At 30.6% G+C, this 57,671-nt stretch carries 69 protein-coding genes and 2 pseudogenes (2 of these 71 cut by a window edge); 67 read left to right on the forward strand and 4 right to left on the reverse strand.

All coding sequences use genetic code 11. From position 1 onward, the window contains the following. The 6 genes from ACX6U0_RS00370 to ACX6U0_RS00395 all read left to right on the forward strand — a co-directional run. On the forward strand, nt 1-8 hold the 3' portion of the coding sequence (locus tag ACX6U0_RS00370; RefSeq protein ID WP_464958025.1) for a hypothetical protein. It extends 685 nt beyond the left edge of the window; 8 of the gene's 693 nt are visible here — the last part of the coding sequence; its start codon lies off the left edge, out of view; it ends in the stop codon at nt 6-8. A 213-nt stretch (nt 9-221) separates the two neighbouring features. Continuing rightward, the gene (locus tag ACX6U0_RS00375) at nt 222-2,258 is read left to right on the forward strand and encodes a YncE family protein (RefSeq protein WP_464958026.1); all 2,037 of its coding nucleotides are present in this window, start codon (nt 222-224) and stop codon (nt 2,256-2,258) included. Nucleotides 2,259-2,521: 263 nt separating this feature from the next. Beyond that, on the forward strand, nt 2,522-2,869 hold the full coding sequence (locus ACX6U0_RS00380; protein ID WP_464958027.1) for a hypothetical protein: 348 nt from the start codon (nt 2,522-2,524) through the stop codon (nt 2,867-2,869). A gap of 183 nt (nt 2,870-3,052) precedes the next feature. Then, nucleotides 3,053-3,742, forward strand: a complete 690-nt coding sequence (locus ACX6U0_RS00385; RefSeq protein WP_464958028.1) for a hypothetical protein — start codon at nt 3,053-3,055, stop codon at nt 3,740-3,742. Between the two features lie 977 nt (nt 3,743-4,719). Then, nucleotides 4,720-4,995, forward strand: coding sequence for a hypothetical protein (locus ACX6U0_RS00390; protein WP_464958029.1), 276 nt, complete (start codon nt 4,720-4,722; stop codon nt 4,993-4,995). 186 nt (nt 4,996-5,181) lie between these two features. Beyond that, nucleotides 5,182-5,766 (forward strand): hypothetical protein, encoded by a 585-nt coding sequence (locus ACX6U0_RS00395; protein WP_464958030.1) that lies wholly within the window; start codon nt 5,182-5,184, stop codon nt 5,764-5,766. 430 nt (nt 5,767-6,196) lie between these two features. Here ACX6U0_RS00395 and ACX6U0_RS00400 read toward each other — a convergent pair whose 3' ends face one another. Then, nucleotides 6,197-6,757, reverse strand: coding sequence for a transglycosylase SLT domain-containing protein (locus ACX6U0_RS00400; protein ID WP_464958031.1), 561 nt, complete (start codon nt 6,755-6,757; stop codon nt 6,197-6,199). A 558-nt stretch (nt 6,758-7,315) separates the two neighbouring features. Here ACX6U0_RS00400 and ACX6U0_RS00405 point away from each other — a divergent pair. The 11 genes from ACX6U0_RS00405 to ACX6U0_RS00455 all read left to right on the forward strand — a co-directional run bounded on the left by ACX6U0_RS00405 (nt 7,316) and on the right by ACX6U0_RS00455 (nt 15,866). Beyond that, a complete protein-coding gene (locus tag ACX6U0_RS00405; RefSeq protein WP_464958032.1) occupies nt 7,316-7,672 on the forward strand; it encodes a helix-turn-helix domain-containing protein in 357 nt (118 codons plus the stop codon). 203 nt (nt 7,673-7,875) lie between these two features. Then, the gene (locus tag ACX6U0_RS00410; protein WP_464958033.1) at nt 7,876-8,454 is read left to right on the forward strand and encodes a sigma-70 family RNA polymerase sigma factor; all 579 of its coding nucleotides are present in this window, start codon (nt 7,876-7,878) and stop codon (nt 8,452-8,454) included. Continuing rightward, the gene (locus tag ACX6U0_RS00415) at nt 8,447-9,529 is read left to right on the forward strand and encodes a hypothetical protein (RefSeq protein ID WP_464958034.1); all 1,083 of its coding nucleotides are present in this window, start codon (nt 8,447-8,449) and stop codon (nt 9,527-9,529) included. Before ACX6U0_RS00410 ends, ACX6U0_RS00415 begins: the two co-directional genes overlap by 8 nt. Nucleotides 9,530-9,837: 308 nt before the next feature. Continuing rightward, nucleotides 9,838-10,332 carry a 2,4'-dihydroxyacetophenone dioxygenase family protein gene (locus ACX6U0_RS00420; RefSeq protein ID WP_464958035.1) on the forward strand — a complete coding sequence of 165 codons (495 nt, stop codon included), beginning with the start codon at nt 9,838-9,840 and terminating at the stop codon, nt 10,330-10,332. Nucleotides 10,333-10,759: 427 nt separating this feature from the next. Further along, a complete protein-coding gene (locus ACX6U0_RS00425) occupies nt 10,760-10,939 on the forward strand; it encodes a hypothetical protein (RefSeq protein ID WP_464958036.1) in 180 nt (59 codons plus the stop codon). Nucleotides 10,940-11,037: 98 nt separating this feature from the next. Continuing rightward, nucleotides 11,038-11,202: a hypothetical protein gene (locus tag ACX6U0_RS00430; protein ID WP_464958037.1), complete on the forward strand. Its 165-nt coding sequence runs from the start codon at nt 11,038-11,040 to the stop codon at nt 11,200-11,202. A gap of 79 nt (nt 11,203-11,281) precedes the next feature. After that, on the forward strand, nt 11,282-11,797 hold the full coding sequence (locus tag ACX6U0_RS00435; protein WP_464958038.1) for a GNAT family N-acetyltransferase: 516 nt from the start codon (nt 11,282-11,284) through the stop codon (nt 11,795-11,797). 166 nt (nt 11,798-11,963) lie between these two features. After that, on the forward strand, nt 11,964-12,437 hold the full coding sequence (locus tag ACX6U0_RS00440; RefSeq protein WP_464958039.1) for a GNAT family N-acetyltransferase: 474 nt from the start codon (nt 11,964-11,966) through the stop codon (nt 12,435-12,437). A gap of 301 nt (nt 12,438-12,738) precedes the next feature. After that, nucleotides 12,739-14,184, forward strand: a complete 1,446-nt coding sequence (locus tag ACX6U0_RS00445) for a flavin monoamine oxidase family protein (protein WP_464958040.1) — start codon at nt 12,739-12,741, stop codon at nt 14,182-14,184. 279 nt (nt 14,185-14,463) lie between these two features. Continuing rightward, complete coding sequence (locus ACX6U0_RS00450; RefSeq protein WP_464958041.1) at nt 14,464-14,907, forward strand: DoxX family protein; 444 nt, start codon at nt 14,464-14,466, stop codon at nt 14,905-14,907. 500 nt (nt 14,908-15,407) lie between these two features. Further along, on the forward strand, nt 15,408-15,866 hold the full coding sequence (locus tag ACX6U0_RS00455) for a VOC family protein (protein WP_464958042.1): 459 nt from the start codon (nt 15,408-15,410) through the stop codon (nt 15,864-15,866). Between the two features lie 547 nt (nt 15,867-16,413). Here ACX6U0_RS00455 and ACX6U0_RS00460 read toward each other — a convergent pair. Beyond that, on the reverse strand, nt 16,414-17,541 hold the full coding sequence (locus ACX6U0_RS00460) for an IS110 family RNA-guided transposase (RefSeq protein ID WP_464958043.1): 1,128 nt from the start codon (nt 17,539-17,541) through the stop codon (nt 16,414-16,416). A 321-nt stretch (nt 17,542-17,862) separates the two neighbouring features. Between ACX6U0_RS00460 and ACX6U0_RS00465 the strand changes: the two genes are divergently transcribed. The 24 genes and pseudogenes from ACX6U0_RS00465 (at nt 17,863) to ACX6U0_RS00580 (ending at nt 37,163) form a co-directional block, all read left to right on the forward strand. Next, on the forward strand, nt 17,863-18,603 hold the full coding sequence (locus ACX6U0_RS00465) for a DUF2161 domain-containing phosphodiesterase (RefSeq protein WP_464958044.1): 741 nt from the start codon (nt 17,863-17,865) through the stop codon (nt 18,601-18,603). A 226-nt stretch (nt 18,604-18,829) separates the two neighbouring features. Next, complete coding sequence (locus ACX6U0_RS00470) at nt 18,830-19,024, forward strand: hypothetical protein (protein ID WP_464958045.1); 195 nt, start codon at nt 18,830-18,832, stop codon at nt 19,022-19,024. Between the two features lie 170 nt (nt 19,025-19,194). Then, the gene (locus ACX6U0_RS00475; RefSeq protein ID WP_464958046.1) at nt 19,195-19,776 is read left to right on the forward strand and encodes a hypothetical protein; all 582 of its coding nucleotides are present in this window, start codon (nt 19,195-19,197) and stop codon (nt 19,774-19,776) included. 179 nt (nt 19,777-19,955) lie between these two features. Then, nucleotides 19,956-20,558: a hypothetical protein gene (locus ACX6U0_RS00480; RefSeq protein ID WP_464958047.1), complete on the forward strand. Its 603-nt coding sequence runs from the start codon at nt 19,956-19,958 to the stop codon at nt 20,556-20,558. Nucleotides 20,559-20,648: 90 nt separating this feature from the next. Further along, nucleotides 20,649-21,314 (forward strand): HAD family hydrolase, encoded by a 666-nt coding sequence (locus tag ACX6U0_RS00485; protein WP_464958048.1) that lies wholly within the window; start codon nt 20,649-20,651, stop codon nt 21,312-21,314. 77 nt (nt 21,315-21,391) lie between these two features. Continuing rightward, complete coding sequence (locus ACX6U0_RS00490; RefSeq protein ID WP_464958049.1) at nt 21,392-21,853, forward strand: DUF5071 domain-containing protein; 462 nt, start codon at nt 21,392-21,394, stop codon at nt 21,851-21,853. Between the two features lie 144 nt (nt 21,854-21,997). Then, nucleotides 21,998-22,279, forward strand: a pseudogene (locus tag ACX6U0_RS00495) (GNAT family N-acetyltransferase); the annotation flags it as partial. 211 nt (nt 22,280-22,490) lie between these two features. Then, nucleotides 22,491-22,970 (forward strand): DUF2975 domain-containing protein, encoded by a 480-nt coding sequence (locus ACX6U0_RS00500; protein WP_464958050.1) that lies wholly within the window; start codon nt 22,491-22,493, stop codon nt 22,968-22,970. Between the two features lie 974 nt (nt 22,971-23,944). Then, nucleotides 23,945-24,364, forward strand: coding sequence for a hypothetical protein (locus ACX6U0_RS00505; protein WP_464958051.1), 420 nt, complete (start codon nt 23,945-23,947; stop codon nt 24,362-24,364). A gap of 128 nt (nt 24,365-24,492) precedes the next feature. Next, nucleotides 24,493-24,921: a hypothetical protein gene (locus ACX6U0_RS00510; protein ID WP_464958052.1), complete on the forward strand. Its 429-nt coding sequence runs from the start codon at nt 24,493-24,495 to the stop codon at nt 24,919-24,921. 171 nt (nt 24,922-25,092) lie between these two features. Beyond that, nucleotides 25,093-25,458 carry a hypothetical protein gene (locus ACX6U0_RS00515; protein ID WP_464958053.1) on the forward strand — a complete coding sequence of 122 codons (366 nt, stop codon included), beginning with the start codon at nt 25,093-25,095 and terminating at the stop codon, nt 25,456-25,458. A gap of 535 nt (nt 25,459-25,993) precedes the next feature. Next, the gene (locus tag ACX6U0_RS00520; protein WP_464958054.1) at nt 25,994-26,179 is read left to right on the forward strand and encodes a hypothetical protein; all 186 of its coding nucleotides are present in this window, start codon (nt 25,994-25,996) and stop codon (nt 26,177-26,179) included. 162 nt (nt 26,180-26,341) lie between these two features. Next, a complete protein-coding gene (locus ACX6U0_RS00525) occupies nt 26,342-26,680 on the forward strand; it encodes a DUF5655 domain-containing protein (protein ID WP_464958055.1) in 339 nt (112 codons plus the stop codon). 282 nt (nt 26,681-26,962) lie between these two features. Continuing rightward, on the forward strand, nt 26,963-27,346 hold the full coding sequence (locus ACX6U0_RS00530; protein ID WP_464958056.1) for a VOC family protein: 384 nt from the start codon (nt 26,963-26,965) through the stop codon (nt 27,344-27,346). Nucleotides 27,347-27,514: 168 nt separating this feature from the next. Beyond that, complete coding sequence (locus ACX6U0_RS00535; protein WP_464958057.1) at nt 27,515-28,246, forward strand: alpha/beta fold hydrolase; 732 nt, start codon at nt 27,515-27,517, stop codon at nt 28,244-28,246. Nucleotides 28,247-28,550: 304 nt separating this feature from the next. Further along, on the forward strand, nt 28,551-29,666 hold the full coding sequence (locus ACX6U0_RS00540; RefSeq protein ID WP_464958058.1) for an L-dopachrome tautomerase-related protein: 1,116 nt from the start codon (nt 28,551-28,553) through the stop codon (nt 29,664-29,666). A gap of 101 nt (nt 29,667-29,767) precedes the next feature. Then, complete coding sequence (locus tag ACX6U0_RS00545; protein ID WP_464958059.1) at nt 29,768-30,550, forward strand: alpha/beta fold hydrolase; 783 nt, start codon at nt 29,768-29,770, stop codon at nt 30,548-30,550. A gap of 159 nt (nt 30,551-30,709) precedes the next feature. Further along, nucleotides 30,710-31,114, forward strand: a complete 405-nt coding sequence (locus ACX6U0_RS00550; RefSeq protein ID WP_464958060.1) for a VOC family protein — start codon at nt 30,710-30,712, stop codon at nt 31,112-31,114. Between the two features lie 273 nt (nt 31,115-31,387). Then, nucleotides 31,388-32,977: an Ig-like domain-containing protein gene (locus ACX6U0_RS00555; RefSeq protein ID WP_464958061.1), complete on the forward strand. Its 1,590-nt coding sequence runs from the start codon at nt 31,388-31,390 to the stop codon at nt 32,975-32,977. 269 nt (nt 32,978-33,246) lie between these two features. Next, nucleotides 33,247-33,597, forward strand: a complete 351-nt coding sequence (locus ACX6U0_RS00560; protein ID WP_464958062.1) for an HIT family protein — start codon at nt 33,247-33,249, stop codon at nt 33,595-33,597. 118 nt (nt 33,598-33,715) lie between these two features. Next, nucleotides 33,716-34,207 (forward strand): hypothetical protein, encoded by a 492-nt coding sequence (locus ACX6U0_RS00565; RefSeq protein WP_464958063.1) that lies wholly within the window; start codon nt 33,716-33,718, stop codon nt 34,205-34,207. A gap of 506 nt (nt 34,208-34,713) precedes the next feature. After that, nucleotides 34,714-35,145, forward strand: coding sequence for a DUF4829 domain-containing protein (locus ACX6U0_RS00570; protein ID WP_464958064.1), 432 nt, complete (start codon nt 34,714-34,716; stop codon nt 35,143-35,145). 1,152 nt (nt 35,146-36,297) lie between these two features. Beyond that, nucleotides 36,298-36,783: a GyrI-like domain-containing protein gene (locus tag ACX6U0_RS00575; protein ID WP_464958065.1), complete on the forward strand. Its 486-nt coding sequence runs from the start codon at nt 36,298-36,300 to the stop codon at nt 36,781-36,783. A 185-nt stretch (nt 36,784-36,968) separates the two neighbouring features. After that, a complete protein-coding gene (locus ACX6U0_RS00580) occupies nt 36,969-37,163 on the forward strand; it encodes a hypothetical protein (protein WP_464958066.1) in 195 nt (64 codons plus the stop codon). Nucleotides 37,164-37,335: 172 nt separating this feature from the next. On the opposite strand, the gene ACX6U0_RS00585 is transcribed toward ACX6U0_RS00580, so the two are convergent. Continuing rightward, nucleotides 37,336-37,719: a DUF3888 domain-containing protein gene (locus ACX6U0_RS00585; RefSeq protein WP_464958067.1), complete on the reverse strand. Its 384-nt coding sequence runs from the start codon at nt 37,717-37,719 to the stop codon at nt 37,336-37,338. A gap of 211 nt (nt 37,720-37,930) precedes the next feature. On the opposite strand from ACX6U0_RS00585, the gene ACX6U0_RS00590 reads away from it, so the two are divergent. From ACX6U0_RS00590 to ACX6U0_RS00695, 22 genes and pseudogenes are all read left to right on the forward strand, one after another. Then, nucleotides 37,931-38,512, forward strand: a complete 582-nt coding sequence (locus tag ACX6U0_RS00590; protein ID WP_464958068.1) for a DUF5105 domain-containing protein — start codon at nt 37,931-37,933, stop codon at nt 38,510-38,512. Nucleotides 38,513-38,865: 353 nt separating this feature from the next. Further along, the gene (locus ACX6U0_RS00595) at nt 38,866-39,321 is read left to right on the forward strand and encodes a GNAT family N-acetyltransferase (RefSeq protein ID WP_464958069.1); all 456 of its coding nucleotides are present in this window, start codon (nt 38,866-38,868) and stop codon (nt 39,319-39,321) included. Between the two features lie 168 nt (nt 39,322-39,489). Then, nucleotides 39,490-40,059: a histidine phosphatase family protein gene (locus tag ACX6U0_RS00600; protein WP_464958070.1), complete on the forward strand. Its 570-nt coding sequence runs from the start codon at nt 39,490-39,492 to the stop codon at nt 40,057-40,059. 821 nt (nt 40,060-40,880) lie between these two features. After that, the gene (locus ACX6U0_RS00605) at nt 40,881-41,339 is read left to right on the forward strand and encodes a hypothetical protein (RefSeq protein ID WP_464958071.1); all 459 of its coding nucleotides are present in this window, start codon (nt 40,881-40,883) and stop codon (nt 41,337-41,339) included. 77 nt (nt 41,340-41,416) lie between these two features. Continuing rightward, nucleotides 41,417-41,578 carry a hypothetical protein gene (locus tag ACX6U0_RS00610; protein ID WP_464958072.1) on the forward strand — a complete coding sequence of 54 codons (162 nt, stop codon included), beginning with the start codon at nt 41,417-41,419 and terminating at the stop codon, nt 41,576-41,578. 166 nt (nt 41,579-41,744) lie between these two features. Further along, a complete protein-coding gene (locus ACX6U0_RS00615; protein ID WP_464958073.1) occupies nt 41,745-41,945 on the forward strand; it encodes a hypothetical protein in 201 nt (66 codons plus the stop codon). A gap of 491 nt (nt 41,946-42,436) precedes the next feature. Beyond that, nucleotides 42,437-42,892 (forward strand): cell wall hydrolase, encoded by a 456-nt coding sequence (locus tag ACX6U0_RS00620; RefSeq protein ID WP_464958074.1) that lies wholly within the window; start codon nt 42,437-42,439, stop codon nt 42,890-42,892. A 294-nt stretch (nt 42,893-43,186) separates the two neighbouring features. Further along, nucleotides 43,187-43,705, forward strand: a pseudogene (locus tag ACX6U0_RS00625) (GNAT family N-acetyltransferase). A 213-nt stretch (nt 43,706-43,918) separates the two neighbouring features. Then, complete coding sequence (locus tag ACX6U0_RS00630; RefSeq protein WP_464958075.1) at nt 43,919-44,200, forward strand: hypothetical protein; 282 nt, start codon at nt 43,919-43,921, stop codon at nt 44,198-44,200. Between the two features lie 811 nt (nt 44,201-45,011). Next, the gene (locus ACX6U0_RS00635) at nt 45,012-45,314 is read left to right on the forward strand and encodes a hypothetical protein (protein WP_464958076.1); all 303 of its coding nucleotides are present in this window, start codon (nt 45,012-45,014) and stop codon (nt 45,312-45,314) included. A gap of 195 nt (nt 45,315-45,509) precedes the next feature. Continuing rightward, a complete protein-coding gene (locus tag ACX6U0_RS00640; RefSeq protein ID WP_464958077.1) occupies nt 45,510-45,764 on the forward strand; it encodes a hypothetical protein in 255 nt (84 codons plus the stop codon). A gap of 170 nt (nt 45,765-45,934) precedes the next feature. Further along, entirely contained in the window at nt 45,935-46,171 is a 237-nt protein-coding gene (locus ACX6U0_RS00645; RefSeq protein ID WP_464958078.1) for a hypothetical protein, read from the forward strand. A gap of 124 nt (nt 46,172-46,295) precedes the next feature. Continuing rightward, entirely contained in the window at nt 46,296-47,105 is an 810-nt protein-coding gene (locus ACX6U0_RS00650; protein ID WP_464958079.1) for a class I SAM-dependent methyltransferase, read from the forward strand. 343 nt (nt 47,106-47,448) lie between these two features. Then, nucleotides 47,449-48,102 (forward strand): response regulator transcription factor, encoded by a 654-nt coding sequence (locus ACX6U0_RS00655; RefSeq protein WP_464958080.1) that lies wholly within the window; start codon nt 47,449-47,451, stop codon nt 48,100-48,102. Between the two features lie 2 nt (nt 48,103-48,104). Next, nucleotides 48,105-49,508, forward strand: coding sequence for a sensor histidine kinase (locus ACX6U0_RS00660; RefSeq protein WP_464958081.1), 1,404 nt, complete (start codon nt 48,105-48,107; stop codon nt 49,506-49,508). Nucleotides 49,509-49,571: 63 nt separating this feature from the next. After that, nucleotides 49,572-50,129 carry a hypothetical protein gene (locus tag ACX6U0_RS00665; protein WP_464958082.1) on the forward strand — a complete coding sequence of 186 codons (558 nt, stop codon included), beginning with the start codon at nt 49,572-49,574 and terminating at the stop codon, nt 50,127-50,129. A gap of 132 nt (nt 50,130-50,261) precedes the next feature. Continuing rightward, nucleotides 50,262-51,140 carry a VanY-A/VanY-F/VanY-M family D-Ala-D-Ala carboxypeptidase gene (vanY, locus tag ACX6U0_RS00670; protein ID WP_464958083.1) on the forward strand — a complete coding sequence of 293 codons (879 nt, stop codon included), beginning with the start codon at nt 50,262-50,264 and terminating at the stop codon, nt 51,138-51,140. Nucleotides 51,141-51,696: 556 nt separating this feature from the next. Then, on the forward strand, nt 51,697-52,041 hold the full coding sequence (locus tag ACX6U0_RS00675) for an SdpI family protein (RefSeq protein WP_464958084.1): 345 nt from the start codon (nt 51,697-51,699) through the stop codon (nt 52,039-52,041). A 360-nt stretch (nt 52,042-52,401) separates the two neighbouring features. After that, nucleotides 52,402-52,731, forward strand: a complete 330-nt coding sequence (locus ACX6U0_RS00680) for a hypothetical protein (protein WP_464958085.1) — start codon at nt 52,402-52,404, stop codon at nt 52,729-52,731. Nucleotides 52,732-52,868: 137 nt separating this feature from the next. Beyond that, on the forward strand, nt 52,869-53,624 hold the full coding sequence (locus ACX6U0_RS00685; RefSeq protein WP_464958086.1) for an AAA family ATPase: 756 nt from the start codon (nt 52,869-52,871) through the stop codon (nt 53,622-53,624). A 409-nt stretch (nt 53,625-54,033) separates the two neighbouring features. Further along, entirely contained in the window at nt 54,034-54,255 is a 222-nt protein-coding gene (locus tag ACX6U0_RS00690; protein WP_464958087.1) for a DUF6199 family natural product biosynthesis protein, read from the forward strand. 192 nt (nt 54,256-54,447) lie between these two features. Further along, on the forward strand, nt 54,448-54,639 hold the full coding sequence (locus ACX6U0_RS00695; RefSeq protein WP_464958088.1) for an amino acid transporter: 192 nt from the start codon (nt 54,448-54,450) through the stop codon (nt 54,637-54,639). A gap of 411 nt (nt 54,640-55,050) precedes the next feature. On the opposite strand, the gene ACX6U0_RS00700 is transcribed toward ACX6U0_RS00695, so the two are convergent. Continuing rightward, nucleotides 55,051-55,506 (reverse strand): DUF805 domain-containing protein, encoded by a 456-nt coding sequence (locus ACX6U0_RS00700; RefSeq protein ID WP_464958089.1) that lies wholly within the window; start codon nt 55,504-55,506, stop codon nt 55,051-55,053. Nucleotides 55,507-55,897: 391 nt separating this feature from the next. Between ACX6U0_RS00700 and ACX6U0_RS00705 the strand changes: the two genes are divergently transcribed. The 4 genes from ACX6U0_RS00705 to ACX6U0_RS00720 all read left to right on the forward strand — a co-directional run. After that, a complete protein-coding gene (locus ACX6U0_RS00705) occupies nt 55,898-56,614 on the forward strand; it encodes a cadmium resistance transporter (RefSeq protein ID WP_464958090.1) in 717 nt (238 codons plus the stop codon). Nucleotides 56,615-56,763: 149 nt separating this feature from the next. Then, nucleotides 56,764-57,198, forward strand: a complete 435-nt coding sequence (locus tag ACX6U0_RS00710) for an SMI1/KNR4 family protein (RefSeq protein ID WP_464958091.1) — start codon at nt 56,764-56,766, stop codon at nt 57,196-57,198. Between the two features lie 94 nt (nt 57,199-57,292). Next, on the forward strand, nt 57,293-57,652 hold the full coding sequence (locus ACX6U0_RS00715; protein ID WP_464958092.1) for an ArsR/SmtB family transcription factor: 360 nt from the start codon (nt 57,293-57,295) through the stop codon (nt 57,650-57,652). Next, nucleotides 57,636-57,671, forward strand: partial view of an SRPBCC family protein gene (locus ACX6U0_RS00720; RefSeq protein ID WP_464958093.1) — the 5' end (the start) only. Its footprint extends 414 nt past the window's final position; only the first 36 of its 450 coding nucleotides appear in the window; it begins with the start codon at nt 57,636-57,638; its stop codon lies off the right edge, out of view. Before ACX6U0_RS00715 ends, ACX6U0_RS00720 begins: the two co-directional genes overlap by 17 nt.

A 57,671-nucleotide genomic window follows, 5' to 3' on the forward strand; every position in this document is an offset into this window, starting at 1 on the left:
AAAAGTAACACATTTGTTGCTTTATTAACTTTGAGTAATAGTTAAATAACAAGTTGAACGAATTTCAAGTAGTAGAGTTAAAATAAATTCTTGGGATATATTTTGAATTATTTACCAAAAAATTTATTTGTATTATCAAAAAAGTGTAATAATTGTTGTGATAAAATAGTTTGATGGGAAAATTTTCTATAATTTCATAATTAACAAAAGGGGAAGTCAACATGAAAATCAAAAAGTTTGTAATTTATTTCTTAGTTTTTTTTCTAGCACTCGGAATTTTTATTGATGCAAAAGCAATTTCAATTGAGAAAACTGATTCTGAATTATCAAATCACTCAGGATTACTTACTACATCATATGACACAAGTAATCAATTACATTTAAACTATGTTATTTTTAACGGAAAAAGCAATGAATCTATTCGAGACCTAAATACGAATAAGATAATTAATACAAAAATAAATCCTTTATTTAATAACCCGAAGCAATCTACTTCTGAAAGATCAAGTTTTCTTTCGCCGTTTGCCTATTACTATTTTCAACACTATGTGTTGGCTGAAGAACTCTTTCCAGGGAGTTTGTTTATTAAAGATGTAGAAGGTAATAAATTATTTAGCGCGGTATATAGCGAAAATTCAAAAAATAAATACATAGTTTCTTGGACAACACAAGAAAATGTTAAACCTTACAAGATCGATATTAAGCTACCTTTATCTGTAAATAGTGTTGAAAATATGATTATTCAACCAACTACTAATAGTATCCTTGCTTTTGGGGGTGGAAAGGGTTACAAAATTGATTTAGGAACTGGTAAAATTAAGCAAACTTTTACTACTCTTAAGAATATTAAATCACTTGAACTATCTCAAAATGGGAAATGGTTAATCGTTCTTTCAAACGATAATAATCTTCAAATTTTAGACACAAAGCATTCATTTAAAGATGTTACAAGTATAGAGTTAAAAAATTATGTATTAAAAAATCAAATCAAAAAAGTATATTTTGATAAATGGAATAAGCATATCTATCTTCAAATTGACCATGCTGAAAAAAATGATTCTTTGTCGGTAATTAATTTTCCGGACTTTAAGATTTTAGAAGAATTATCTAATATTTATAAAGTAGAGATGAATGAAAATCGAACAATTCTACAAATTGATAATGATAACACTAGTTATTTTTTCTCTACTGAAGGTTTTTTCTCTGAGTTTTCATCCATTAGAATTAATCCATCAAACATTAATGTTGGAAATAGGAATGCAATTAACTTGAAGGTTGAAGGTATTAAGCGAGATTCTACAGTTGTAGAAATTCCCTTAAAAGATGTTTCCTTATCTTTAACTTATGATAATCAATATGGTAAATACTCAGTAAATCCATCAAAACAATTAATTCCTGAAGAAGTAGGCAATGCAACACTGATTGCAACTTATAAAGGAATGAAAGCTTTTTCGCCTATTAACCCTACTTCAGATGGACTAAAGTTTCCATTAACACTAGGAGAATTACCATTCAATGGTAAAGAGGTTTATGGAAAAACTCATCCCAATTCAGAAGTAACATTAACTTTTACAGAACAAGGAACATCTAATAAACTTATTAAAAAGATTAAATCAAATGAAGAAGGTTATTTTAATTTAATATTAAATAAGCCTTTTGCTAAGAAATTTGAAGTAAGTGCTCAAGCAAAATACCGAATTGGTGAAGGGCAAGAATTTTCCTCATTCCAAGTTAGTAAAAGCAATGTAAATAAATTAAACAATTGGAAACCAACCATAAGTAATGTGAAAATTGATCCAGTTACAGACTCAAGTCCACTTGTTAAAGGTCATACAGTACCATTTGCAACTGTTAACGTAAAGTCTAAGACTAAAACATTTGTCGGAAAAGCAGATAAATACGGAAATTTCATAGTGAATATAGGAAAAGAATCAATTGAAAAAGCGGGTATCTTTCTAAAAGTTTCAATTGGTAAAACAGGATATCTTCCAAGTAAAGTAAAATCAATTAAAGTTTTAAAAGATACAATTCCACCAACTGTAAAATGGACGAAGATTGGTGGAACAATGATTGGTAAAACCGAGCCATATACATTAGTGGAAATATTCAATGGTTCAATTCGAATGGCGAAGAAGACTTCTGATCGATATGGAAATATCCAATTATCAAAAGTATATTTTAGTTCTGGTAATGAACTGTTTTATAGTGCAACCGATCGTAATGGAAATAAAACGCCATTTAAGTTTATTCAGTATTAAGATTTAAATGATTTAAATAGTTATTTTTTATTATTGTTTATTGTATTATAAAAAAGCACATCAACTGTTAAAAACAGTTAACGAGTGAAGGTGCTTTTTATATCATTGATAAGTTTTTTCTTCAACTAACTTTGCACGTTAGTTAAAGATCATTGAGTTGCTTCGGCAACTCTTTTTCTTATTCAAAAAATATGGAAGTATCCTTCATTAAGGATTGTTATAATGAGAAAGAAAATAAGTTGTCTTCTAAAGGAGTTTCACAGATGAATACGAACAATTTACGAAAATGGGCGGTAGAAAAGGCGATTGAACAACAGACGATTGAAGGATTTTGGGAATGTTTTCATTCGTATAAAGAGGGTAGTAAAAGACAATTTAACAAGCATTTCGGTCGAGATTTTGATGAAAATCAATTAACTGTTGAAATGAGTGGTATTTCGTTACATATTGATGAGTGGGATTGTTCTAAACATTATCACAAAATCGTTTATGGATTTGATTTTGTTGTTTCATTCGTACCGATTGTCTACAAAAACGAACGTTTAGGGGATTACCGAATGTTGTTTAATTTGGTTGGTGAAAGCTTTGATGATTATTTTGTAATAGATTGATACTATCTAACTCCTTATTCAACTAGCTGGCGCGTTTGTTCAATAACAAGAAAGGCTGCTTAGGCGCCTATTTTTATTTCTCGAATTGGCAAATTATTGTAGTAAGTTATTACAATAAATACCACTTTCCAGCATTTTCAATTAAACTTAAAATTATAGGTAAATAACAAATGGAGCTTAAAAATGAAAAAAATATTATTACTTAGTTTGACTTTAATCTTAATACTGTTTGGATGTGAGAAACGTATGAATCAATCATTAGATACTTCTAAATTAAAAAAGTTTGAGCAACCAAATAATCTTACAAAAGAGCAAAGAAAGATGATACCGATCACCTATGAAGCCTCATCGCTAGAAGAAGGTTTAAATTCTCTTCCTTTTAAAATAAAGATTCCTAAAAATTTGCCTCTTAAGGTTGTACCTAGTGAATCATTACAAATAGATGATTATAATCATAATGGTAGGAAATTAGGCGTACGTTATAGTCTTTCTCAAATTGACAATTCAAAGCTATTTGTAATTAATGTTTCAATTTATAATTACAAGCATGAACTTGAATCTGGTTTTGAGTCTGGTGAGGATGTAGACCTTGATTATGAAGTTGATGAGTCTAATGGACTTGTAGAACTTGATACTGATGAACCTGAAGAAATTGTTCAATTAAAAGGTGGGGTAAGTGGTAATTATACTGGTTATTCAACTTTAGGAGTATCATTTGAACTTGGTAAAACTCAAGAGGTTGGCGAACTAATAGAAAATACACTTATCTTTTCAAAAGGTGGTATTTATTATGAACTTACATTTGTTGCAAATTTTGGTAATTCTAAAATAATTAAACAATATGTCAATAATATTGCAAACCAGATGTTGTAATATTGCAAAATGGATTGCTTACTTGGCTGCGCATTTAATATAAATGCGTTTTACTCTAAGAGAATATTAATTTCTTGTTTAACTAACTGGCGCATTAGTTACATAAAGTGGACTGCTTCAGCGGTCTTATTTTTTACTCTCAAAATAGAATATGAAAAAAGGCTATTTTGATCGAGGTGAAAAATGAAAACTTATATAATAAAAAGGGTCAAACAATTTTTAGTTATTTTAACTGGTGTATTAATTGCAATCTTATTGACCTTATTGATAAATCAAAAAATACCTTTTGATTCGAATAAAATCTATATATTTATATGGATAGCAGTTGTATATTTGATAACTGAAGTCGTTCTTTTTTTTCATTGGTATAAAAAAGGGGATAAAAGCTAATTCAACTAACTGGCGCGTTAGTTGAAATCATTAAAGGCTGTTTTGGAGCATTTTTATTATGCTAACAAGCAGTATAGTTTAAGTGAAAATATTTACAAATGAAGAAAGAAATTTACAAAGGAACAAGTCAGACATTTTTTACGATGGTACTTACCAAAATTCCGGCGTTTGAAGAAGATTATTGATAGAAATGTTTAGATCTTAGATCCAGTTAATAGAATTTAAGAAAAATTTAAGATTTACCCCACTCTTTTTTTAAATAGTTCTTCCTATTCTTAAAGTATAAAACATTTCGTGACAAGAATTGGAGAAGAAATATTAGGAAATAAAAAATTGATATTCGTATTAGATTGAAAAATAAGTTTTATTTTTAATAAAGAGTTAATCAAAATATACTAAGGTGTGAAACAAATGAATAAGGAACAAAAGATTATAATCATTGGAACTTTTGGCACATTAATAATCGTGTTTATTATTTTGGCACTATTTAGCCTTCATCATCCTGAAAAAGGTTTTTTGTGGGAATGGTATTTCAATAGCTAATTAAAATTGTAGTAATTAATTATTGAAATGGGGGTTAGAAATAAATGGGAAAATTGATTACAGGCAAATTAAAGAAAAAAATATATTATTGGATATCTTTAACACTTTTTCTACTTGGTTTACTTTCATGGATTCCTTATGTGGTATCTAATGTTCAAGAACCTTATGGATTGTTAACATTCATTCTTAATCCAATTGGATTTTTTATAGGTTGCTATTCCAAGAATAGATTATTAGCTTTAAGTAATCTTGCTATGGTCTTTAGTTTCATTCCTGTTGTAATATATATTTACCTTTCAAAAGGATACATACCAATGTAAATAATTAACGATTAGATTCGCTAACTTATCAAACTAACAGCACATTAGTTGATGATCAAAAGCAGCATTGAGCTGCTTTTTTATTTACGTATTTGGCAGTTTAGTTAAACATGGAAATACGCTAAAATTAATTAAACGAAAATATATTTTAATCAATGCTCTATAAAATGATTGGAGACACAAGCTATGTTTTTAGAGAAACATGAACCATCTACTATTGAAGAATATAATTGGTTTGATGAAATTGGAAATATTATAGATTCAGAAGCACCATTAACTAAAATGCAATTATCGAAAATAAATAGATACATTATAGAATTAGATGAGCACAGAGCATTAACACAATTCATAAATTGGTTGTTTCATAACAAGTACAAGATTTATTGTCTCGATGATCTTAAATTTGAAGTTAGAAATTTGACTAATATACAAAGAATACTCTTTGAAAAGGAGAAATCTAAAGAAAATTGGAAACAAATTAATGAAAAGAATATTTACTATAAAGAATTTAAATCCGAAGATGATGTAACATATGGATGGAATCGTTTATTCTTTTTTTCAAAAGAAAGTTTTAACTGTATTACTTTATGGAATCTATATAATGAGTTGAATCTTAATAAATCAAGATTTCCAAACTTAAGTTTTACCAAAATATTGCCTAAAAATAAAGATTTTATAATTGGTAGAGTTTCTCTGGGAGAATCATATTTTAAGCCAGGAACTAATGAAGAGACAGATGTATTAATTTGTTATACAGCACAAAAGATTTAAGAATCTTATTGAACTAACGGACGCGTTAGTTGAAAATCATTAAAAACTATTTAAACAGTTAAAACGGAGGCGTAGAAATGATTACTGTTAAAAATGCTGAAAATTAAATTGTCATTAAAATATAACTTAATATAACTGATCAACGAAAGACTTTGAATAATAATTTATTTGCATAGTCCTTCGTTTATTCATATCGAATACTTTCAGAAATTTGGTCGAGAGCTGACCTATTATAGACAAGTAGTAACTACTGGTTACAAATATGTTGATGCGTAAGTCTACATTATTGATACGCCGGGAAAATGTTAAGTTAACATTCAATAGAAATTTGAAGTTTTGTATTTACTTATCGAAATAATAATAGACAAGGAGCAATTCATCTGAATTGCTCCTTGTCTATTATTATTGAACTTAACTTTTGATTATGATCTTAGAACCATGAATTTACGACTTTTAACGCTTTATTATACTTAGCGATATATGAAGTAGCTTTTCCTGTTCGTTCATAACCACCAACACCTTTATTGTAAGCACTTAAAATGGCTTCTGTTAATTTTACGCCACGATATCCTTTTGCTTTATACTTCTTTTGTAAAGAAGAAAGCATATATGTACCCCATTTGATATTAATGTAAGGATCTGTTGGTTTGTTTGCAGTGTTTAGAGTTTTGGCCAGACTTTTATGGTTTACTTTTGCAATTTGGAAGTAACCGTAGCTTTCCTTATTTCGAGCGTTTGCATGAAAATTACTTTCTATTTTAATGATTGCAAGTGCCGATCGATATGATATCCCCCGTTGTTTACACAGATTATATAAATACTCTTGGTGGGCTTTTGGTAATGGCACTTTCGAATTATAATTAAATGCTGTATAGGTATTTGCTGATACATGTAATGTAGAAAATGAAGTGAGACTTAAAATTAGTAAACATACTGTAAGGAACCCCTTTATGATAGTGGTAAAAGGGAAATTTATGTAGGTTCTGTTCATGATGGTTCCTTTCTATTCTGCTTTTATTTAACTTTTATTCAATTTATCACATTTAACTTTGATATGGATCAATAACATCATCTATTTATGGCTTTGTAATGAAAATATCATCTTGCAATATTTTTGTAATAAAACAAATAGAATTAATAGATTTTGACAAAATTAAGCTAAATGTTGGCAGAACACATCAAAAATAGATGAATGTATCGAGCAAAAGATTTAGAACGGGATAATTTATAGTTTTGATATGATAAAGTAAGTTTTCTTTATTGAACTAACTGGCGCGTTACTTGAATAACCAGAGTCACAGAGTGGCTCTTTTTTGTTTCACAAACAGGGGATTAGTTGAATAAGAAATGTTACATTTATTTTTATAGTAATTGTAAAGATGAATTGGAGTCGAAGATCACATAAGGCTGTTTTTCAGTCTTTTTATTTTGATAAATAATAGGATAGTTGAACAAGGATTTATATTATACAATAAAGAAAAATAAGAAAATGAGTATTTGGGGTTTGGGAGTTAGTGCAACATAATATTAATTTGATGGGGTGTTTTTTGTGAAACCGAATATAACTTTAATTTCATCTCTAATTTTAGGGATATCTATTATTACTGCATCACTAATTATTTCAAATACAGTTCAAGACAATAAAATGGAGTCTGAAAACTCTCTAAATAAAGAATTTATGAATGAAAAGCAATTACTGACTGGTCCTGAACTTGCCAAATATTTAGGACTTTCAGAGCAAGAGCTAAGTCGATTACTAGCTTCCATTAACACCAAAAATTCTGATGGTTCGAGAGAATTCGGATTAAGCTTTATAGAAATTAACAATAAAATGTATTTTCCTAAAAAAGCTGTGGATGAATGGTTATTAACTGGCCAAGGAAGATATTCACAAATTGTCCAGTAAGTTATTTTAATTCAACAAACTGGCGCGTTAGTTTCATTAGTAAAATATAAAAAGCCTGTATCTAGATTACTTGGTAATCATGTTACAGGCTTTTTATATCGTTAGTAAGAACATTATAAATAGGTTTTAATATTATTTTTTAAAAAAGTGAAACCTTATTGCTCGTTCATCAGTCTAAAGAGTGGTCGAAGGGAGGAAATTAAATGATCAATAAAAATTTAAATCGATTTAGATATGAAGTCGAAAACGAAGAGAATTGTCTAGATAAAGATTTGTTGATAGCAAATCTAATGGATACATATACCAAAAAAGTATATTTAATTGCATTTTCATATGTAAAAGACCAACTCGAAGCAGAGGATATTTCACAAGAAGTCTTTTTAAAATGTTATAAACATATTGAAAATTTTAGAGGAGATGCCACAATCAAGACTTGGCTTTATCGAATTACAGTTAATACGGCAAAAGATTTTTTAAAGAAAAAAAGCTTAAATTTATTAAAGTATCCAACCTTTTTCTTTGAGAATAGTAGAAGGAAAGAGAGTACGGAAGATACATATATAAAAATAAGCCAAAATGAGTATCTTTTACAGGTTGTTCATGCTTTACCCGTAAAATATCGTGAAGTCATTGTTCTTCATTATTTTCATGAACTTAAAATCGAAGAAATTGGAGAAACATTAGATATTAATCTAAACACTATTAAAACGAGACTAGCAAGAGGTAGATCTATGTTACGAAAAAAACTTGATTCCAAGAAGGGAGAAATACCTAATGGATAAAGAAATAAAACGTTCGAATGATAATTACAATAATTTATATAATGAAGAAATTGCAAATCGAATTAAAAATAAAGTTTTATCATCAATTGAAGATGAGAAAAAGATTTCAAGTAGGAGACCATCACCTATTAAATTGAAGAAAACAAAGAGTAGTATTGGTCGAAAAGCAGTTATGATTAGTGGATTAGCAGCAATCATTTTTGCATTAGTGTTTAGTAGTGCTTATGTTTCTCCTTCTATGGCTAAGGTAGTATCTAAAATCCCGTATTTAGGTAAATTGTTTGTCCAAAAACCAATAATGACAATCCTTACTGAAGAATTAAATAATAAAGGTTATAAAATAGACTCATTAGGAGTTGTTTATCAACCTAAGAAGGAAATAGCTATCTCATTGGCAGGTTCAAAAAAGTATTATGAAGATGTAAAAGATGAAGTTCAAGAAACAGTAAAAAATATTTTAAAGAAGTACAATTATGATACCTATTCAATAAACGTCGAAAGAAAAAGAGAAATAATAATGAATGAAAGTAAGGATGATCAAAAGAGAATTGATGAAAATGAACGTATTACTACTGCAATTAATAATGAACTTAGTAAACATAAATTTAATATTCTCAATACAATGGTTCGAAATAATAAATTTGACCGTTATATTGGTCTGGAAATCCCTGATACGGTTGGAAAATCACAAATAGATGAAATAAAAAGTGTGATTAATCAAGCTGTTGAAAAGTTGAATGTGGAACACTACCCGATAAAGGTAAGGAAAGTAAATTTAATAAAACAAGAACAGGATGCTAGATGGGGAGATAATCTATCATTAATTGGAGAAATAATTCTAAGTAAAAGTGAATACAAAGTAAAGGGTATTGGTTATTCTGTTTATCCTAAAATTGAATTATTTATAAGAACGACTGTTAAAAGCACGGATGATAATTCAAATGAGTTCGGAAACAATCTTGCACGAGTAATAGATGAATTTTTAAAATCAGATGAGATGAAATCAAAAGTCAAGGATGACATTTACCAAATCAATATATTAAGCAAAGATAAAAAGAAGTTAAACAAAAAATAATAAAATAGTATCACTACCAGTATATAGAAGATGCTAAAAGATAATACGAATAATTCTTATTAAATGCTAGGTTTTTAATATATTAAGCTATTCATTATGCATAATAATCCTTTTTTTATAGACTAAATGTCAGTAGAAAGTATTCAAATGGATATTTCAATAAAATAAGATACTAGTAAAATTGTATGGTTACATAATGAAATCCAGATGGAGAAGATACTGTAATGAAAGGACTTTAAGGAACATTTAAAGAAATATTATAGAGGTTAATAATTTAACAGAGCACACATATGAAAGGTGATTATAAAGTGAACAAACTTATAGACGAAAAATTAATTAAATTTGCTGAAGAACTTCAACTACCGGATAGAGTATTTGATACTGAGGAAATTCATTGGATTCCTTTCGATGATGGAACTTGTCACTTTAAACCAGTTAGGTTTGATTTTTCTACCGGAACATGGATATATCTATTTAAAATTAAAAAGAATAAAACCTTAACACGACACAGACATACAGGTGGAAATGTTATTGGGTTTAACCTAAAGGGTAAATGGAGATATGCTGAGCGAAGTTGGGTTGCAAAACCTGGAACGTTCATATTTGAACCACCAGGGGATATACATACTTTAATCACTGAGGAAGAGGAGGTTATTACTCTTTTTATCTTAGGAGGTTCACTTCAATATTTTGATGAAGAAGAACAAGTAGTTGGTCAGGATGATATATATTCTGTTTATAAACGATACTGTGATTATTGTAATGAAAATGGACTTCAAATAAATGATGATTTGCTTTATTAAATGGAGATTTAGACTAACATAATCGTTCAACTAACTAGCGGGTTAGTTGAAAAGTGTGAACAGCCTTTGGCTGTTTTTTTATTTAAATAACTGTCAAATAAGAACCTTCAAAAAAAGTGTTGCAAATTCCAAAATATGGTAAAATTAATTTATCCAGAAAGTAGTTTGATAGGATGTTCTACAAATGAAAAAGAAGACATTGAAACAATTTTTATTATCTAAGGCATTCGTTTTTACTTACTTAGTAATTGCCCTACTCATATACTTTATAAGCATAGAGAATGACTATCATTTTTTTACCCATATTCAATTATCATACATTATTGTTAGGTGCTTTCTATTTTTCAATTTTATTACATAGCATATTTATTTTTTTTAAGAAATTTTTATTTTAAACCTTCTTAACCTTTAAAGGAGTTGTAAATATATGAAAAAGAACTATATATTAATATTTCTTATGTTTTTTGTCGCATCAATTGCTGGTGGATTAGCATTAAAGAATATCTTTGATTATTCAATGATAGTGGGAGCCGGTTTAGGAACAGTCTTCCTTCTATGTTCAGCATTTTTTGCAGGGCAGAACCAAAAGACTCCGAAGGCACAGTAATTATTATAATTGCACTGTCTTTTTTTTAAGATATGATCATTGACCTGTATTATCACAAGTAGAACTTAATTACTTTAGTTCGTATTTGGAGGAGAAGTATGAAAAAAGGTACTATTTTATTTTTAATCGGATTAATAATGTTTATGTTTGGTATATACTTATCCACCTATTGGACTGTAATTGGTATGTTAATAGGTATTGCAGGGGGAATTGTAATGGGGAGTAGCACTTATTTCTTGGTTGCTAAAAAAACTAATTCCTAATTCAACTAACGCATGAGTTTAGTTGAATAGTACATTCAAAAGACAAAGATAGAAAAAGGGAAATTACGGGGGAAAGCAAATGAACATAGCAACGGAAAGATTAATAATACGTAAATTTACATATGAGGATTGGCGATGTGTACATGAGTATACATCTGATATTGATGTTATGAAATATATGCCAGAAGGTGTTTTTTCTGAAAAATATTCAAAGGAATTTGTAATTAAAAACAGTAGTGAAAATGCTAGGAATTTCGCTGTGTTATTAAAGAAAGACCAAACATTGATTGGTCACATTGAGTTCCATAAGTATTTTGGTGAACATACGTATGACATAGGTTGGGTGTTCAATCCAAAATATTATAATAAAGGGTATGCATCTGAAGCAGCATATTCTCTATTGAAATATGGTTTTGAGACAATGAAATTACATAGGATTATAGCGACTTGTCAGCCTGAGAATATTCCCTCATATCGAGTTATGGAGAAAATTGGTATGAGAAGAGAAGGTTTTTTCAAAAAGTGTATACCGCAAGGAAACGAATGGTGGGACGAGTATTATTACGCACTCTTAGATGAGGAGTGGAAATCTTAGCTTATTCCACTAACGGACGCATTAGTTGAACAAAGATCGACTGCTTCGGCAGTCTTTTTTGTTGGGTTAAACGAAAGTTAAGTTCAAAAGGAAATGATATACTTTAATTATAACCAATAAGGAGTGATCAGTTTAAATAGATTTTTACATTAATAGGGGGATAAAAATGGAAATTCGTTCAGTTAAAGGTTCAGACTACTATGTAATTTCACCTCTAATCAATGAGTGGTGGGGTGGCAGGAATATGTCTGATATGTTACCAAAATTATTCTTCGACCATTTTACACAAACAAGTTACATTGCAGAAAAGGATGGTAAACTTGTGGGTTTTCTAATAGGATTCCTTTCCCAAACTCATTCAAATGAGGCGTATATTCATTTTGTTGGAGTTCATCCTGAATACAGAAAGCATAATATTGGAAAATATTTATACAATACATTTTTTAATGCGGTAAAGCAAAATGATCGGAGTATTGTTCGTTGTGTAACGTCACCTGTCAATAAAGTTTCAATTGTCTATCATACCAAGATGGGTTTTGAAATTGAAGATGGAGATACAATTGTTGATGGTCTATCAATAAATGCAGACTATGACGGACCAAATCAAGACAGAGTTTTATTTGTAAAAAAATTAGATTAATAGTTTCTTATTGAACTAACGGATGCGTTAGTTATATAAGTTCATGAGCCGCATGTGGGCTTTTTTATTATTTTTTTTAATATAGTTTAATTTGATTGAAGTAGAGATGATTCCCCTGGAAAATTTAAAGAGAGATATTCCTAATATTGAATCAATATTTCCGAATACTTACTTTGTAGTATGATAAAATTAAAAATTGTCTTTTACAATCAATCTCATAAAATCCTCACACTCTAAAGAATTCATAGGCGTCATTGTATGTGAATACAATGAATTGACTGAATTATTAAGGGGTGAATATATGCCATATAATCCATTAACAAATGAGCAAATGATATCTATTATTAGAAACGGTTTGAGAAAAACACAATTCCCCAAGAAAATAATTATTATAGGTGCAGGTATGGCAGGACTAACCACCGCTTCATTATTAAAAAATGCTGGACATAATGTCGTCATCCTAGAAGCAAATGATAGAGTGGGAGGACGAACGTATACTTTGCGTTCCCCTTTCAGTAAAGGTCTCTACTTAAATGCAGGGCCATTACGAATCCCAAATATTCATCACTTGACTTTAGAGTATATTAAAAAATTTAAGTTACCAATAAATGAATTTATTAATAAAACTCCTAGAGATTTTATTTATGCAAATGGAATTAAAACAAATAATACTGACTATGAAAGATATCCAGGTATACTAAACTATCCGGTTACATTGAATGAAAGAGGTAAGACAGCAGATGAGCTGTTAGATCAATCTTTGCAACCAATCATCGATTTTATAAATCAAGATCCAGCGAGAAACTGGTTTATAGTAGAAAATAAGTATAAGAATCACTCATTTGGTTCATTTTTAAAAATGCATTTTTCAGTAGGAGCTATCGACATGATTGGCGTTCTGTTGGATTTTGAGGCATTCATGGGAATGTCATTTCTTGAAGTATTGAAAGAACAGATAGCTTTTAAATCGTCAAAACACTTTTATGAAATAACGGGCGGAATGGACCTATTACCAAAAGCATTTTTACCCCAATTAAAGGATTATATTATGTATCATCAAAAGGTGCTAAAAATTATTCAATACAAGAATAGTGTAACAATACAAACTGTTAATACTCATACTTCCGAACATTCTATGATGAACGCGGATCTTGTAATAGTAACTATTCCTTTCTCTCTTTTAAGATTTGTGGAAATTGAGCCATACCATTCGTTTTCTTACAACAAACACAAAGCGATTAGAGAAATTAACTATATGTCGGCAACGAAAATTGGTATCGAATTTAAAAACAGATTTTGGGAACGAGAAGGTCAATTAGGCGGTCAAACAATAACTGATTTGCCAATTCGATTAACAATGTATCCTAGCGTTGGAATTGGCACGACTGGTCCAGCAGTAGTAAAAGTAAGCTATGCATGGGCAGATGAAGCTCTAACATTAAGTAGCTTAACTAACGAAGAACGTATTCAGTATGCCTTGCAGAACTTGTCAAAAATATGGGGAAATCAAGTGTATTCTGAATTTATTACTGGAACTTCTTTTAGTTGGAGTCAAAATCCATTTTCTTGTGGAGCTTTCTCGTTTTTTGAACCAGGGCAAGAAGAGGAGTTCAACCCATATATAGCTTCACCTGAAGGAAGGGTGCACTTTGCTGGTGAACATACTTCTAATTACCATGCTTGGATCCAAGGGGCAATTGAGTCTGGAATTCGGGTAGCAAATGAGGTTAATGAATTTCCAATCTGAAATAGAAAAAAGTAATAAAGACTACTTTAGAATATCCTTATCTTTAACGCATGCGTTAGTGGAAATAGTCTTGATTGATTGAACTTGAACTTCATTTTTATGAAGGAAAATTGGATAAAAAAATCAAATGTATTACTAAAACCTTTATTGTTGCTAAAGTAATTGATGCTCTAAATTTTTTTGAATTTTTCACTCTTAAAGTATTTATGTAAACTAGAAATGAATAGTTTATAAAGTGGCATCAATAAGAAAATAAATTGTTAAGGGGAGAAAATTTATTTGGCACCGTTTATTATCCTAATTTTTTCATTTTTTATTTTTCGTATAACTGGTGTTTTAGGAATAGATTATTTTGACGAGTGGAAATCTTCTTTACGAGTTGCTGTTGCTCTGATGTTTTTATTTACGGCTTCTGCTCACTGGGGAAAGAGACGTCCCGATCTTATTAAAATGGTACCCTCAAGAGTCCCAAATGCTGGACTCATGGTGACAATAACTGGAATACTTGAGGTTATTGGGGCTATATGTTTACTGATTCCATTTACTTCTAATATTGCTTCAATTGGTTTGGCATTACTTCTAATTATTTTGTTTCCAGCAAATATAAATGCTAGTAGAAAAGGCCTCACAATTGCTGGAAAGCCTACTACCCCTTTATTTCTACGAACTATCTTACAAATCATATTTTTAGTAGCTCTTTTATTAATTGGTGAAATCTTTTAACAGTATTTTTTTTGAACTGAGTTATAAAACTAAAGTATTTCATTCAAAATGGACATCTTGGTAAAAGCTTTTTGGATTGAATATGATCAAAGTTACTTCCATTTCGTTATTGAACTAACTTGCGCGTTTGTTACATAAAATTTGGGTTCACTTCATTATTTGCTCCCATTTTACATTCAAGCAGATTAGATAAATATGCATGATAAAATTAATAATATCTCTTTAGGCATTAAAAATTGTTATGATCAATGAAAAATCATCTTTACATGATAAATAAGTCTCCTCCTGCTTTTCTTCAGATCATTCATTCGCAAGTAAATTATATGAACCAAATAGACTAAATTGAAGAAAAATACAACCAATTCACACATTATCTGTATTTTCTACATCTAAAGTTGAGGCAGAAATCAAACGATTGATGTATGTGTTTCCTTATTTTATTTATATATATTTATCTTAAGAAAACAAATAAATTATAATAAAAGAAATGAGGAACAAAAATGATTAAAAGCTTATATGAATCTCATTTAGAGGTAAGTAATTTAGAAAAATCCATCGAGTTTTATGAGAGAATAGGGATCAAGCTTGTTAATAAAATTGAAGCAAGAAGAGTTGCATTCTTTTTCATTGGTGAACAAAATCAAATGTTAGGATTATGGGAAACTGAAAAAGGAAAAGAAGTAAAAACAGGTCATTTTGCATTTGGAGTTAATCTTGATGACTTAGAAAAAAGTATTGATTGGTTAAAAGAAAAGGGAATACTGCCAACAGAGAATTTCTTTGGAAGAGAGCCAATTGAACCAATCGTTCATACATGGATGCCAGCTGCATCTGTTTATTTCAATGACCCAGATAATAATAGTTTAGAATTTATTACATTACTAGATGAGGAACCTGTAAAAACGAATAATGCTCCTTACTTAAGTGAATGGAAAGAAATGTACTTTAATTCAAAATAACTATTTTTCTATGATTATCTAACCACCTATTATTGGTGGTTTTTGTATGTAAGTAGGGTTTTTATTATAATCCGACTAAAGTATATAGAAGAAGAATTTGAATCTAAATTTGATGAAGTATTAAAACGCTTATTCAACTGATATGAACGAAACTGTCAAACCACCAGACCCAAAAGGTCTAATATCTATTATTTTTGTTTTTTTAGACAGACTTAAATAAAGACTACCAACCTAGAATTCAAAATTAAATCTCTAAGTCTGTGAACGACTACAATATAATAGTAGAAATGCTTAGTTTTTAAGGTAAAGATAATGTCTTAAAAGCTTGGCACGAAGGCAAATAAATTAACGGTGATTTACAGTCTGATATGCGTGGGTTGGTTACCACATTTCATTATATTCGTTATGGAGCTACCTCGATCTAACGGCGCATGTTCAGTAATTTTACCTAATGCATAGTTGAACAAGAGGGTTCTCCTTACCGAGTTTGCCTCCGAGCCAAAATTTCAATTTTAAATCTAATATTCTTTTAAAATGTTTATGTTAATTAAGCAATTTTAGTTTGATTGATTTGAGAATCTTCGATACTACAACCAATCGCCCATATGAATCCAATTAGTTCTCTAGCAACTGCGACTACTGCAAATTTACCAGTTTTTCCTCTAGAGGTTATTCGGTTGTACTTTAAATTGAGACGGTGTTGGGCTTTCCAGGCAATTCGTTGGGCTTCAATTGGTTGATTAGCTTGTCTTTTCAATAATTCACCTTTAAGAGAAGGACGATGTCGATATGACCAAGAACATTCCACTAAAGCACGACGAATATGGGAATTTCCAACTTTCGTAATGGATCCTTGCCAACGGTTTGATCCACTTGAATATTCTTTTGGGACAAGTCCTGCATAAGACATTAAATGTCTTGGGTTTGAAAAACGAGAAAATTGACCAACCTCAGCCACGAGAGTTACAGCTGTTACTTCAGCTATACCTCTTAAAGTTTGAAGTGCTTGGATGACAGGCGCATGTTCACTCGCAATTGCTTCTTCGTGAATTTGAGCTTCGATACGCTTCATTCTTTCTTCGACCTCATAAATTGAATGATAATATTCTTGGAATACAATTCTTAATGATGGTTTATCAAACGTAAGTGAATTTAACCAAGTACGATATTTGACCGTCCAATTCTTAACACCTTGCGGTGGACGAATTTCATGACGAAGTAAGAAGTGAACTAGTCTTTGACGTACTCTTTGTAGATCTTCACGAGTATCAAAACGAGCACGAATTAAATCTCTCAATGCTTCATGTGTTTCATCAGGTACCCAAACAGAAGTTAGCTCTCCAGCTCGAAGAAGCTGAGCTAGTCTTAGTGCATCACGACGGTCAGTTTTTACTCGATCACCAGCTCTTTTCGGAATTATAGTAGGTGCAACTACTATACATTCGATATCCATTGATAAAAGCTGACGGTAAATACTATACCCGCAAGAACCTGCTTCGTAGCACACAAGTAGATTCTCAGGATCACCTAACTTCTTAAAAAGTTTACGAATACTTTCAGGTGTGTTTTGAATATTACCGTGAAAACGTGGTTCGCCACGCCCTTCTTCAGCAATACCAACAGAAATAATGTCCTTTGATACGTCTAAACCAATAAATTTTTGACTATCCTTCATAATATAAACGGCTCCTTTTTGTTTGTAGCTCTACATTTGGTTTGGGTAGGCTTTTGAATCACTCCCATTATTGCCAAGTGCAACCTACGCTAAGCAAAAGGAGCCGTTTCGTTCATTATGACTAACTGGCGCGTTAATTGTACAAGAAGAGCGACAATTTAGTCCTTTTAATAATGAAAAATAAAAAAGCTGTAGTTGTTGATTCCAAAACAATGCAGCTTTTATTATTTAATTTTTTAATAAATAAACAGAATTAAAAAAACTAAATAAGTAGTGTTGTATTATACTTAAATTAATAATTTGAGGGAGTATTTTACAGAAATGAAAAATAAAGCGGCAAAGTTATACGAAGTTGATTTATATAGGCCAATTCAAAATTATTTTATTCAACGAGAATATGAGGTTTATGGGGAGGTCAACCATTGTGATTTGATTGCTGTGAAAGAGAACGAACTTATTATTGTTGAATTAAAACTTAATTTAAGTGTGGAACTTTTAATACAGGCTACCAAAAGACAGCGTTTATCGGAAAATGTTTATATAGCTATTCCTAAGCCAAATTACAGTCTACACTCTAAGAAATGGAAAAATATATGTTATTTAATAAGAAGGCTTGAGTTAGGTCTGATAATCGTTTCATTTCAAAAAAGCAAAGGTCAGGTGGATATAAAAATTACACCTTCGCATTTCGATCGTAAAAAAAGTATGCAAATGAGTAGGAATGAAAAGGAAAGACTTCTAAATGAAATAAAGGGTAGAAATGGAGACCATAATATCGGTGGGAGTAACAAAACTAAAATTATGACAGCTTATAAAGAAAGTTGTATTCATATTGCTTGCTGCCTTGAACGTTTTGGCCCATTATCTCCTAAAGCACTACGTACTATTGGTACTGGGAATAAGACATTATCAATCTTAAATAAAAACTATTATGGATGGTTTACTAGGATTAAAAGGGGAACTTATAGTATTAGCGAAGTAGGTAAAAAAGAGGTAAAAGAGTATCCTCAGCTTGTTCATTATTATTCTGAATTAATTGCTAGCTCTTCTGAAATTAATTAATCAGATTTTCGCTAAAAGAAGGAGAGACTTTTTAAAAGAAATAATTTTACTACATCAACTTATTAAATTATCTGGGTCATTAGTTGAACCACTTAAAGAGGGTGATCAATCGATAAATCCTCTATTTAAATTCATGTAAACTTTGCTAAATAGGATGAAAAGGAATTTTAATAGCATTGTTAAAATATTAAAAAGGGATATTTGGTATAAACAAATGGAGGTAAATATGATTTCTAAAAAGAGAGTCTATATAAATATCATTCAAGCTGTATCATTTTCTATCGCATATTGTATAGTTGAAGTTTTCTTTTTTGACTCGGAAATTGATTCAGCATTAATTGGTTCTATTGGTGGTAGTTTTGTCTTATTCTTAATATCAATTATTTTAGCAAAACCAAGTGAAAATAAATTTAGTCAATAATTCTTATTGAACAAACGCATGCGTTAGTTGGATAAAGCTAGGCTGCTACGGTAGTCTATTTTTTTTGTACTAATTGACAGTTTAGGTTAGTTAAGAATGTTATAATTACAAAGAAATATCGCTAATTTATTATATCTATAAAAATAAATAACTAAAAAAGAGGAAACAACATGAAGCAACACGCAAAAGGAAAATGGATTATTTTAGTTCTAATTTTACTAATCTTATTAGGGAATACATATCTTTATCCCTATTCTAATTTCAGTTTATATAATACATATTCATATAATCCTGATAATGTAATGGTTAAAGAATATGTTAGGGACTTACAAAATTTCAAAAAGATTTACAAAAATGATCTTATAGAAAATGTTTTTTCAGAAAATATAACTTCAACTACGGATTATTTATTAAAAATGACTGAGCAGAAGTGGTTAGTGAAGGAAGATGCATCGAAAATGAAACGACACAAACTTTATGGTCTTTATTATGATGTGAAATTTTTAAGGGAAATTTTAATGAAATTAGAATCGGAAAAAAACTATACTCCATATACAGAATCCTTATTGACGTATACTATTGGTGCTTGTCGTACGATTGAAAAGGATATCATTGATTTACAAAACTCAAAAAATGCTCCAAGATCACAATTACAAACGCAATATCATAATCTACATGTTCATTTTATGAACTGTTTCAGAATTTTTACTTCCTATTATGAAGCTGCTAAACAAGAAGAATTAAATAATTAAAGTTTTATCAAATAGGATTTTTTTAGGTAGCTTACAATCGCGTTAGTTAAAAAAACTTGGTGCTGAATGATCGGCTCCTTTTTAACCATTGGGAGTATATCAAAATAAGATTAAAGGATATGAATCTACTTTGTTGAAATAAATACCAATAACGTACAATGATTTCTGAGGTGAAAATATTGAAATATAAAATGACAAGCTTTATGTTTTTGTGTGTAGTACTTTTAATTTCAAATGGTTGTAATAAAGTAGAAGTTTCTAAAGAAATAAAAAAGAAAGAATCTTCTGTATCACTAATAAGTTTAAATACATTTGAAAAGACATCATTAAGATATACAGAGCAACAAGATATACTTTCACAATCTGCAATAAATAACATAGGCTACGAGATCAAAGAATTATCAAATAAGAATACTAAGAAATATTATTATGTATTAAATTTGAGTAATAAATCATTATCTAGTATTGATAAAAAAAATGGAATAGTTCCTTATGATGTTATTAAAATTTCAATCGGCGCAAAATCAGTAAAGAATTCTAATATATTTAGTAAATCGGCAACATCTCCAGTATTTATTAACTATAAAAACCCAAGATTAGAGGGGAATTCTTACTATCTATTTGATAGTAAATTACCTATTAGAAAAGATGATTTTAGAATAGATGCATTTTTTGTAAATGCTGAACCTTTTACGTTAAAAAATAATACTGTGAAAAAAGGGACTCAATCCTACCATTTTATTGAAGATACAAAGGATAAAAGGGGAGTTATAACAGAGTAATCGTGTTATCAATATATACTACCTTATTCAACTGATATGAACGAAACTGTCAAACCACCAGACCCAAAAGGTTTGAAAAAGGAGGAGGAAATGATTAAAGCTGTTATTTTTGATTTAGATGGAACATTATTAGATCGAGATAGTTCCTTAAAGCTCTTTATTAAAAATCAGTATAAAAGGTACATGAGTGATTTAAAACATGTATCTGAACAACAGTATACTGAACGATTCATTGAATTAGATAATAAGGGGTACGTATGGAAAGACAAGGTATATCAACAAATAGTTCAAGAATACTCTATTTCTAATTTAACCTGGGAAAGGCTACTAGAAGATTACATAAATTCATTTCAATATAGTTGTATCCCTTTTCCAAATATGGAGTATGTACTAAAAGAACTTAAATATAAAGGAATACTATTAGGTATGATTACCAATGGGTTTACTAAATTTCAAAACCTAAACCTTAAAGCATTAGGAATTCATAATTTAATTGATACAATACTAATTTCAGAGCAAGAAGGAATTAAAAAACCTCAACCTAAAATTTTTTTAAGGGCATTAGAGAAACTGGGTGTTACTCCAGAAGAAAGTTTGTATGTAGGCGATCATCCAGAAAATGACGTAATTGGGGCTCAGAATGTTGGAATGAAAGCTGTGTGGAAGAAAGATCCGTTTTGGAGCAGCTCAATTAAAATAGAACATTCAATTAAAGATTTAGAAGAACTTTTACCCCTAATCGACTCATTTGGATGATTTCATTTGGAACTACCTTATTGAACTAACTGGCGCGTTAGTCCAACTGTAACAAATAAAATTGGAGTTTAATTTAAATGGATGTAAAAGAATTATTACCAAAATTAAATTGGGATCACTCAGAAGAGTTTCAACTATTGGCAATAGAAGAACTATCAAAAGTAACTCAATATGATGACTTATTATTATTAGTGAGACATTCCGAACTCAATAATAAAACGGGTTGGAATAATTGTGCAATTGTATTAAAAAATATTGGTTACCCTGTCATTGGAGCAGTTTTACATGATATAGTAAACGACTGGACAATGGATATGAATTGGCCAGGTTATTTAACAATAATAGAATTACTGCGCACTGTACCAATAGAAGAGTTAGCAGAAGTTGTTACATTTGTCTTATCAAAAGTAATTACATATAGAAGTACTGATGATACATGGTTATATGGTTTATATTATTTAATTGATGCAATTGGTATAGAAACGAATATTAATAAGGAACTTTACAATAAACTTAAAAATCTAATCGACGCTTATTAAACTAACTGGCGCGTTAGTTGAAGATCACGAGCTGCTTTCGGCTCGTTTTTTATTTGTGTAAAGGGTAATATAGTTGAATTAGAGAAGGGATATAAAAATTCTTGTCGAATAGTTTTTAGATTATGATGTTAGAAGGTGATTCCTATAAAGCATGTAGTTTATTTAACAAGACCAACAATAGAATTAAAGTCTGAATATCTTTCTTTTTATCAAGAATGGAAAGATAGTGGAGAAGAAATGGTACCTTGAGTTATCAGTAAAGATCCTTCACATTTCCAAGAAATGATTCAATCTTTACTTGAATCCGAGGAAGGCAAGAATCTACATGATAATTGGGTGCCAGACTCTACATTCTGGCTAGTTAATGAGAGTAATAAGATTATTGGGGTAGTTAATATTCGTCATCGTTTAACGGATAATTTATTTACTATTTCTGTATTTAGCAGTCTAGATGAACAAATTGCAATTTAATATTTTAATGTAAAAACATTTCCTTGAAATAAGAAATGTTTTTTATTTTGATTTAAAAAAAGATATTAAATAACAATAATAATTTAATGAAAAAAGATATAAATTTATTGTAAAGCAATAAAAAATACGTTAAAGTCGTATTATCATCACAAGTGAGGTGTTTTAAATGAATGTTAATCGAGTTTCTGCCACTTTCTTAAAGGTCATTATTTTTCTGGTTGGAATTGCAGTATTTACTTTGTGTATTTATTGGATGCCTGTATTAACCATTAAAGACATAAAAGCACATCCAGGTGGGGATTACTCGCTATATCCCCTTTTAGTATGTGCTTATGGAATCTGTATTACATTTTCTTTTACGTTGTATCAAGTATATAAACTATTAACCTATATCGAAATGAACAACGCTTTCTCCGAGTTATCTCTTAAATCTTTAAAGATTATAAAAAAATGTGCTCTTACAGCCATTTTCTTCATTGTGTTGATGATAATAAGCTTAAAGGTGATTTCTAAAATAACAGGAGATGATCCAGCAGGTCCTATATCGATAAGTCTGATAGCTATTTTAGCAACAAGTATCATAACAGCCTTTGTGGACGTACTTCAAAAGCCATTAAAAAATTTCCTGGATAAAAAATTGGTATAACTTGTTGTGGTGGTTGGACTATTGATAGAGAGAAGGACGAACCAATAATTGAATTATGCAACGGAGTTACATTTAAAGGAAGACTTTTATGTGATGAGTACTTACCACCGAATCATCAATGGGCTTTCTAATGTAACTAACAGATGCGTTAGTTTTATAAGATAAAGAGTCGTTGAAGTGGCTTTTACAAAGTAGATTATTATATTTCTAATAAGAGAAACCTAATGGTTTTTGAAAGATAATTAATATGGGGAGCTTGAGATTGTGATTAGTTTGATATTTAAATTCGTAATTATAGTTGTCGGTATCTATATTATTTTTTGCATTTTTAATCTTAAAAGGAACAAGGGTAAGTTCAATAAACCACATTGGACATTAATTATATCACTGTTTTTTCAAGTTTTGCTTTTTGTAATGTTTTTTTCAAGTCAATTAGAAAAATTTCCTGAATCAATAGTTGATATTATATGGTGGGGAACCGTATTATTTGGTTTTATTTTTGGAGTAATGAACTTTAAGAATAATATTAATCTATCTACATTTACTCTAATTCTTAGTTTTGCTTTGTCTGGACTTATACTTCTTATGATTGGGATTACTTCGATGTAACTGAATCTAATTTATGTCGAATCCATATTATTGCTATGATTATGCTCATACTTATCTCTTTGTATAAGTTCATTTCCTTATTGACCTAACTAGACCGTTAATTGAAATTTAAGAGTAGCCAGTGGCTGCTTTTTTTAAGTAAATACTAGTTGGATAGATAAACGCGTTAGTTCAACATTCAATGTAGTCATTGGTTGCATTTTTCACTATATGTAAAAAAAATTTATATTTCTGAATATTATCAGTATAATTGAACTATTGATTGCTAAAAAATGGAACAATAAATGAAATTCTGTTCAGAATGTAGGACAAAAAGATTTTATAGCTTAGAATCTGATTCCTTGTTCAAATTAAGGAGGGAAATAATGATAAAAAAGACAAAGTGGGGATTTATCATAGTATTGGTATTATTATTAAGTTCAAACTATTTAATTTCACCTAGTGGTGCAGCTGTTGATGTCAAAAAGCTACAAAAAGAAATTGTTCGTTTGAATGCTATCATCACATCTAAGAATAAAGAAATAAAAGCATTAAAAGCTGAAAATGCTAAATTAAAACAAAATAGTTATAAAGTTTCGAATACCAAAGTTCAGTATAAATTAACTGTATTAAATACAAGGTATATTGAAAATAATGTGTCTGTTCCTTCACTAGTTGAAATAAAGGGAGTAAGATATTCTCCCGTTAAAATGGTAACAAATACACTAGGTTATCCAACTGTATACAATAAGAAAAAAAATACATTATATATGGGTTTTAATCCTGATGGAATGTATATAAAATAAAACCTGTTGGATCAGTATGTTATTGACCGTTAGTTTAGTTTAAGAAATAAAAGGGTTTTAAGACATCAAATTGAATACTATTTATATAAAAAGGCAGTCCTTTAAATAGTTTTTAAGGTGGTGAGGAAATGATGGTGCATCCAATTGCTTTTTTTGAATACTCATTAGCAATAGGATTAATCATATTATCTATATTTCTATCTTATATTGTTTTAAAAAAAACTAGAAAAAATATTTTCAAGTTTGTTGGTTTACTCTTAATAGTAGAAGTATTGTTTTTTATTGTTCGACCTTATTATATAAATTATAGAGTTTCAATAAAAACAGATCAGCTTAATGCTTATTTAAATGAAAAGTATCAGAACGAAAAATGGAAAATAAGTAGTAATAGAGGCAGAGAATATAATCCTTATCACTTAAGAGTGACTTTTCTGAATGAAGAAAATTGGACATATAGCTATTATGTAAGAGATGAAAATACAATTACTCAAAATGGTTATATTGTACCTGATGGGCAATCAAAGATACTAGGAAAACATATTGAAAAAACAAAGTAGCAACATAAAATTGGTTAGGTTAACTAAATTCTTATTCAACTAACTGGCACATTAGTTGAATTACATAACCGACAGGGCTGTCGGTTTTTTTTTTGTGAACATAGAGATAGGACCAAACATAGATAAAAATTTTTAAAGGTGGTTTAATATCAGAATTTAAGGAGGTTCTTTATGAAATTAAGATTTATCTTTATAACTTTTATTGTTATTTTATTAGCAGGGTGTAATAAAGAAATAACGTATAAACCCTTAAATTCTCATTCAAACTTTCCGATTCCTAAAAATGCAAAAGTAACAAAAGGAAATGCGAACAATCAAAATATAGAAAAATACGTAAAGTATAAATGGAAAGAGGCAGATGAAATCAAAAGTATTCCAACAAGCTACTTAAAAGAAATTAAAAGTAAAGAATGGGTGGAGCTTGAGGAAGATCAATTAGGAGCTGTTCGCTTTTTTGAAAAGAATGGAACGGTGGTTGCATTATCAACTCACGATGGTTTCATTACTTTGTCAAAAATGAAAAAAGATACAGAATAACACACTATTCCAATTTAATTAACTGGCAGATTATTGTTGAATTTATAAAAGAATTTACAAAAAAATAAATTCCTTAATCTACTAACTGGCACTTTAGTTAAATAAGAATCTTTCTTTTTTGGGAGGAAATCTAAAATGTTAAAATGGTTGATAGGAGCAATTGCAAGCCTAATTATTCTTTACCTTATTGGATTTCTAATTATTGCTGCAACAAAATATGCTTATTGAACTAACTAGCGCGTTAGTTGAAGACCAAGAGCAACCTGGCTTATTAAGAAATGATAAAATAAAGGATTAAAAAGTTAGGTATTAAGGGTATATGATGAATAAACAAACCTGTCAAGTTGGCAATATTACCACGATTTATTGATAATACCTTATATAATCGCTTATTTATATATTTGGGGTTTATTGGACAGGAGAAAATCATTTTCCATATTTAATTAGGATTAGTGGAAATTACTCAGGCTTTGTCTTAGTTAAATTGATAGAAACAGAAATAAAATCCTATTTTTCAGTTGCTGAATTCTTTATTATGAAAAAATATCGAAGAACCGGTTTAGGCAAATCAGTAGCCAAAGATATATTTCGTTTATATAAGGGGAATTGGGAAGTTTTCCAAATAAATAAAAATGAACCAGCACAAACTTTTTGGAGAAACGTAATAAAGGAATTTACAGGTGGACAATTTACTGAACGAATTGAGGAGGTAAAAGAGTAACGCAAGTGTTTGTCAGTCAACAGTAATATTATGAAGGATTATACTTAAGAAACGGGTGCGTTAGTTGAAAAATATAGAATACTTCGGTGGTCTATTTTTTTTATTGGGCAAAATAATGTTTATACTATCTAATTTGTTAGGGAGAAAGAAGGCGACGACAATATGTCAGAAGATGAATTATTCTCAAATAAGGGATCTAATGTTAATGAAATATATTCAAAAATACTCGATTTATTGAAAGAAATAGGACCATTTGAAATTGAGTTTAAAAAGACTTCTATTCATCTTTTGAATAAATCTTCTTTTGGAGGAGTACATCCAAAAAAGAAATGGCTAGATTTTAATTTGGTTACAAACCATCATATTGACCATGAAAAGATTACTAAAATTGAACAGGTTTCCAAAAATAGATTTCATAATAACTTTAGATTCCATAGTGTTGAAGACATAAATCAAGAGTTTTTAGTTCTTTTAAAAGAATCATATCAATTAATGGGTTAATTAGAGAAAGGATGTCTATATCTACTGAATTCTATCTGAGAAATTTATAATACAAATACCGAATGGATTTTAGAATATGAAAGAGTAGTGATTGATTGAGTTTTAAGTAACTTTTGTTATCCCTAAGTGAACTAACTGGTGCGTAGTAAAGTAATACCACTTTTAAATTAATTTCAATAACCATACAAGTTCTGCGATACAAATTTTCCAAAATATTTAAAGGGGTTTCTCCCTCTTCATCGAATTTGTAAAATTGAATTACAATAAAAAGGTGGAATGTCTATGAATTCTATTTCTTCTCCTATCGCCTGTAAGGTAAACAATGTTTTCATCCATGTTAGTAACCTAGAAAAATCAGCAAAATGGTACAGTGACTTACTTGCTCTCCCATTCAATAAGGCTGACGTTTCATCACCAGTATATAACATTCCCATTACTGCTGAGACTGGACTTACGTTGGACGACCATACTTTTGATCCAGGATTTACATTAAGTCCTTCAGAACATGTTTTATTTAACTTCTTCGTCAAGGATATTGATGAAGCATATGAATTTGTTAAAAGCAAAGGAATTACAATTGTTAGAGAAATGGAACGTATTGGGGATTTTGCCTATTTTAACTTTAAAGACTTAGACGGAAATGTGTTAATGATTTGTAATTGTTAAGGATCTGTACCATGGTTATATAACCATGGCTTTTTTATGCACATTATCGAGCAATTATGACAAACTAACTCAATGCGTTTTATTAAAGGTAATGACGGAATTGTTGAAGAAGGAAAGTTAAATTTTAACGAATAAAAGAAAGTTGTCAAATTGAGAGGAATGGATTAAATGGACAAAGAAATGGTTGTGCAAATTAGTGTTTGTAAACTATATGCTAAATTGCTGGGAGAAAATAATGGAAAACCAACGATTGTAATGGATGCTGGATATGGAGATTTTTCCGAGGTTTGGGATCCTATTATTGGAGATGTTTCAATGCTCTCTAATGTGTTAGTTTATGATAGGGCAGGACTTGGGAAAAGCGAAGCAAGTTCTAACCCCAGAACCAGTGATGAGATGGTTAAGGAATTGAAGGAACTTCTTATTGAAGCCAAGATAGAACCTCCATACATATTAGTGGGGCACTCTTTTGGTGGAGTTAATATGAGGATGTATGCTACTAAATATCAAAATGAAGTTTGTGGACTTGTCCTGATCGACTCTACGCCTGAAGATTACAGAGAAAGATTTCTTCCAACTATGTCACAAGATTTTCAAAAAGCTTACAATAATCAATTCATTTCCGAAGGGAATTTAGAAGAATTTATAGAGAGTCTAACGCAGTTAAAAGAAACAAGAAGGAAATTAACAGTTCCATTAATTGTTCTTTCAGCTGGTAAGAAAGCTCATTATTCGAATGAATCACAAGAGTTATGGAATAAAATGCAGAAAGAAATTCTTGAAATTTCCACAAATGGTGAAATGGAAATTGTTAAAAAAAGTGCACATTATATACAAAATGATGATTCAGAAGTGGTAGTCAGTGCTATAAAAAGGTTGATTGACAGAACTAAAGATTAGATAGTGATGAATTTTACTTCAAATATCGTGAGCGTTAGTTGAACAAGATATAGGGGCTAATTATGGCTCCTATTTTACTATTTGGCAGTTGAATAGGTAAAGGTCTATTAATTTTAGTTAAGATATTGATATCCCAGATAATTAAACACCATAAGTTTTAAAGGATTTCAAACCGCTGTTATTAAAAATAAACGTCGCAATATATTACTTTAAGAAAGCCCATTTTATTTCAAGAAACATGCACTAGAAAAATTATGAATCATATATAGGTGATATCCCATTTAAATGGTTGAGGAGGATTATCATGAAGCCTATGTTACCTAGTGAAAAATATTTCGGTAATTTTGAACTAGTTTATGAATTTCATGGGGCTATGCCTACAGGTGTTACTGTTTCAGAAACCGGTCGTATTTTCATTTGCTTTCCGAAATGGGGAGACGATGTTAAATTTACGGTGGGGGAAATTGTTGGCGATAAATTGCAGCCTTATCCTAATTTACAAACCAATTTGGTTAACCCCGAGAATATCACAATGACTTTCATCAGTGTCCAAAGTGTAGTTTCTGATGGTAGGGGAACGCTTTGGATATTAGATACAGCGGCTCCCAATTTCTCTGAACCTATTAAGGGGGCGGCAAAATTAGTCGCTGTTGATTTAGAAACCAATACAATAAGTAAAGTATATACCTTTACAGAAGAGGTTGTCCTGCCTACAACTTATCTGAATGATGTCCGTTTTGATTTTCGTGTTGGAAAAGCAGGTTATGCCTATATAACGGATTCTTCTTCAAGAGGACCAGGAGCTATTATCGTCGTAGATTTATCAAATGGAAATGCGTTTAGACGGTTAAATGGGGCAAATTCAACTTCACCCGATCCCTATTTTTTACCGAAAGTAGAAGGTCGAATTTTAATGAATCGAAACAAAGACGGTTCAACTTCCCCATTTAGATTGGCCTCTGATAGTCTTGCTATTTCCCCCGATGGAAAGATTTTATTTTTTGCTCCACTAACCAGTCGTCATTTGTTCTCGATTTCAACAGAAGCCCTGAGAGACAGAACGATTTCGGATATGGATGTATCTTATCATGTGAAGTATTGGGGAGAAAAAGGTGCGTCTGATGGAATGATCACCGATGCAAAGGGAACTGTATATGCTGGAGATTATGAAAACAACAGTATCCGTAAGATATTTCCAAATGGCAAAATGGAAACTATCGCACATGATCCGAGAATTTTGTGGCCAGATACTTTTTCAATTGGTCCGGATCAATATTTGTATGTCATTGTGAACCAATTACATCGACAGCCTAGATTTCATTATGGAGAAGACTTAAGACAGAAACCTTATAGTTTACTTCGTATCAAAATTGATGAGTTCCCTTCTCCGACCTTTTCAACTAACGGATCCCATAGTTAAACAAATTATTTGAATTAAAAAGGATTTTCAACTAGTAATATATGTTTTCTTACGTGAGTATCTTATTGCAGAGACCAACTTTACTAAACGGAGGAATCTGTGTGGGATACTATATTACTGTAGAACCAGGTGTAAATATATATGTAGAGGATGTAAATCCGGAGGGGAATAAAACAATTCTATTTATACATGGGTGGCCTTTAAACCATAAGCAATTTGAATATCAGTTTAATATTCTTCCAGCAATGGGGTATCGATGTATAGGCGTTGACTGGAGGGGATACGGTAATTCGGATAAACCTTTCAGAGGCTACAATTTTGATAGATTAGCAGATGATATAAGTATAGTAATAGCATCGTTGCAGTTAAAAGATATCACATTAGCAGGACACTCAACTGGAGGAGCAATTTCGATTCGATATATGGCTCGCTATCAAGGTTATGGAGTTTCCAAACTTGTTCTTATAGGCGCTGCATCTCCGACTAGTGTTGAGAAAGAAATTGCAAATAATTTTATTACAGAATCACTTAATGATCGCCCTAAAATGTTGCAGGGTGTAACAGAACTCTTTTTCTTCCAGAAAATTTCCAGCCCATTCTCGGAATGGATATTTCAGTTAGGATTACAAGCAGCTGGTTGGTCGACTACTGCAATCATGAGTACATTAAGAGATGAGAACGTGTACAATGATCTCGATAAAATATTGGTGCCTACACTAATTATTCATGGCATCCATGATAAAATCGTTCCGTTTACAAAAGCACAGGAAACAAATAATTTAATAAAAAATTCACAGCTTGTACCATTTCAATACAGCGGTCATGGTTCATTTTGGGAAGAACGTGACAAGTTTAACCAGCTATTGATACAATTTATTGATTAATATAAGATAACGAATAATTAAATTGGGGCTGTTCCATCAGCTCCTACGTGTTGTACAACTAACTGGTGCTTTAGTTGAACAACGCATTTAATAAAGGTTTTTTTTCTATTCTTGTTGAAATTTAATATAAATAAAATAAGATTAGGATAGGTATTTCACATGGATTTAAAAAAACAACAGATACATAGTTCATTAAAGGTTTTACTTGTAACTAATTTAGAAAAATCAAAAGAGTTTTACCAGGATGTCTTAGGATGTGAAGTGACAGAATGGTGGGTAATAAGAGATGGATTTTCTGGTTTAGGAATAAAGCTATTACAAGCAAATTCTCCTGAAGATGTACAGCCAAATAAACCTGGGAAAGACTCTAATGTTGCCTTCGATATATACTGTTATGTTGAAGATTGGTCATCTCTTGATAAACTATATGAAGAGTTTAGGGGAAAAGGGGCAGAAATATCAATTGAACCTTGGATTGATTATGATGCTGGTCCTTGGAAAGAATTCGCAATTAAAGACATTGATAATTATTGTATAGGGTTTGGTGGAACAAATAAAAATTAAGACAATATTTTAAATTCCTAATTAACTAACTGTCGCATTAGTTCAATATTGAGAACAGCCTTTGGCTGTTCTTTTTTATATAAAAATCAGAATGAACTAACTGTCACAAAAGTTACATAACAGGAATCGTTTATTCGGCTCTTTTTAAAACACATGCAGGAACTGGAAAGTATTTTTTATTCTTAATAGCTAAAAAGAATGTTAAGATAAATTGACCAATAATTTTAAAAATTGGTTCATCTAAGAAAAACATAAAGGAAGCGGGAGAGAAAGTTGGCATTCAAAAGAATAAAATTGAAATTAGGATTCACCTTAATGTTTATAGCATCGTTTGCATTGATGTTACTAAACCATTATCCAGAAGTAGAAGCTGAAACAGGAACAATTGTAGACTATGACAGGATAAACGATGATAGAACCTGGGGAATAGAAGGTTCACCTTACCATCTGAGAGATGAAGTTTGGATCGAATATAATGGGAATTTAAAAATTGACCCAGGTGTTGAAATAATTGGAGAAGGTGGGGGCTTTGTCTTAAAAGGTAATTTAAATTTAATTGGAACACCTGAAAAGCCTATCAATCTTACTAATTTATTCTTCGCAAGATCTGTTCCATCACTTGGAGAATTAACAATTGATAATGCGTTATTAAATAATGTAAATAGTAGTTTTTCTACTAATAAATTTACTTTAACAAATAGTGTATTAAGTCAAAGTATTATTACTACAAGTCAAAATGAAACTAAAATTGAAAATAATGCATTCAAAAATGATTCAAAACTACGTCTACAAAATAATTTTCAGTTAAGTGTTCAGAATAATACTTTTGTAAATAACTTAAAGAGCCCAGCTTTAGATATTATTGGAGTTGAAGATATTCCTTCTAAATATTTATTTAAAGGAAATAACTTTATAGATGTAGGTAATGAGGTAATTAGTATATTAAATCCACCCTCTAGTAATCAAACTGCTATTATTCCATTAAATTTTGGAGATAATTATTTTGGAACAAATGATCCTTCAGTGATTAATCAGATGATAAAAGACGGAAATGACGATCCTAATAATCTAGTTATTGCAGATTACTTACCTATAAAAGAGAATTTCAGTCCTGATGCACCATTTATTTTCTATTCGAAAAATTTAACAGATCAATCGAAAATGGTTAGTGGAAACGTAGTTGGAGATCAAAATACTAGTTATTCAGTAACAGTGAAAACAGAGGATGGATCATATTTTGGTCAAACGACTCAAAATGGCATTTTTGATATTGCAATTCCTCAGCAAAAAAAAGGAACAGTTGTCTCGATAATTGTAACAAATCCTAAAACGAACAGTAGTTCCAGGGATAACATTAAGATTATAGATATTACACCGCCAAGTAAACCTATTATTTACGCCATTGGTGATAAATCCGTTACAGTGAAAGGGAGAGCCGAAGCTAGTTCAACAGTTTCTGTAAGAATAGGAACTAAGGAGTACAAAAGTATTGTAACACCAAGTGGTACTTTCCAAATAAGTATTCCTCTACAAAAAGCAGGGAAAGTTTTATCATTCTATTCGATTGACTCAAATGGAAATAAAAGTGAAGTTACAAATATTGTTATAAAGGATGTTACGGCTCCTGCTACACCAAAAATATATGCAATAACAAGTAAGTCGAAACTATTGACAGGAAAAACTGAACCATATGCATATGTAACGATTAAATATAGTAAGTATACAGTAAATGTAAGAGCTGATAAAAATGGTATATTTAAGATGAAATTAAAACCCATGAAGAAGGGTACGTTGTTTACAATTAATGCAAAAGATAAGGCTGGTAATATAAGTAAAAAAACAACTATAAAAATTAGTAAATAAGAAAAGGGTGTCCCTAAAGTTATACTTTTGAGACACCCTTTCCTCGTTTCTTATTACCTCTAAAAGCTCTTGTGCTGATTTTAATTTACTAGGTACATCTGGATCTCCTAGAAGAAAATTATACTTAACAAAAAAAGGGTAAAATATTTCTCTAGAGAAAGTGAGTAACAACCGTGATGAGGTACATACATTAATAAGCTAGTAAATTAGTTATCAATCAATATCCCTTATTCAACTCAATAAAAATTAGGAGTTGTTACTAGTGGCAAATGGTATTGAGGATTTTTATTGATGAAGTATTAAGTGGAAAGACGGCAGTAGAAAAAGTGTTGGAAACTGATAATACATTAGCCTTTTATCATACGCGTCCTTTTTATGAGGTACATATCGTGGTTATTCCCAAAAAACATGTAACTTCATTAATCGATGTTAAACCAGAAGATAAAGACTTGTTAGCCGATTTGTTTTCAGTTCTTCAGAAAGTATCAAAACAAGTAAACGAAAAATACGGTGCATGTACAGTATCGACTAATATAGGTGAGTATCAAAGCAATAAACATATGCATTGGCATGTTCACTTTGGAAAACGTATAAAGTTTTTAGACGGTACCTGGTGTTAAAAAGACATAATATGAAGATTTTGAAAGTATAAATTAGAATTTCTTGTTTAACTAACGCATGCGATAGTTCATTATTAAAAATTGTAAGGCATCCTTTTTGTAGAAGGAGGGACTTTATTTGTTAAGGAATAATTGTTTGGTGTTTGGTTTGTTACCCATCATTCTTCTGACTATTGGATGTTCAAAAATAGAATCGCCTGTAAAAGAGGAATTGAAAGTACCCCATAGCTATGGTGTTTCGAGTGAATATAACCATGCTAAAGTATTTCTAGATTTACTAACAAAACAGGGAATTAAGATTACAGAAATAAAAAACTCTAATACTATGACTCTTTTCCAAACTAAACCTAATTATGCCATGTCTGTGAAGAGTGTGATGGGTAATTTTGTACTAATTCATCTTGAGTATAAAAATGGCAAAGAATTCTCTTTTGTAAAAAAAGAATCGTCAGATGGTAGATTTAAATATTTAATTAACAAAAATGGTAAACCAGTGAGAGTATACGATTCAAACTCAGAAACATATTTTAATAAGAATGAAGAATACATTACGATAACACAATCAAAAGATTTAAATAAGATATTAAAGAAAGTTTTGGAATCAAACTGATGATAATTAGGATATTTATAGAATTTATTTAGATATAAAACTGGAGGATTATATTTAGTAATAGTTTTGTTTATTGAACTAACGGATGCTTTAGTTTAATAAGGAAATAAAGATCACTTACTATAAGAATATTTGTCTTAAAACAAACGCATCATCTCTGGGGAGGATGTATAATGTTTTTTTATGATGTAATTTGTTTTTGTTGTAAAAAGGAATTTAGATTATACGAAGGCAGTAAGGAATATAAGTTATACAAGGAAAATAGAAAGCTATTATATTGTTGTGTACAATGTCATGGTAATATTCGTTTAGAAGCTATAAAATATTTCTTTAGATAGTAAATGGCGAGATAAGTATGTTGATCTAACTGGCGCAATAGTTTAGATTAAGTAGCCCATTGGCTGCTTTTTTATTTAAGTAAATTGCAGATTAGTTGAACAAGGAAATTAATCAATTTTTGTAGAATTGTATTCTAAATATGAATCATGAAAAATGGGAGTTCTTTTATGAAAAATAAGAAAATGTTTTTTTCTATTTGTACATTATTGGTTGTTGTATTTTCTAGTAATCTATATAAACATCTAACAGATAAAGTACAGGTAAGAATTGAAAAATCAAATAAGTTTACTGAAGATGAAATTAATGCAGCAATAATTACTGTGAAGAAAAAGTTTAATTTCAAAGGATGTGAGCTTACAGACGTATGGTATTCGGAAAAAGAAGCCAATGTTTTAACCGAAGCATATTTGAAAAATGGAAGAGGCTCTGAAAATGATGTGAAGGAAAAAAATGTAATTGTTTTGCTATCTAACTTCAATGTGAATTCATCTGGTGGTGATGGAAGTTTCGAGCCAAATTCAACTCAATCCAATTGGAGTTGGACTCTAATCAGGGATCATAAAAAGGATAAATGGAGAGTTGATTCTTGGGGTTATTAACTTTTCATCTACTGATTCTAAAATTCAATCTAATTAAACCAAATTGCCCTAAACAAAATTATCTTTGTGTAACTAACTGGTGCGTTAGTTGAACAATGGGCTGCTTCAGCAGTCCTTTTATGTTGTAATTTGGCAATAGAGCTGAATAAGAAAAAGGTCGAAACTACATAACATAAAACTTATTAATTGGGGTGAGTTCAATTTGAAAGAAAAAAAGACATTTCTATTATTGATAGATACTATGATATTTATTGCTGTTTTCTTTTTATTAGATTGGATGTTAAATAAGAAAGGGGCTTTTTCATTACAATTTTTAATCCCTTTGTTCGCCACTGGGATTACTTATTATGTTGTAAGGAGATTTATTATTAAAAAAAGAACGGGTTAATCTAATTCAACTAACGTTGGTTCAATGAAAATTGGTAGTTCTATTTTTTTTCACTTACTATCAATATTAAAATTTAACAGAGCCTAAAATAAAAAAATCGAGTAATTTAATTATTATATTTAACTTAGTAGCTCATTCTACTTTTTTTCTGGTTTGTTTATAGGATATATCATTATACAGTCAAAGGTTATTAAACTATTGAAGTTAGAACAACCAACATGGTATCAAGAGTATCTTAAAATTGTATAATCTTATAGTACTAACTAGCGCGTTACTTGAACAACAAATAGAGGATGATCAATAATGATACAATCCTCTATTTCGTTAACTGGCAGATTAATTGAATAAGAAAAGGACTAATCTTTAATGTAGAATAAATAGTATAAATAACTTGTTAAATACTGGAAATAATTAAGTGCTAGTCAAAGGAGAAAAGATGATAAAATTTTTAGTGATTAGCTTGATCTTCGTACCTATTGTTGTCATTATCACAAATTTGAAATTGCAGAATATTAGTGTTTGGATACTTTTCTTGCTATTTGCACAAAGTGCTATCTATTTTATTTGGGACTATGTTGTAAAAAGAAAAAATAATAAGAAACAATTCAACTAACGTATGCGTTAGTTGAAGATTATGAGCTGCTACTATGCAGCTTTTTTTATTGAGGTATTTGGCTGTTTACTGAAAGAAGGTTATTCACTCATAGAAAGCGAAAATTGTTAAAAGTAATTTATGACGCTTTAGAAGAAATGGAGGGAATAAATTGAGTTATGAAATTATAACGTTACCGGCCTATCGTACAGTAGGATTAAAATGGGAGGGAACATTCTCTGAAATTATACCTAATTTAAAAAACGTCATTCAACAAGTTAAAGACCGTGTCGATGAATTAGAGAATAAGGTGAATCCTAATGTTCAATTAGGTCTATCCTACCATGTAATTGAGAATGGGTTCGCACATTACGCGGTGTATGAAGTGAGTGAGGAGCAGGAAATTCCTGATGGGATGATTGAAATATGGGTTCCTGAATGGACCTACGTGAAGACGACACATAATAAAGGAGAAGATATACAAAAGACGTATACGGATTTACATCAATGGTTATTTGATAGTGACTATACCGCATTTAGAGAAACTGGTGTAGATTACTATGATCCTTATATGCCGATTAAACATGAACATTATCCAGTTGATTGTGATCCGGATGATCCGCATTTTGATATTTATATACCGATTTTAAAAAAATAATATTTTTGGGCTGGCTTATAGTTGTTATTCTAGCATATATACCTATAGGTTATAGGATTCATAAACGCCTTAAGAAAATGAGGTTAAAAGATTAAACGGAGAATGAAATTTTGCAACTAACTGGCGCGTTAGTTTATTATTTTTAAATCGTATGAAAACTCTTATTTTTCAATAGAGGAGTATTTATGGCAAAGAAAATTTATGGATATATTTTGGTTTTAACTATTTTAATTGCAAATGGACTTACAATATTTGATTTTGTTAATGGTTCTAAAAATTTCAAGTTTGGGTTCATTATTTCTGTAACAATCTTAGTCGGAATCCTCTTGTTTTTATTTGATAAATTGCTTATTAAGAAAGTTAGTGTAACACGGAAGTAAATTGACTTTAAGTAAAGTTTTCAGCTCAACACCTATTCACCTAACTGGCGCGTTAGTTGTACAACCGATTTATCAATGTGAATGTAACATTAAGTTGAAATTAAGAAAATGTGCTATTACTAGAAAAGGAACACTTCCTAAAGAAGTGTTCCTTTTCTTTGAAATTTTTATCTCAGTGGTATGTTTTTAAATGTTTGAAGCTTATTAATTTTCCTCTTGAATTGACAACTACCTCGTCTACTCCATAACTGTTATGTGCACCATAATATGGGTTTACTTTTAGAGTTAATTCGTACAAACCACCTACACCATATACTTGTCTAATTTTAAGTAGTTCAGTGTCATATGAGGCCCAGCTTAGAGGAATTGGAGCATTTTTATCATTCTTATAAATTTGTTCAATTGCTTCATCTACAGGTCTAATAAGACTACTAACTAGTGCATATTTAACAGTTTCACAAAGCTCTGTGTCAGCTTCATTAATAGTTTCTGCAAAAGCTAAATGTAATGGGGGTAACCATAAGATTCCAAAGGTTAAAAACATTATTTTTTTCATTTTATCACCCAATTATATTATTGGGCTACAATCGTTTTTTATTCTTTTTGTACCATTCCGACTTTTTTGTTGTACAACGTTCAGGGATTTTAAATTATGAAAATAACGGATAGTTGCGTATTAAATATAAAAAAATTCTGTTCGCGAAATAAGTTATAAGTTAAAATAAGGAAGATTTCGTTGACAACATTAGAAGAAACAGGAGAACAACATGAAAAGAATTGTCTTATTATTTATAATAATCATAACTATTGTAGGTTTAGTTGTATGGAATGGATATAAGGACTCCCCTCAGAAAACTACAAAAACCTTCTTAGAAAGTATTCAAAAAGGCAAATGGAAAAGTGCCTCAAGTTATATTGAAAATCTAGATGCAAAAGCGTATTTCCTTGAGGAAACGTACAATAAATATAATCGAGTCGTATTTAAGAAAACGGAATATAAAATTGGTAGCATAAAAAAAGATGAAAAACATGCTTCGGTTAATGTAAAGTTAACAACAATTGACAAACGAAAAGCTCAAGATAAAGTAATTGAAATAGTAAGGAAAGAAACATTAGAAAAAGATTCAAGTATTGGATCCCATGTAGTTGATTCAATTCCTTATCTTTTAAAGGTTGCGGAAAGTCCCTCAGCTGAAAAAGTGACTATACCAGTCCAATTAAAATTAGAAAAAGTAGGAGATACGTGGAAAGTAGACTTAACAGAAGAATTTATGGATGCATTAACTGGTACATATGATCGAAGTACCGATACACATATGATATTTGAAAGAATAGATTCTACGAACTAATTAGATAAGTAGCTCACACATGCTTTAGTTCAACAACAAAAGACAAAAAAAATCAACCATTTGTAGACTCGTTATTGGAAAACGATGAACGATGTAAAGTGTTTTTTCTAAAAAGATTTGATGAAGAATCAAAAAAGTTTATTAAATATTTGTAGTAATTTTATATAAATATATTATCTAACTAACGGATGCGTTAGTTGTACAACATATGGCTGCCTATGCAGTCATTTTTTATTGAGCGAAAAAGCATGATGGTTTAAATAGGATAAAGGTCTCAATTAAAAATTGGAAATATTTGTTAAATTTATAAATAGAGTATATCTTGCTCAAACAACTGTAATAAAGGAGAATCTATGCTGAATAAAAACGTAGAACTTGTAGAACTAAATACCGACAATTGGTATGAATGCTGTCAATTAGAGGTATCTGAAGATCAAAAGAGTCATATCGAACCGAATGCAATCTCGATTGCTCAATCGAAGTTCGAATCCTCACTAAAGCCATATGCAATTTATTTAGAAGGTAAAACAGTTGGATTTTTAATGTTTAATACAATTGAAGAAGAGCTTGATGGCTATTGGATATATAGAATAATGGTTGATAAAAATTTTCAACATCAAGGCATAGGTAAAATTGCGACGCAGTTAATGATCGATGAGATTGCTAAACTACCGAATGCCCAAAAAATTGTTGTAGGTTATCATCCTGAAAACTTAGGCGCACATCATTTATATTCAAGTTTAGGCTTTATTGATCATGGTGACAGATTTGGTAAAGAAATGGCAGTAGTATTAGATATTAATAAATAAATATTCTTGTAAAAACTAACGCATGCGTTATTTAAACAACAAATAAGAGGATGATTATTAATATATCATCCTCTATTTCACTTAATATGAGTTTTGTTGCACAAAGAAATTCAAATTTGGAAAATTATATTATAATTAAAAGTGATTAATCATTATTAGGAGTCTAATATGGAAATTTCTTTGATAAGGCATGGTAAATCTCTATGGACTGAAGATAAACCAATAACAAGTAGAGAGTTTAAAAATTGGATACAAAAATATAATGAAAATGGGGTCTTTGAAGAAGAGACTTATCCATCAGAAACTCTCAAAAAAGTAGAGAATACTAAAGTAATAATGACAAGTGATTTGATAAGATCAATTAAATCAGCAGAGTTTTTAAATCCTGGTATTACATCTAAAGCAGAACCTGTGTTTCGTGAAACAGAATTACCTACTCCTTTAACAAATTTGTTTGGATTGAGGTTAAAACCCAGTATTTGGGCAGTGATATTGAGATGTTTGTGGTTTTGTGGTTATTCAAGTAACTGTGAGTCTTTTAATGAAGCAAAAATTAGAGCTGAAAAAGCATCAAATTTATTAATAAAATATGCTCAAGAACATGCTGAAATTGTATTGGTCGGCCATGGATTTTTTAATATGTTGATTGCTACAGAACTTAAAAAGACTGGTTGGAAAGCAAATAAAAAAACAAGTTCGAAACATTGGCATTTAACCACATTTTCAGTCGATGGTTAAAAGATTTTATATTTACTTCTTATTCAACTTAAACATGCAATATTGAACAATTCAGGAGTCGATGATGTTCGACTCCTTTTATGTAATTGGCAGTTTAATGTGTGATCTTAGAATTAAATTTAAGTTCGTTTTAGAAATTGGTTAATTTGTATGTAAAAAACGTTAACCGAAATGATTAACGCTTTTTACATAGTGGAAAGAAATGAAAACTTGGCGAATATTTGGTTATCAAATTATTAAATTAATAAAACTAGCGCTGATTTAGTGAAATTCCAGTTTCAGTATTTCAATATGGAGTAGGTGTTGGGGGAGAACAATAGGAGGAAACAATTTCTCTTAAAGGAACTGAATATTCATTCCATCTACCGCCGAAAAAAGCCATATATTCTGTATTCTCCTAAAGTCGTTAAAAAAAACCAGAAATTGTCCCCGTTTCTAAGCCACAAATACGTGAAGCGATTCAAACAATTCTGAAGACCCCAAGGATTAAGGGCATAGGGTCGCATTTGTTGTAAATTTATCATAATTCTAGGTTCACTCCTATTGAAAATTAGACTAATAACCAGTTTATGTTCAGGGAGAAAATTTGGTTTGGGTAATTGCCTAGTAATCTACCTAATGAAAATATGAGAATGGTGTTTTTAACTAAACGAGATTGTGAACAGTTTAAATAAGTCCATGGAGTTCTTCAACTAACGGATGCTTTAGCTCAATAACAGGAAGGGGACTGAATGGCATCCCTTTACTCTGTCAATTTGAAGGCTGTATAGTTGGTATTATTCTATTATTCTTTGTCATTGATATCATAAGGGGTGAGGAAATTGACCAAGAAAAACAAGTTTATACAGAACCTAATATATCTTCTTTGTGTCATAGTAATTTTGGGTACAATTTATATTTTTCGCCCAATAAGTGCAAATAACGTATTTCCTGAATTGGAAAATGTAGAAAAGATAGCATTCATTGTGCAGTTTGATGAGAAAAAAGATGCTGAGTTTAAAAGTATTGAAATTAAAGAAAAAGAAGTAGTAGATTATTTCATAAATTTGTTAGAGATGAACAAGTATCGAAGAGTTTTTGGTGAGACAAATATACAAAGTCAAACAAACGCGATTGATATTGTAATAGTTCATAATTCGAGCAATTATTCAATTGTTATTAATAATAAAGGGTATGTTGTCGTTGATGAAAAGAATAGTAAGAAAAAATATAAAATCTTAAGTTCCAAAAACGACACTTTGATAAAGTTAATTGAAGAGATGTTTATTGGCAAATCGTGATTAAAGAAATCTTATTCAACTAACGGACACAGTAGTTCTATAAAGTATATATATATGTCAGATTTTTGGAGGTTGTTATGAAAATTAAAAAGAATCCAGTTGAAAACCTCAATGATGCAGTTAACAATTCAATGTCTGGGGACTTAAATGGAATATCAAAAATAGGATGCTTTCCTATGATTATATTAGTGGTTATTATATTCTTTATATATCTTTTGATAAGATTCACAGGTAATTAAAAATCATTTATTCCTAATGCAATTGGCGCTTAAGTTGAAAAATGATTGACTGTTCCGGGGATTTTTTTACTATGATAACTTGCAGATTAAACGATTAATGTTAAAGGTAATTAAGCTTCATTATTGAATATAATAATCTAAAAGAAATAAAAAAAAGGAGATTATTATGAAACCTTTGATATCTGTATTGTATATTTCTTTCGGTCTATTAATTGTTACATTAACGTACTTTGAACATTTTTCTGGTCCTAAATATGTTACAGATATTGGGTGGTTACTTGTTATTGTTGGGTTAGTTTATCCGTATTACAGTAAAATTGTTAATTATTTAAAGTTAGAATTTAAAGAAGAGGAAAAGGATATTTAACATATCTTATATAACTAACTGCCGCTTTAGTTGTAATGCACCAAGGCAATTATGGCGCCTTTTTTGCTCTAAATATCAGGATAGTTTTTTAGATTGTTGAATAAATAGGATAATTTGCTTTGGATATTTGAAGGACACTACTGTTAAAATAAAAAAATACTAAGCTATCCTTGAGGTATTTTAGTGTATTAACTCAAAGACAAGTCGATTAAAAAAGATTTAGGTGCATAAGCGTTGAAAAAAATGAATAATAATATAATAATATTTGGTACTTTAATTTATTTTTTTCCTTTTTATTAGTTTTTACTGTGAGTTTACCTTTGTATATGGTAATAGGTATGGGGTCTGGAGATCCTACCCTTGAAGCCTTACTTTTAAGACTTTGATTAATAACCTTCTTTCCTTGAGAATGTAATGATCATTTCTAAAAGCGAGGTTTTTTAATGTAAAAAGTTGTGAAAAATCATATCTTGAATAAAGGGGGTTTTTCTATGACTCGAATAAAACACAATCAAAATGATGTTGAATTATTGGCACGATTAATCCGAACCGAAGCGGAAGCGGAAGGACAAAGGGGGATGTTATCTGTTGGTGCTGTCGTGATAAATCGAGCCTTGGTCAAGTGTTCAGATTTCAAAAATGTTGATACAATTCGAGAGGTCATTTATCAATATCATGGGAGCGACGCTTCCTTCGATGCGATTCAATCGCCATCTTTTTATCAAAGAGCGACCGAGCCTTATTTGAAACTTGCTAGACAAAATTTACAAAATTGGCGACTATATCCTGCTGTGTATTCTTTGTGGTACTTCAATCCATCAGGTGCGGGAGTTCAAAATACCCAGTGCCCGCCTACATGGTATGGTCAGCCTTTTGCGGGAGTTTGGAAGAATCATTGCTTTTATGAGCCGACTGGGGCGGAATGTGCGGAAATTTACGAAATATAAAATAAAAAAAAGAGGCGAAATTGGCGTTTATTTTCCTTCCGAAAGTATGTCTGCGAAGACGTTGAATGTTATATTTGAAACTCTAAATGATTCGGAAAACATGATAAAGTAAATATTTATCGAACTAATTGGCGAGATAGTTTAAAATCAAGAAGGCTGCTTTAGCAGTCTTTTTATTATGTTAATTGGCAATTTAGTTGCAATAGAAAAGGACAAAGTTTATAAATATTGAATTTATTGAGTAATCGAGTTTTAGGATATTGATTAAAGAAGGATAATTAAAAAGTAAGGAGGATGGAGGTTATTTCAGAACAATTAAAAAAACACATTCAGATTGAGCCATGGGAATATAAGGATCTAGAATTACTTTTTCGAATAAATCAACCTGAAATGATGGAGCATCTTGGAGGTCCTGAGAGTAAAGAACAGATTTTGAATCGCCACAAACGATATCTTAACCTTAGTGAAAAGGGATGTATGTTTAGTATTAAATTATTGCCATAGCTTCAACCAGTTGGTTCTGTTGGTTATTGGCAAACGGTCTGGAATGATGAAAGTGTGTATGAAATTGGTTGGAGCGTTCTACCAAGTTTTCAGGGGAAAGGAATTGCAACAAATGCAGTGAACCTAGCAATTGATAAATCAACCGCTGAAAAAAAATATAGGTATATTCACGCATTTCCTTCGGTCAATAATCCTGCTTCAAATGCAATTTGTCAGAAACTTAACTTCAATTTTATTTCAGAATGCGAATTTGAATATCCGCCTGGTAGCATTATGATATGCAATAATTGGCGTTTAGAACTTAAATGATTTCTAACATTCGGTTTGATAAATCTTCAATCAATCCATCAAACTCTTATTCAACTAATTGGCGCGTTCGTTGAATATCGTTAAGTACTATAATATCTTTTGTAGAAATGGAAAATTTACTTTTTTGTACTTGAAGTAATTTAAATTAAATAAACGAACTGTTGTAAATAACTGTGAACAATAATAGAAGTAACATATATAGGAAGTGGTTAATTGAGTTTATATTCATTTATAGCAACAAACTATGAAATGCCAGAAGTGGATAATACCAATACACGGTATATTACTGTGAAAGATGCTATTGAAATGGGGTTAAAATCTCCAAATGTACCTTGGGAGGATATGGACCCAAACGCTGAAGTATTATTATGTGAAGATGAAGACGATTTAAATAAATTGGTCATTTCTAAAGAAGCATATTTTGGAGATTGTGGGTTTACAAGTTATCCATTCATTTATGAAGTAACTTTTACTTATTCGGAATTGAATGCTTAGCAATTACTATATTTCCTTAAAGAAAATATTAGAGAAGGTCAGCTTTTAGAACTATGGTCAGTATGGATCGGTAATGATGAACTTAATATACCTTATACTAGATGTAGGTACGAGGAATTATCTCTAAATCATTTAATTCAAATGTATAATTCGCAGCATGAAAAATATAAAGAACAAAGTTGTTTAGTAATAGAAAGATAAAAATTTAATTATTTCTTATACAACTAAATGGCGCATTAGTTGTACAAAATCAATCGTCGTATATGCGATGATTTTATTGTGAAACTTTAGGATTCCTCAAGATTTTAATCCAAGTGTCCCTAAACAACTTATTGAACTAACTCATGCGTTAGTGGAACATCAAAAAGAGGTTGATCATTAATTGATCAACCTTTTTTTCGCAATAAGACAGGACAGTGCAATAAGTGTTTTATAAAATAACCCCTTAAAAATGGGTAAATATGGTAAAATAAAAGCGTGGTAAAAATTGGAGATTTACGTGCAAATGGAGCTGATTTTAATGAAAATAAACACTAATCTGATTCAATTAGCAATTACGATAATAATTATTTTTGGAGGAACTTTCCTTATTCGTTATTTTAGAACGGGTGAACTTTTAATAGACCAAATTATAGGTATTTCAATAGGCTTATTAATCTTAATTTTTTCATTTATTTGGAAAAGAACTAATAAACTATCATGAATATAATTTTTCTATTCTATTTACAACCTTATTTATAATTTTCTAATCCAACTAACGCATGCGATAGTCACTATATTGCTGAAATTCTATATGTAGGGGGGAGTTACAATGACTTCGTTAAAAAAAGGGTTGTGGTCAACCACATTGAGCATTGTAGGCATTATATTGTTTATAGTGAGTTATTCTATTTCCGATACCCCATCCAATGGGGAAAAAGTCGTCATAGGAATATTTTTTTTTACAGGAATTGCCTTTATGCTAACAAGTATAGTATTTGGTATCTTGGGAGTAAGATCTAATGAAAAAGGCTTCTTAAAATATGTTGGAATGCTAATTGTAATTCTTTTCGTTATAGGAGTGACCATTATTCCAGTGTTGTTAATGGCTATTTTTGGTATTGGAGAATCATAAAGCAACTATTATAGGAAAACAGTCTAAATATAATACTCTAGTTAACTACTAATCTTATACAATTAACGTGGGCGTTAGTTCAACAAAATCATTAGTCGCTAATGGGGCTTTTTTTGTTCATCTATTTGGGAGGATAGTCCTTTAAGAATATAGAAATATATCAAAACGAAAACATTGGAGCTTGGAGGTAAATAATTGTATAAAGTAATGAATTTAACGTCCTTTATACTCTCCATGGTTTGTTTAGGGCTATTATTTATTTCTAATATATCGCTATTTCTTGTTTTTTCATTGAGTTTTATAACAATTATTACTGGATTATTAGGTTTTCTAGGAGCTTCTACCTTGCGAGGAAAAATAAGAAGTGTATTTACTTTAATAATATCAGTAGGTTTATCACTATTTATTGGAACAGTTCTTGCTTTAGGTAATTTATTTCAGTTCACATAAATGAATCATGACTCCTATTGAGCTAACTGGCTCATTAGTTACATAAAACGAGTTGCTTGTAGCTCGTTTTTTTATTGATGTTAAAGACAGTCTAGTTGAGTAAGTAGGCATATATAAGAATTGATTTATGATGTAAAAAAAACTGTAAAATGATAAAAGGAGTAATATTTTTGAAAATTATTAGAGTTATTTTTGCGATAATTGTATTAACGATTTCAATTTATGGTTTGAAAACGGGTAACTTCAAGTATCAACCGTTTATGCTATTATTCTTAGGGGGAATGTTAATAATTAATGGCATTATTGAATTAAAGGAAAAACAAAAGAAATTTTCTTTTAAAAATCTAAATATTGTTGTAACTACATTCCTATTTGTAGTTTCAGTCATTGGATTCTTCTCCAACTAACTAGCGAGTTAGTTGAAGACGAATGCAGTGGATTGCTACTTTTTTATTTGACAGTTTAGTTGGAGAAGGATAGTAGCGATTTATGTAGAATTACAATTAAAACTATGAAAATAGGTGGATTTATATGAGCAAAATAATAAGCTACTATAATCAATTTGATGAGTGGGGAAGGCTTGAACGTGAACCGATTGAATTTCAAGTAAATTGGCACTTTATTAAAATATATTTGCCTAAAACAGGATGTATACTGGATAATGGCGCAGGACCTGGAAAATACTCAATGGAGCTTGCAAAAGAGGGGTATAAGGTAACATTAACTGATTTAACGCCAAAATTAGTTGAGATTGCTAGAAATAAAGCACAAGAATTTCAATTAGAAGAGCAATTTGATGGGTTTTATACTGCTGATGCGAGAGAACTTGATACGATCAATGATGAACAATTTGATGCATCATTAATGCTTGGTCCAATGTATCATTTACAAGAAGAAAATGACCGTATTCAAGCAGTTAAAGAGTTAAATAGAGTGACTAAAAAGAACGGACTTGTTTTTGTTGCCTTTATGCCTAGGATAAGACACATATTTACATCGCTATTATCTCCAAATAATTGGAAGCCAAATGATAATATAGATACTATACTTCAATTTTCTCAATCTGGTTGTTTCAATCACTCAGATGAGGGGCGTTTTACAGGCGCGTTTTATTTTAATATTGAAGACATCAAACCTTTTATGGAAACTCATGGATTTGAAACTTTGGATTTAATTGGTTCAAATGTAGGAGCAATTTTAAACAATGAAAGCTGGAATTACTGGAGAGACAAAGGTGAAAAAGAGGTAGAAAAAATTATTAACTTAATTAAAGAAAAAGCAACAGACCCTTATATTCTTGGAAATTCCTCTCACCTGCTTTATATTGGCAAGAAAAGATAAAATATGATAAATACAACTTATTTTTTAACTAACTGGCGCATTTAAATGGCGCGTTAGTTCAACAAAACTATGGAGCTGAGTAATCAGCTCCTATTTTATTATATGGCATAATAGTTTAAGTGAAATCATTCACAAATAGGCTCGTGTTTATTATTCTAAAGTATATTTTTTAAGTAACAGGACGATTTTTGAAGTGAACTCAAAAAAGTTAGTCAATGATAATGATGCTGATTTAATGTTAATTGCACTGAGGGGTAAGCCTATAGCTAAATTGAATTTAATTTACAACTTGTTTACAACTCTAAGTTAGAATCCTGCTAACATGTAGGTGAGGTGGATTCTTATGGCGAAAATACTGATTGTAGATGATGAGAAGGCAATTAACGATTTGATTGCCGTAAATTTAAAGATGGTAGGGCATGAATATGTCCAATTATATAGTGGAGTTCAAGTTTTGAAAACATTAGATGAAATGCGAATCGATCTAGTTATTCTAGACGTGATGCTGCCTGGCAGAGACGGCTTTGAAATCGTACAGGATATAGTGAAACGAAATGTACCGGTTATCTTCTTGACTGCAAGAAATACGGTTACTGATAAAGTGCATGGCTTGGAGATCGGAGCGGAAGATTATATAGTCAAGCCTTTTGAAGCAGTGGAGCTCATCGCTCGTATCCATGTCGTTTTAAGAAGAAACCAAACGGTCACAAACGAATTTAGACTGGATGACACCGTTGTTGAATTGGAAAAGCATATTGTGACTGTACATGGACAAGCAATCGAAATAACAAATAAGGAATTCCAATTATTAGATCTTCTTATACAAAATAAAAATATCGCGCTTTCCCGTGAGAAAATTATTGAGCAAACCTGGGGCTATGATTTTTATGGGGACACAAGAACTGTAGACGTGCATATTCAGAAGATTAGAAAGAAACTAAACTGGGAGAACCGGATCAAAACTGTTTATAAATATGGTTACAGGCTAGAGGTGTAAAGATGAAATTTTGGCAGAAAACGTATCTGTGTGTGTTGATTGTATTTTTGATCGCTTTCGACCTTGGAGCCTATGGACTTTTAAAAAAGAGTTACCAACTAAACGAACAGCAGGATATCTCTAGAGGAGTGACTGAGTTCAGGAGCATCGAAAAATCATTAAGCTATATTTTGAGTGAATATACTGAAGATACTGGAAATGTCAACTATGAACCAGTGATTGCTAGTTTCGCTGCACATTATTATAAAGATGATATCCTTTTAGAGATTTACCAAGCGGATAAATTAATCTTTTCAAATGCCTACCAATTTGTAGGGGATCGGGCAGAAATACATGGTGATCCATACAAAACCGTATACAGAAAGATGAACGATGAGCTATGGCTGTTTATCGGTGGGAAAATGGATTTCAAGGATTTAAAACTAGTTATCTCCAGAAATTCAGATTATTTACAGGAATATTATGTTACCCTACGGCAGTATTTCATTAAATTGAGTTTTGTGATTTCTTTGATTTTATCGGCAACACTTATTTTTTTATTATTTCAATTAACTGCTCCCATTCGCAAGTTAAACAGAGGTGTAAAGGCGATTGCTGCAGGAGCTTATGATCAAAGAGTAAAAGTAAGAGGAAACGACGAATTTGGAGAATTAGCACAAGATTTTAACAAGATGGTTGATGCTGTTTCTAATCATATTGAAACGATAAAAAAAGTGAGTGAAGACAAAGAAATATTCATCAACAACCTTACGCATGAACTGAAAACACCTATTACGGCTATCAAGGGATATAGCGAGTTTTTAAATCATGCCAATTTTAATGAGGAAGAAAGGAAAATGGCGGTCCAATACATTTTTGAGCATATTGCACGGCTGGATGTCCTTTCAGGAAAAATGATGCAATTGTTATATTTGAAAAGTGAAAAGATTACCTTGGAACCTGTTAATATAGATAAGCTTTTTTCATATGTGGTAAATATGGAACGATATCATATAGAGGAAAAACAGATGAAGATCATACATGAGTGTTTTGCCGAGGTAGTCTATGGAGACCAAGATCTATTGCAGTCTTTGTTAATTAACTTAGTAGAAAACAGCATAAAAGCTTCCTCGAACGGAGGAGAAATCCTATTGAGAAGTTATCATTATCAAGAAGGAGTTGTACTTGAAGTATTGGATTATGGAAGAGGCATCCCTGAGAAGGACATTGAAAAAATAACAGAAGCTTTTTATGTAGTGGACCGGTCCCGTTCAAAAGAACTAGGGGGGATTGGGCTTGGCTTATCCATCTGTAACCAGATTGCCCAGCTCCATCATGCTAGAATACAAATTGATTCAATAGAAAATGAATATACAAAGGTTTCTGTTTTTTTACAACTATTTAACAACTCAAAGATAAGTTCATAACACGGCTCCATCATACTAGGTTTGTAGCTACGAAACAACAATAAAATGCTGGAGGTAATGAAGATGAAAAAAATGATGAAAAAAAAGATTTTCGCAACAACACTAACTGCAGGTATAGCAACCGCATTAGTTACAGGAAACGGCGTTGTGTCGACATTTGCTTATTCAGGTGACGACGCCCAAAAGGTGGAGGTCATTGGTCAAAATCAACAGCCGGGAAACACAAGCACAAATATGGTCTCTAGGGTGGAAATTACGCAATTTCAAGATTCTCCATATATGGCTTCAAAAAGAACAAGTCAAGATATGAACGATCAGGAAGCGATAGAGATTGCGAAAAAAGCGATTGAAGAAAAATATAAGGTTTCATTAAATGGCACGTATGCTTCAGGGACTTTCTGCGACCGGGTAGACATGGAAGGAACGTTCTATTTTGTTACCTTTGAAGATCGAAAATACACATATTCCGACGCCGAACTCATCGAAGCGAAGAGGAATTTAAAGGCAGGTAAAGATATCGGCATCAAGCAGAACGACCTTTACACCGCATCTGTAAACTCCAAAACTGGGGAAATCGTTGATATTGAGAAAAATCCAACTGCACCAGAAGGAGCAAATTAAACTTTAACAAAATACCCTTATCGTTTTTTTGGGGAAACCTTGGATCGTATATCTCATACAATCCAAGGTTTTTTATTACTTAGTTATGCGAAAACAATTGCTCCCAAAGAAGAATAAGGAGGAAACTGAAAAATGAAGAAGCGGGGATTTCTATTTTTATTATTAATGTGCATATGTTTAATTTTCATAAATAATCAACCGTTATTTGAACCAAAAGTAGCAACTCAAAAACTAAATCAAAAAGTTAATGATGAAGTAGAGGGAAAAAGCACTTCTGAAAATATTCTCCAAAAAGTAATCACTGTAGAACAAATCTATCAGGGAAATCTGCTTTTGGTCAAAAGTGAAATTCCAGTTCACCCAGAAAGTATTAAATCGGATGTAATAAATCTTTCTACACACGATGAATTGACAAAGGGATTCGAATTGAAAGATAGCGAAATTTATTTGTCAGAGGAAATAGCACGTAGATTTTCAGAGATGAATACTGCTGCAGAAAAAGATGGAGTTCGTAATTTCTCCATAACTAGTGGCTTTCGAGACTTTGAGGAACAAAGTATTCTATATCAAGAAATGGGTTCTGCCTATGCCCTGCCAGCCGGCTATAGCGAGCACAATTTGGGATTATCTCTTGATGTAGGATCAACTCAAATGAAGATGGCAGATGCGCCCGAAGGAAGGTGGATAGAAAATAATGCTTGGAAATACGGGTTCATTTTACGCTATCCGAGGGATAAAACGGATGTAACAGGAATTCAATATGAACCTTGGCATATCCGCTATGTTGGTTTGCCACATAGTTCGATTATGAAGGAAAAGAATTTTGCTTTAGAAGAATATCTAGATTACCTAAAAGAAGAAAAACAAATTACTGCTAGATTTAATCGGAATAAATATAAGATTACTTATTACCCTATTTTTCAAAGCAAAGCGATTAACGTAAATGATAAAAGCTATTATGAAATTTCGGGTAACAATATGGATGGTGTAATTATGACCGTTTACGAATGATATTGTAAAAAAGAAATATATATATATATCCAGTAATAAGGAAGCGTAGTATCAGTTTTGTGAACATGAAAATGAATAAGTAGTGTAAAATATTTATTCTTTTATTCTACTAACTGGCGCGTATATGTATAAGATTAAGAGTCGCATATGCGACTTTTTTTAATGAACAAACTGGAGATTGGCTCTATAGGATTCTCTAGTGATTTCCATAATTTAACAATTCATGGTATGATATATGTAAATATGGTGGTAATCAGGAGGCGTATTTCTTTTGAAAACCCACAATATATTATCAACTCGTTTTTGGAGGAGTTGTAGAAAAAAAGTACTAATATCTTTAAAGTTGGATTTTTAATGTTTATGTCTGGTATATACTTATCTACCACTGATCTGTAATTGGTATTTTTTTATGTATCTCATGGGGTTTAGAAATGGGGACTGGCACTTATTTTTTGGACGAAAAAAGCTAAAATCTAATTCAAATATTGCATATATTAGTAGAAGATGGATAGGGTTTCAGAACAATATTAAGTTCACTTTAATTAGGGGTGAGAGATTGGACAATATATCTTTATATTTTATCAGTTTATTTATTCCTTTTCTTATGATTGTTATTGGTATTGCACAAAAAATAAAAGCTCCCAAAAAAATAAATCATTTTTACGGTTATCGCACATTTCGGTCCATGTCATCACAAAAAGCTTGGGATCATGCTCAAAAGTTGTTAGGTTATTATTCCATTAGATTTGGTATCTGTAATATAGCGATTGCGATATTCCTATTGTATATTTTACCTTTTTCATTAGATGTAGTTACATTAATTAATATGGGAGTTAGTATGTTTTTTTTATTTATTCCAATTGTCTTTATTGAAAAAAATTTAAAGAGAAATTTTCAGTAACATAGCCTTATATTTTTGTTCAACTAACTGGCGCGTTAGTTGAACAGCGATGGACTACTTCGGTAGTCTCTTTTTTATTGAACTATTTTGCAGTTAAGTTGAACAAGTAAACCAATAATATGTTAAAATTTGGTAATTAATAGGGATTTGAATTAGTAGATATTTTCAAATTATCCATTTGAATTCTTGGAGGTAAACATGAAAAAATCACCTAACATCCTAATTATATGTCTCATTTTTCTATCGATAGTAATATAATGTGAGCGTTCTTACTATTTTAAGCATGCTAAAAATACTGATTTATCAAATGAGCATGTTGAAGATATAAAGCTTGATGAAAAAATGGATGACGAATTTATAGTGAAACATGGTGTGCCTGTAAAACATTTGCAAACTGACCAGCATACTTATTACCGTTTAAAAAATAATATAATTGCGATAGATAAGAAAAGTCATAAGATTACCCGGATTACATTCAGTAGTGAAGAAACGAAAACATCAAAAGGTATTCAACTAAATGATACTATTGACAAAGCGATTAAAGCATACGGAGATACGTATTACAAACGAGTGGAGCAGGGAACGGATATTATTGGTTTTGTAGATCATAAAAAAGGATGGACTTTGAAATTCTGGCATGACAATAAAAATATTCTAATTATACGACTAGATGTAAAATCTATGGAGTGACCTATTGCCGATTAGCGTATATACTAGTTTTGGATAATAAATTCTCTATTCAACTAACTGGCCCATTAGTTCCATTTAACAAGTAACCTGGAACCATTTGTTTTAAAAGGCTTGTATAAAATACGAGGTGTATAATTGTGAAGTTAAGTCTAGAATCTCAATATATTAGAACTGTAAATCTTAAAAGAGAACAAATATATTCATATGATCAATTCCCACTTAATCTCCCTGTCATTCGGAATTTTCAAGAAATAACGTTTCATCCGAGTGTTACTTATATTATTGGAGAAAATGGAATGGGTAAGTCAACTTTACTTGAGGGGATTGCTATAGCTTTAGGATTTAATCCAGAAGGTGGCACGTTAAACTTTAATTTTTCTAGTTATGACTCCCACTCAAATTTGGATGATTACCTCAAAATAGTAAAAGGATTAAATAGAGCAAGCGATTCTTTTTTCTTTAGGGCAGAAACTTTTTATAATATAGCAACCAATATAGAGGAATTAGATAAGGAGCCATCTTCTGGTCCTAAGATAATTGATTCTTATGGAGGAAAATCATTACATGAACAGTCTCATGGCGAATCTTTTTTCTCCGCATTTATGGAGCGTTTTCAAGGGAATGGTTTATATATTTTAGATGAGCCTGAAGCAGCATTGTCTCCTTTACGACAAATGTCGATGTTAGCTAGAATTAATGATCTTGTTAATCAAGGTTCTCAGTTTATTATTTCTACCCACTCACCTGTTATTATGGCTTACCCAAATTCTAAAATAATTCAGCTTACTGAAAACGGAATGAGTGAGACGAAATTAGAAGACACGAATCATTATTCAATTATGAAACAGTTTTTTGAGGATAAGGATCGTTTATTGCACCATCTTTTCGAGTAAAGTAGTAGTCTATTGCTAAATTCATAATATGATTATTCAACAAACTGGCACGTCAGTTGAATAGGATCATGAGTCGCTTATGCGGCTTTTTTTGTGCTAAATGGCAGTTCAGTGGAATAAGAAAGTGATTTAATTATAATGAAATAGTGAAAGGAATTATATAATTGTATTAATGAAAAAAAGGAATAGAGACATATTGGAAGTTCAGAAAGGAATACTTATGACTGTTTAATCAGTCATTTTCTATTTGGCTAACAGTTAGTAATGTGAATTGGAGAAAGGTTATATCAGTGTTAACATAGAATATTATTTATGGAGGTTATTTAATAAATACTTTTTATCATTTAATCTATTTAATGATATATCTTAATATATCTAGTTAGTAAAAATACATGGGTCGGTGGAATGCATGAATGTTTTTATATTATTTCCAATTTTATTTATTTTTTGGGGAGTTATAGGAGTACTTTTCCCAAGAATTTGGTGGTATGTGGGTGAAGGATGGAAATTCAAAAATGCTGAGCCTAGCTCTACAGCACTTATAATGGCTAGAATAGGTGGTATTTTAGCCCTTATTATAGGATATTTCCTATATAATTTTATTGCAACTTCATTTGTTTATTACATTTAGTTTACTGAAAAGCATTTAGATAGATAAAGTTTGATTTAGTTTAATCTATTGAACCAACGGGCGCGTTAGTTGATGATTAAAGCAGTAGTTGGATGCAATTATATTTTTGTATGGCAAGATAGTTCAATTTAAATTTTGACAATAATAAAATAAGAAAATATGTTGAAATATGGTAAAAAAGGGGGCTGTTTTATGAAAGAAGAAAACAAACCATTTAATGATGCAATAGAACACTTTAACAAGATAGAAGGAAATGCTGTAAATGTTGTTAGTAAGAATTCAGTAAAAAACTTGCCTAAACCATTAAAATATATTGGGTATTTTATTGCTGGATTTTTATCAATATCTATCTTTTTAATCATAATTTTAAACTTATTAAACTAACTGTAGCTGGACACTAAGGAATGAGATAAAAAATCTTGAATCAATTAAGGTGCTTAATCAATATTTTAACTTAGAGTTAATTGTAGATATTGAAGTTGGTCAAGTCTTATCAATCGATTTATAGAATCGATAAAATGATAAAATTTATGAATTCCTTATACAAAACTGATGGTTAGTTCTATAACAGAATTAGAAGTATAAAGAGTAATTAGAGAATTTATAAGTTGGATTTTTGGAGGGTACTATAAAAATTTAAAAGAATCCTGTTGAAAACCTCAGTAATGCTTATGTAACTAACGGATGCATTTATTAAATAGATAGAGCAGTTAAAAAATAAAAAAAAGAGCTAGTTACTTTAGGAACTAGCTCTTTCATATTTTATGTTTTTCTTCAACCTAACGACATTACTGATTAAATTATCATAGAGTCATTCTCTTTCGGATTTTTTCCATATTTATTTTCTTCATGTTCACTATCAGTACATGTCCATACCAACATTAATATCCCGTAAGCAATACAAAGCACAAAAAATATAGTCATTCCAACTCCGTATCCTGTTGAAAAATCAAAAGATGCTATAATCCCCATCATAACAAGTGATACTGGTATTAAAAGTACCGTAGGAAGCACAATCCACCAACCACTTTTCCCAATGTCATGTAATCTTCTTGTAGCGACAGCTAATGTAGGTAATAAAGTAGCAATTGCATAGATATTTGATCCTAAATCTGTGTTTAACGGTAACTCTATTAATGAAATACAAATGGAAATCAGCGTTGTAATCAGTGTGAACATCCAATATTCTTTTCGCCTTGCTCTCCCTTTAAAGTTCACATAATTCTTCAAAACTTTCAAATACCAATACATGATTTATCAACCTTTCTGTAAGTAAAATCTTTGATGATAACTTTTATGACCTCCAATAAAAAAACTCTCTCCAAGTGGAGTGAGTTTTATGTTCTTTACCCATGAAACCAAATCCATCTGTTCAGAAGCAAAAGAACTTACTACCTTTATAATTGTATACTTTTTTTTATAAAAGTCCATGGTCTAACGTTTATTGATAATATAGTTTCATGCATTATTTCAAATAGCAGGAAATAGCGTTTCTTTACACAATAATTGGGTAAGAGAGAGATATTTTTTATTCATTTTTAGTAACTAATTGGCGTGTTAGTTGAAGAACTTATAGGCTGCTACGGTAGTCTTTTTATTTTGTAAACTGGCATTTTAGATTAATAATGAGTAGTAATTTTAAATGAAAATTAGTAAAATTAATTTTTTAAGAAAGGAGGGTGTATTAATAATCGTTACGTTAATTATTTCAAGTATTATCTTCTTTGCAGCAACCAATATCGATGATATTTTCCTATTAATGAGCTGGTTCTCACAAGCAAAAACAAGTGAACAAAAGCGTTATATTGTATTTGGACAATATGTAGGATTTATATTAATTCTTTTTTTCAGCTTAATCGGGTCATTTGGAGCCCTAATTATATCAGAGGCTTGGATAGGAATTCTTGGATTATTCCCTATTTATCTTGGAGTAAAGCAATTAGTTGAACTTTATCAGGAGCTAAAACAAAGACTTCGTTCAGTTGATGGTGACATAAGGACAGACAATGAATCAGATGATGAAGATGAAGTAGATTCTACCAGTCGTTTTGGTTGGTTAAAGAAAGTAATAAACCCTGATATCTTAAAATTAGCTACAATCACTTTTGCGAATGGAGGGGACAATATTGGTGTATATGTTCCTTATTTTTCAAGCAAAAGTATCGGTGAAATTATACTAATTGTAGTTATTTTCCTTTGCTTAGTTGCATTATGGTGCTATTTTGGTTCTTTATTAGTTCGTCATCCTTTAATTGCAAAAGGGATTGAACGTTATGGGCATATTGTTGTTCCATTTGTTTTAATTGCTCTTGGAATATTCATTATTGTTGAAAATGGATCAATCCATTTAATAGTGTAATTCAACTAACTTGCGCGTTAATTGAACAAAAAAGGTTACCGTTGGTAGCCTTTTTATGTTGAGTCCTAGTAGTTTAGTAATAGCAGGAGTAATGCTAGGATGTGGTGAATATAACTATGAATAAGTAAGTTAAAGGTGGGTTTTACTTTATGTGGAAGAATTATATATCTGATACATCTAATGATTATCAATTTAAAACACCTGCAACAAATGCAGAATTAGTATCAATAAAAAAAGAATTAAATGTTGAATTACCCAAAAAGTTAAAAGAATTATATAGTGAAACAAATGGCGTATTTGGAGAATATGGGATTTATTTGATTTGGTCAATAGAACAGATGGTAAAAGAAAATTTGTTTTTTAGGACTATCCATGATTTTAGAGACAATATGATTCCTTTAGATAATTTTTTGTTTTTTTCTGATGCAGGCAATGGAGATTTATTTGGTTACAAGGTAAAAGATGGTAGCGTTCAAAATGATGAAATATATGTATGGAATCATGAAGATGATACACGTACCGTGATCGCATCTTCGCTAGAAGATTTTATCAGTAGAATGATTAACGGAGGTATTTCTGTATAAGGAAATACCTTTTTTTGTTCATATAATAAACTAAAAAGAATTTCTTAATTAATTGAACTTGCTTTTTATTTTTTTTTAATTTATAGTTAACCACATGGTTAACTATAATAACAATAATCTTGATCAAGTATTTTCAGTATTATCTGATCCGACACGTAGAGCAATTATTCAAGAGTTATCGAAAGGGGAGAAAACTGTAAAAAGGCTAGCAGAACCTTTTGATATGTCTTTACCTGCTTTTACAAAGCACTTGAAGGTTTTAGAAAACGCTGAATTAGTATCTTTTAAGAAAGTCGGAAGGTTTAAGTATTATTATCTACATTCAAATGCATTATCAGAAGTAACAATTTGGCTTAATGATTTAAAGGCATTATGGGAGCATCAGTTAACAAGTTTAGAGAAATTTTTATTATTTGAAGATGATGGAGGTAACAAAAGTGATCACAATAAATAATTCACAAAATTTCACGCTA

Source organism: Gottfriedia sp. ABJ_BB2_2 (genome assembly GCF_055484705.1).

Coding starts and splice junctions, on each gene's coding strand:
- ACX6U0_RS00560 (WP_464958062.1), top strand. CDS start 33,247: ATGGTATTGAGGATTTTTATTGATGAAGTATTAAGTGGAAAGACGGCA.
- ACX6U0_RS00525 (WP_464958055.1), top strand. CDS start 26,342: ATGTCAGAAGATGAATTATTCTCAAATAAGGGATCTAATGTTAATGAA.
- ACX6U0_RS00610 (WP_464958072.1), top strand. CDS start 41,417: ATGAAAATTAAAAAGAATCCAGTTGAAAACCTCAATGATGCAGTTAAC.
- ACX6U0_RS00600 (WP_464958070.1), top strand. CDS start 39,490: ATGGAAATTTCTTTGATAAGGCATGGTAAATCTCTATGGACTGAAGAT.
- ACX6U0_RS00635 (WP_464958076.1), top strand. CDS start 45,012: ATGACTTCGTTAAAAAAAGGGTTGTGGTCAACCACATTGAGCATTGTA.
- ACX6U0_RS00540 (WP_464958058.1), top strand. CDS start 28,551: ATGAAGCCTATGTTACCTAGTGAAAAATATTTCGGTAATTTTGAACTA.
- ACX6U0_RS00380 (WP_464958027.1), top strand. CDS start 2,522: ATGAATACGAACAATTTACGAAAATGGGCGGTAGAAAAGGCGATTGAA.
- ACX6U0_RS00595 (WP_464958069.1), top strand. CDS start 38,866: ATGCTGAATAAAAACGTAGAACTTGTAGAACTAAATACCGACAATTGG.
- ACX6U0_RS00430 (WP_464958037.1), top strand. CDS start 11,038: ATGAAAAAAGGTACTATTTTATTTTTAATCGGATTAATAATGTTTATG.
- ACX6U0_RS00485 (WP_464958048.1), top strand. CDS start 20,649: ATGATTAAAGCTGTTATTTTTGATTTAGATGGAACATTATTAGATCGA.
- ACX6U0_RS00590 (WP_464958068.1), top strand. CDS start 37,931: ATGAAAAGAATTGTCTTATTATTTATAATAATCATAACTATTGTAGGT.
- ACX6U0_RS00510 (WP_464958052.1), top strand. CDS start 24,493: ATGATGGTGCATCCAATTGCTTTTTTTGAATACTCATTAGCAATAGGA.
- ACX6U0_RS00570 (WP_464958064.1), top strand. CDS start 34,714: ATGAAAAATAAGAAAATGTTTTTTTCTATTTGTACATTATTGGTTGTT.
- ACX6U0_RS00475 (WP_464958046.1), top strand. CDS start 19,195: ATGAAGCAACACGCAAAAGGAAAATGGATTATTTTAGTTCTAATTTTA.
- ACX6U0_RS00620 (WP_464958074.1), top strand. CDS start 42,437: ATGACTCGAATAAAACACAATCAAAATGATGTTGAATTATTGGCACGA.
- ACX6U0_RS00500 (WP_464958050.1), top strand. CDS start 22,491: ATGAATGTTAATCGAGTTTCTGCCACTTTCTTAAAGGTCATTATTTTT.
- ACX6U0_RS00465 (WP_464958044.1), top strand. CDS start 17,863: ATGAAAAATAAAGCGGCAAAGTTATACGAAGTTGATTTATATAGGCCA.
- ACX6U0_RS00535 (WP_464958057.1), top strand. CDS start 27,515: ATGGACAAAGAAATGGTTGTGCAAATTAGTGTTTGTAAACTATATGCT.
- ACX6U0_RS00435 (WP_464958038.1), top strand. CDS start 11,282: ATGAACATAGCAACGGAAAGATTAATAATACGTAAATTTACATATGAG.
- ACX6U0_RS00375 (WP_464958026.1), top strand. CDS start 222: ATGAAAATCAAAAAGTTTGTAATTTATTTCTTAGTTTTTTTTCTAGCA.
- ACX6U0_RS00445 (WP_464958040.1), top strand. CDS start 12,739: ATGCCATATAATCCATTAACAAATGAGCAAATGATATCTATTATTAGA.
- ACX6U0_RS00530 (WP_464958056.1), top strand. CDS start 26,963: ATGAATTCTATTTCTTCTCCTATCGCCTGTAAGGTAAACAATGTTTTC.
- ACX6U0_RS00665 (WP_464958082.1), top strand. CDS start 49,572: ATGAAAAAAATGATGAAAAAAAAGATTTTCGCAACAACACTAACTGCA.
- ACX6U0_RS00580 (WP_464958066.1), top strand. CDS start 36,969: ATGGCAAAGAAAATTTATGGATATATTTTGGTTTTAACTATTTTAATT.
- ACX6U0_RS00690 (WP_464958087.1), top strand. CDS start 54,034: ATGAATGTTTTTATATTATTTCCAATTTTATTTATTTTTTGGGGAGTT.
- ACX6U0_RS00505 (WP_464958051.1), top strand. CDS start 23,945: ATGATAAAAAAGACAAAGTGGGGATTTATCATAGTATTGGTATTATTA.
- ACX6U0_RS00460 (WP_464958043.1), bottom strand. CDS start 17,541: ATGAAGGATAGTCAAAAATTTATTGGTTTAGACGTATCAAAGGACATT.
- ACX6U0_RS00395 (WP_464958030.1), top strand. CDS start 5,182: ATGTTTTTAGAGAAACATGAACCATCTACTATTGAAGAATATAATTGG.
- ACX6U0_RS00415 (WP_464958034.1), top strand. CDS start 8,447: ATGGATAAAGAAATAAAACGTTCGAATGATAATTACAATAATTTATAT.
- ACX6U0_RS00470 (WP_464958045.1), top strand. CDS start 18,830: ATGATTTCTAAAAAGAGAGTCTATATAAATATCATTCAAGCTGTATCA.
- ACX6U0_RS00400 (WP_464958031.1), bottom strand. CDS start 6,757: ATGAACAGAACCTACATAAATTTCCCTTTTACCACTATCATAAAGGGG.
- ACX6U0_RS00455 (WP_464958042.1), top strand. CDS start 15,408: ATGATTAAAAGCTTATATGAATCTCATTTAGAGGTAAGTAATTTAGAA.
- ACX6U0_RS00425 (WP_464958036.1), top strand. CDS start 10,760: ATGAAAAAGAACTATATATTAATATTTCTTATGTTTTTTGTCGCATCA.
- ACX6U0_RS00650 (WP_464958079.1), top strand. CDS start 46,296: ATGAGCAAAATAATAAGCTACTATAATCAATTTGATGAGTGGGGAAGG.
- ACX6U0_RS00700 (WP_464958089.1), bottom strand. CDS start 55,506: ATGTATTGGTATTTGAAAGTTTTGAAGAATTATGTGAACTTTAAAGGG.
- vanY (WP_464958083.1), top strand. CDS start 50,262: ATGAAGAAGCGGGGATTTCTATTTTTATTATTAATGTGCATATGTTTA.
- ACX6U0_RS00410 (WP_464958033.1), top strand. CDS start 7,876: ATGATCAATAAAAATTTAAATCGATTTAGATATGAAGTCGAAAACGAA.
- ACX6U0_RS00615 (WP_464958073.1), top strand. CDS start 41,745: ATGAAACCTTTGATATCTGTATTGTATATTTCTTTCGGTCTATTAATT.
- ACX6U0_RS00390 (WP_464958029.1), top strand. CDS start 4,720: ATGGGAAAATTGATTACAGGCAAATTAAAGAAAAAAATATATTATTGG.
- ACX6U0_RS00715 (WP_464958092.1), top strand. CDS start 57,293: ATGGTTAACTATAATAACAATAATCTTGATCAAGTATTTTCAGTATTA.
- ACX6U0_RS00440 (WP_464958039.1), top strand. CDS start 11,964: ATGGAAATTCGTTCAGTTAAAGGTTCAGACTACTATGTAATTTCACCT.
- ACX6U0_RS00660 (WP_464958081.1), top strand. CDS start 48,105: ATGAAATTTTGGCAGAAAACGTATCTGTGTGTGTTGATTGTATTTTTG.
- ACX6U0_RS00655 (WP_464958080.1), top strand. CDS start 47,449: ATGGCGAAAATACTGATTGTAGATGATGAGAAGGCAATTAACGATTTG.
- ACX6U0_RS00695 (WP_464958088.1), top strand. CDS start 54,448: ATGAAAGAAGAAAACAAACCATTTAATGATGCAATAGAACACTTTAAC.
- ACX6U0_RS00385 (WP_464958028.1), top strand. CDS start 3,053: ATGAAAAAAATATTATTACTTAGTTTGACTTTAATCTTAATACTGTTT.
- ACX6U0_RS00585 (WP_464958067.1), bottom strand. CDS start 37,719: ATGAAAAAAATAATGTTTTTAACCTTTGGAATCTTATGGTTACCCCCA.
- ACX6U0_RS00710 (WP_464958091.1), top strand. CDS start 56,764: ATGTGGAAGAATTATATATCTGATACATCTAATGATTATCAATTTAAA.
- ACX6U0_RS00705 (WP_464958090.1), top strand. CDS start 55,898: ATGAAAATTAGTAAAATTAATTTTTTAAGAAAGGAGGGTGTATTAATA.
- ACX6U0_RS00490 (WP_464958049.1), top strand. CDS start 21,392: ATGGATGTAAAAGAATTATTACCAAAATTAAATTGGGATCACTCAGAA.
- ACX6U0_RS00550 (WP_464958060.1), top strand. CDS start 30,710: ATGGATTTAAAAAAACAACAGATACATAGTTCATTAAAGGTTTTACTT.
- ACX6U0_RS00515 (WP_464958053.1), top strand. CDS start 25,093: ATGAAATTAAGATTTATCTTTATAACTTTTATTGTTATTTTATTAGCA.
- ACX6U0_RS00520 (WP_464958054.1), top strand. CDS start 25,994: ATGAAAAAATATCGAAGAACCGGTTTAGGCAAATCAGTAGCCAAAGAT.